Raw genomic sequence first — 57,671 nt, 5'->3', positions numbered from 1 at the left:
AATGATAGGACCCAACCTCGATCGGTTGAAATTGGAAGGAAAGGGAATGATAGGAACGGGAAACTTTTAAACCATTGGGCAAATCAAGTTGACCTGATGGATGGGGATGATTAATTATGAAAAATACTTGATCGATATGTACGGCAGATAATGAAGCTGGTATTTCTTTGTAAAGATAGTTTAATATTAGTTGAATCCCTCGCCTTTGTAAAGGTATAGGCACTTCAAGAAAGCGTTTAATGTCAATGCGGATTTCACTTTCTTCCTTTTTTGTCATAACTGTATTCATTCGTTGGACAGTTAACTCCAGAAGAAAGGTTTCATCACTTTTTAATTCTTCGCTAAACCGTTGAAAATGTTCATGCACATGTGGATTTTCCTTTTTTAAAAAAGGGACAACTTCTTTTCGAAAGCGATTTCTACTATAGATCCCTTTCTCGTTACTCGGATCTATTCGTGGGCTTAGGTTATGATTTAGGCAATATTCCTGAATATCAGCCCTTTCCAATCCTAAAAATGGACGAAAAATGATTCCCTGTTCAAATGGCCTCGAAAAAGGAATACCCGCTCGAGCCAGTCCCGCACTGCCTCTCGTAAATCTCATTAGCATGGTTTCGATTTGATCATCACCATGATGTGCAAGGGCTAAAAATCGATACTGATACTTTTCCATAATCTTAGAAAAAAACTCATACCTTACATCTCTTGCGGCGATTTGCGAACTTTTTCCTGTGCTTTCGATAATTTCTGGCACATTGACGCGAGTCATCTCAAACGGAAGATTATTCTGTTCACAAAATGCTTTGACGAACATCGCATCCTCATAGGACTCCTGACCACGAAACATATGGTCTACATGGGCTACAACAAGGGTCATATTTTGTTTCTCTTGTTCCGCAAGCAAAAAGTGAAGCAGTGCTAGCGAATCCGGGCCTCCCGAAACACCAATGACAATCTTTTTGGATTCTAATCTGAATCCCTGGTGATTAAGAAAGGCCTTGACCTTAGTTTCCAACATATGATTGCACTCTTTCTTAAAACAAAGTTTAAAGCATTAAAACGTTTAGAATAACATTAGTCTACCACTTTTACGAATAAACTATCAAAGCATTGGCATTACAAAATGCTTAGAAATTTTTCCTAGTTATCCGCTTACAGAACTACGTATTAAATAACCTTTCTTCTTATACGAATGACCTTGGGAATAGTTTCAACAATTACAGCAATTTATTAAATGTGTACCAGCCATATAAAAGACCTAACACGATCGCTATTAACCAAAATTCCATCCAGCCACTCTTTTTTTTCTTTTTCCGATAGTGCTGCCTTGTTACAGGCTGGTTCCCTTTTGAATCTGGCCGGGGCGGCTGTTTTTGGGAAGGTTTGGTCGGACCAATGGGCTTTAAGGGCGGATCGGGCATTTTTTTATCTACCATAAGATCTAATAAGTCTGCTCTCATTTGTTTAGCGCTGCTATAATGGCCTTGAAGTGCTTTTAGGATGACCTTTTCCCACGCTAGCAGTTCTGGCTTCTGTCGGATCGCATCTCTTAATTGCGATATTCCTCCACTGGTTTTCGTTAATCTTTTTGGATAGGCGGTATTAATCATAATCATTGCCACTGCAAACAGGTCATAGGAAGGCTCAGCTTTCCTAGACCCCAGTCCCCAATAACCACGGTCATAGAACTCCGTGAATTCCTTAATCGCTCTTCCTTGAATGGTCGTGCCACCAACATCAATGCATCTTATTTTTGGAGGAGGACCTGTGACGATTAAATTTTCTGGCTTTAGGTCACCGAATACCCAGCCATTTTCATGAAGCTTGTCTAAATCATTTAAAAGCTGCAAAAATAACACACTTGTCCAGGATTTCCCCTTTTGTTGTAAAAAAGATAAAAAGTCTGGTCCTTGGATATATTCCATCACGTAAAAGGAAATGCGTCCGTTATTACTCTGCCAATCATCGACATCAAGCAAAGAAGGTCCAAGGGTTGGGGGTCCCTGGACCTTTGCTAAGGATTTTAAAACATTTACCTCAGAAGTGATTGACATACCATTATCACTCATTTTTAAAGCGACTTGAGTGCTATTATGCTCAGCAAGGTAGACCACCCCGTTTGCTCCAAATCCAAGTTCCTTTATAATTTTATACTTTTTTAAATGCCATTTCCCTGAAATGATTGTCCCTTGGCTTACCTTACATTGACTCTTCAAAGTATGATTCATCATCACGTGAAAGCAGGCTCCTTAGGGATTGTTTTTCTTCGAAAGAGGATAACGCTGTCCGTAACGCGGGTCCTGTCGGTGTTATTCCTCCAGTGGACAACTGGGAGAATACACTTGTCAGAGTTTGCAGTTTAGGTGTCCAATCCAGCAATTTTTCGACATCTTTCTTTTTCCCGGGAAATACATAAACCGAAAATTGATTATCTCCAGTTCGAGCGTTCAAGCTTAGAGAGAGGTCAAGCAGGGCTTCTTTAACTGTCGGAAGTTTGTGTTTCATACTTGCGCTTGTATCGACAAGAATCAACACTTCTAATTCGACAGTTTCTCCTAATTCATCGACAACCTCCATCACTTCCCCGCGTTTTTCAGGCGGGAGGTCTTCCATTGTTTGCGAGCGTCCCAAAATTTGTTGCAATTCACGGTTAACCACACCTTGAATAGTTTGATTCATCGCCTTACGGGTTACCATTTGCACCGTTTGTGAGAGCTGCTGGGCATAGACAATCTGACTGACTCCCCCTCCTGACATCGCAATCCCATCAATTTCAGTCATTCCTTTTTCATCAATGGTATCCTGCTCCATCACACCGATGACATTGACGGTGATTCCTTGTTCTCTCGCTAGTGCAGCCATGGCAATTGGATCGTCCCCTTGATTGGAACATCCATCGGTAATAAGTAAAATTTGGCGAATTTTCCCTGTATACATAACCTTCTCCCTTCACAACATGTATTGGTACCATTTTCGACGGGATCTAAATGATTTATACATATTTTAATGAGAGACGGTGTAAAATACTCTATTAGGCCTGCCGTTTCAATTTGGGAACAGGAATGGATGCCCATTTTGGCGTATTATGTTTTATTTTCGCTACGGTCACGGTCATATCATCATGGATGATTTCAGATCTCGATCGAATGACTTCCTCGAGAATTAAATCAGCTACCTCCTGCGGATTATCTGTCTCTAATCCTTGTAATTTTCTTTTCATCCATAAATCATAATTTTCTACATGCAAGGGACCTTCAAACACCCCATCGCTCATCATAATTAGTAAATCTCCAGCTTTTAGTTGTTCACTGACCACATCCACTTCAAATTCTTGAATCATTCCTATTGGCAGATTGCTTGCCTGAATTTTAATAATCTTACTCCCTCTTTTAATAAAGCTTGGTGTGGATCCAATCTTAAGGAACTTGGCTGAAGCATTTTGCAGATCAATCATCGCTAAATCTAATGTAGAAAAAATTTCATCCTGCGTCCGGAGCGAGAGGATCGAGTTAACAGATTTAATCGCAACCTTCTCCTCGATTCCTGATTGGAGGATTTTTTGTAATAGGAGCAGTGTTTCTTTACTCTCGTAATGGGCTCTCTCTCCATTTCCCATTCCATCACTAATGGCGATCGCATATTTTCCTAATCCGAGTTCAATCGTCGAATAGCTGTCTCCCGATACAAGACCCCCATCCTTGGCAGCATGGGCGATTCCTGTTTCTACAGTAAACGCCTTTGATGATCTGAATGTCACGCGGCAAAAGTCATTCGGAATGGTTGCACATTCTTCCTTATTAACGACAATGGTTTCACCGAGAATATCTGATAACATCGGTGCTATTAACTTGTCACATTCACCATGGCCATCGCAAAATGGCAAAGACATCTCAATATCGACATTTCCTTGCTCGAGGCTATAGATTTCCACCTGTTCAATATGGATTCCGAACGATTGCATGGCCTCCATAATTTGTTCTTCCTGCTTGTGGTGGTTTTCTCTTTCCCGTTGGATCTCTTTCGCGAAATTATCCATCACTTCGGACACACCTAACAATTGATCCGCAACAAGTCTGCGGCTTTCCTGAACCTGCTTTTTCAACTTTTGATTGGCTTGAAAAAACGTTAATTCTTGCCCAATCGATTCGTACACTCTTTTTGATCGTGTACAAATCTTTTCCCATTCGCGCGAGAGTTTAGTAGAAACATTCCCGTCGTTTTGATCCATTTCATGAATAATTTCTTCCATATAGGCATAGGTTGTATTAAAATTGTTCGCCCAGCATTGATCCTTCTTAAAGCATGTTTGGCAGGTTTTTTCAGTTACGTTACTCATAAAGTAATCCATTTCACGTTCACTTTGCTCTTCTTTTGGCTGGATCTCCATTTGTGAAAAGCTTTTGGACAAGGCATGGAAGACATTAGAGAATTGTGAAACCCGCTGTGCCGTAACATCGCGCATCTTACGCATATATTTTTGCTGCTCTGCTGTGTACTCCGGTGTACCAGGGATATACTTGGCTAACCGAGAAGTTAATACCTGAGGTGTTAAGAGGAATAAGAAGATGGCCGCAGCTGACTCTAATACAGTAAGCAGAATGGACCCTCCGCCTTCCCCATACATGCCAATTAGGAGCGTAGCGATAAATAATCCAATTGAAACACCTATTTTTTTACCCTCCTTCATCAAGCCCCCCAAGACACCTGAAAAAGCAAGTAAACTCATATGGTAAAAACTAGACACGCTAGCAAGACTAAAAATTAACCCAGTGACGACTCCCACTGTCGAACCGACTGTTGCACCAGCAATAAAAGAAAACACTAATACTAGGTATCTCGACATAATATGCTCCACCGATAGGTCATAAACCTTCCAGCCAATTGTCCCCGTCATAATCGAAGCGAGCATAATGATTAGACAAACGATTTCTTCCGTTTTTAACAATTGTCTCCGTTTATTAAAGGTTAGCAATGGGATACTTTGTAAAAAAATTAACGTCAAAATAAAAGCAAGACTTGTTTGAACTCCGACCATCATTAAATCATATAGTGTCAATTGCTGTGAAAGTATAAACGCTTCAGCCAGTTTCCCCAGCCCAAGCACAATACCGACAATAAAAGGTGTCGATTTCATTTCATTCCTTAACCATTTCTTACATATTCGGAAAACTACCATGTAGCTGAGTGTAACTACGAAGGTAAATGCCGCATTTGTAAGCGAAATGGTCACTGCACCGATAATCAATCCAATCAAGGCAAGCGGTGCCCGATCTCGTTTAATTAAATAAACAGAGGCAAAAAAGGGAAGGCAAAATGGAGTCAACTTTGCCAAAATCAAGGCCCGTCCCAGCAAAAAACCCACCAATAATAACAGATACCCCTTTTTTATGAAAAAGGACTCTAGCATTAGTTGAATTTTTTTCAATCCACTCTGCATAGCCCATTTGGATGAATGAAGATTAACTTCTCTGACTGGTTCTATGAAACTAGCATTTGTCTTTTCCATAAATCACACTCCCTATTCTTTCATTGTTCAGATAATTATAAAATTAATAGTCAGAAAAGTTTGTCAAATTAGTGAACAAGCAAAAAGAATCGTTCGACGCTTTTCACTATTATCATTCAAATAATAGTAATTTGTGTCGTTGGGTGTCATCATTGGGTGTCAGGCACCATGTGAAGAATTCACATGGTGCCTGACACTTTTTTATTGAAAAACAAAAAAAGACAGGCCATTTAGACCTGTCTTAGATTTATAGATATTGAGTAAGGCCACTCTTATTCTGATAAAAGTTAACAGCAAGTTTACCCCCGCTTAGCTCCTCTTCCTCCACGCTTGGACTCCGTGTGCCGTTTTAAGGAAGATAAACGATCTTCACTATCTTTTAAAAATTTTGCCATTTTGGTTTCAAAATTTTCCGGCTTAGCATTATTGCGATCGTTGTTTCTACCCTGACGAGGACGTTGTGATTGTGAGTTTGAATGGGACCTTTGCTGCGTCTCTGGTCGATCCTTCGCTTTTTTAATCGACAGTCCAATTTTCCCATCCTTCTCAACATTGAGGACTTTTACCTCAACTTGGTCGCCAACCTTTAAATGATCATTAATATCTTTCACATAGTTGTCCGCAACCTCGCTGATGTGTACGAGTCCTGTTGAGCCACCCGGCAGCTCCACAAACGCTCCAAAATTAGTAATTCCTGTTACCTTCCCCTGTAACTTGCTGCCTACTTCAATTGACATAGAAAGAATGTTCCTCCTTAAAAGTATAAAAAATCAATCTACTCTATATTATACAAAAAGAAAAAAATCAGTGTCAATATGGCTACAAATTGGTTCATTTCCCCTTTTTTTCATCAGGGATCGTAAAAATAATTTCATTTTTCTCAGAGAAGAAATATTCTTTTCTAGCTAACTTTGCAATATAATCATCATCATTTAATTTAATAATATTTTCATTGAGAATATCCTGCTGATTCTTTAAGTCTGTTAATTGGTGATTAAGTTCCTTCTTTTGAGCAATCTTTGCCTTGAGTTTAGCAGTTTGGGAAATGGTGCTGGAAATCATTAAATAAGAGAGAATACTGGCCAAAACCAAAAACATCGACAGCCGCCTTGCTAATAATTTCTTTTTCCTAGCTGAGGCAATTTCTGCATACTCCTGCTGTTTAACATATGTTGTCTGGATCTTTGACACACTTTTCTTTTGTTCTGCTCCCATATCCCTCACCGCCTTACTCTTTTGGTTTTTTCCATCTATTAATCAGCTTACTTATATAATTCCTGATTTTGTGAAAATTTCCTGCCGTTTTATTATATAACTTCTCGACGGAATTTTTAAGACTTTTCGGCAAAAGTTTCCAAAAAATTAACATAATTTTTTGTAACGGCACAAAAATAATCTTTAGTATAAATAGTAAAACCTTACCCATAAATCTAACAAGGGTTAAAAGCCCCCTGCCAATTGAAATGATAATGATAATAATTAGCTGAATAAGACCCAAGATTGGTTTATAAATCAGGAGATGGAAAGCTTTTTTTATAAAGCGGCTGACAGCTATCGTTGTTTTAATCGATACCTCCAGCAAGTGAAGGTAAATCCCTTTAAATAAACTCTGGTAGGCGGCAAATCCACAAATAAGTGCGAGGAAGATATAAAATCTTAATTCCCCATTATTCACTAAAAATAACGTGTAAAATATGATCACAGCTTGGATCATCCAAAATAATAAATCATTAAAGAATACAATCCACTGCTTTCTTTTCGGCCGATTTAAAAACCGCTGATAGGTATCGAACATGGCGCCGAATAACGACCCCATTCCTATCATTGAAAGCAACGTAATAAATTGAGTCGAGAGGGTCATCGGAATAACTTACTAAAGAACCCTTTAGCTTTCTCCCCGTGCTGTTCGTCAAGGTAAACTAAATCAAAAATTTTCCCCTTAATCGAAACAATCCCCTTTTCTACATCGAGATTTTTCATTTGCAAATTCTGTCCTTTGATTGCTAAAAATCCCATCGATGTTTCTAATAAAAATTCTTCATTATCAAAACTCTCCACTTGTTTGACACCGGTAATCTCAAGAAGTTTTCTGCCTCTCATGATGACGTCATGGTCTGGAACACTGCTCTTTGTTGGATTAGTATCATAATACTGGCTCATTAACATCCCTCACAATCATTTGTACAACCTTTTTGATACAATTTATGTGAAGGATTTGAAAATTAGAACTCGGTTACTACATTGGGAATTCTGTGGAGCCAATTCTTTCTTCATTGATGATCGTATACATCTCTGCTGCTTCCTCTTTGCGGGTGGTATCCTGGATCCGGTCAATCCTTGCGGTAACTTTTCTTTGCCCCAGTCGGATTGTTAATTCATCCCCGACTTTAACCGTTGAAGAAGCCTTGGCCTCTTTCCCATTAATTTCGATTCTCCCTTGGTCAGACACCTCTTTTGCTAAGGTCCTTCTTTTGATTAATCGCGATACTTTTAAAAACTTATCTAGACGCATGGATGATCTCCCCTTCTTCTAAAGTCCTAATAACTTAGCTTCGTCCCAGTATTGGTCGAGTTGTTCCAGTGTATGTTCTTCAAATGTCCTGCCACTGTCCTTTACTTTTTCCTCGACAAATCGAAAACGGCGTGTAAACTTTTCATTCGTTTCAAACAATGCTTCTTCTGGATGAATCTTCAAGAATCTGGCAACATTGACAAACGCAAATAGTAAATCGCCAAATTCCCCTTTAGCCCGTGCCATGCCTTCGTCTGTTCCGTCTAATTCATTCACAAATTCTTCGAGTTCTTCTTTCACTTTCTCCAGCGCAGGTGTGATTTCCTGCCAATCAAAGCCAACCTTTGCCGCTTTCTTTTGCAATTCATACGCTCTTAACAAATTCGGCAGGGCCATTGACACTCCTTCAAGTAAAGAAGAAGGCACTTCACCTTTTTCCTGCTTCTTAATTTCCTGCCAGTTTCTTACCACCTCTTCGGCATTATCCGCCTGACCATTTCCAAACACATGGGGATGGCGGCGAATCATTTTCGCTGATAATCCTTCAATAATGTCATCAATCGAAAAATAACCATCATCTTCACCGATTTGGGCATGGAGCATGACCTGCAGCAGTACATCGCCCAGTTCTTCAATTAAATGGTCAATATCTTCATGGTTAATTGCGTCAATTACTTCGTAGGTTTCTTCTATTAAATATTTTTTTAAGGATTCATGGGTTTGCTCTCTATCCCACGGGCAGCCAGTTGGACTCCTAAGTTCAGCAATAATTTCCCTTAACTTTGAAAAATTCTTCAATAGGATTTGTTCCTCTTTGACTGGCGGAATATAAACGGACGTCAGATTGTTAATCGATACATTTCGGTCCAATTCAAACAATGGAACTTTTTCGATTATTTCTTGACTGCTCCCTGCCGCTGTAACGATATAAACCTGATAATCATCTGGTAATTTTTCCATTAAGGTTAATTTAACGTTAGAGGCAACAAATTGGTCATATACTTGGCTCACAATCATATGTTGGTCAATTTGCAGTTGTGCTGCGTTGAGTGATGTCCCATCAAGTAACTGAAACCCTTCAATCGGGTCAATCTTTAACGAGGTAAATAAGGCATCAATAAAACTTTGTCCTCCGCCAATGCTTATTTCAATATCCCTTGTTGGACCATACGCCAAAAGAAGCTGTACAGCCCGCTCTGCTACTAGTGGATGTCCTGGGACAGCATAAACAATCGTCTCGCTTTCTGCCTTTTGCAACAGCGTCTCGACAATTTCTTGATATACTTCCTCGAATTGATCGTGTTTTTCATAGATTGAATCAAATGAAGTATACCTTAATCCTTCTTTCTCCAACTCAGAGACCACCGGATGTTCCTTCGTCCGCAAAAATAACGAGTTTGCTTTAAGTAACTTCTTATATACACCAACAGGAAGTTGTTCCAAATCTCCTGCACCTAAACCTAGAATTTCAATCCTTCTTACCATTGTTAATTCCTATCCTTTCGGGCCAATAATTTTATTAATGTACTTCCAAATGGAAATAGCGCCAATTCTTCCTCACGAAAGATTTTGCCTCTAATAATAATCAATAAAAAGAGGAAACCACCAACGATTACCGCGCTTAACGATTGAAAGACAGCTTCGATTCGACCATAATTATCCGAGCCGAACATATATAAATAAACCTTTAAAAAGAGGACCATCGATGCGGTGGCCATTATGATCGTTCTCCAAAAGTGAAGGGAGAATAGTGAAATCCGAACGACCTTTTTAAATTGAATGAATAGCAGTGCTGTGACCATTCCCAGCGAAATAAGTGATGAAATGGCAGCACCCATTGTTCCATATAAGGGTACCAAATAAACATTTAGGATATATTTTAACGGAAATATACATGCAACTGCGATGGCTGGAAATAGCAGCACACCCATGCCCTGCATAATGGCGATTATCGTCGCGGTAAGCGACGTAAACAAGATCACAAAACTCAATACCCCTAACACCGCTGAACCAGCTTCATTTTCAAACAGCATCGTGTTAGTCGGTTTAATGATTGCCCATAGACCTGAAGAGGCACCCAAACCGAAAATGATACTCACTTTAAGAGCTACTTGAATTTTGTGTTGTAAAAATTCAGGTTTGGCAGCCAACCGCTCTCTTGTGATTAAGGGAACAAGGGTTAAAGACATGGAGGTGGCAGCAATGGTTCCTAACTGAATTAATGGCTGTCCACGGTCAAATATCCCCTTAAGGCTTTTAGCCACGTCTCTATCAATCCCGCTTCCGACAAGCAGGGAGTAGAGATTCAAAGCATCGGCTAATTGGATAAATATCATGAGCATCCCGCTAATACAAATCGTGAGACCCTGATAGACAAGGGCCTTAAAGATCTTTTTTGCATCGTTTGCATATCTTTGAAACATTCCTTGCCTTGGTGCTACTACCTTCCATTCTTTACGTATCCATAAAAACATAAACAAGATAATTCCTGAGATCATACTGCCGGTAATCGAACCAAACATGGCCCCACCGCCGACAAGATAGAGGGAATAACCCTTTTCTATAAAAAGAGAGGCCAAAAAGAGAATCGTCAATACTCGTGTGGTTTGTTCCCCCACCTGTGATAGTGCCGTGGGGACCATGTTCCCAATCCCTTGGTAATAGCCTCTCAGAGTCGACATCATTGGAAACATTAGAAACACAATCGAGACTACCCTTAATAGAATCGAGAGATGGGGGTCATTCATCCAAACAGCGATGCTGTCCGCACCAAAGTAAAGAATAAGGAAACAGATAAAACCAAATAATTGCAAATAAATAAATGATACAAAAAGAAGCAAGCGTGATTTTTCGTCATCACCTTTTTGTTTCTGCTCCGCATAGAGCTTTGAAATGACGACAGGAAAGCCAGTCGTCGAAAGGACGATGGCCATCCCATAAAACGGATATACTTGCTGATATATGTAAAAGCCAATATCTCCGACAATGTTTTGAAAAGGAATTCGATAAAAGGCACTTAAAATTTTTGTAATAAGGGCCGCAAGCATTAGGATAAAGGCTCCTCTAAACAGAGCCTTTGATTGATTCACAGACTTCATTTATTCACCTACTAAGAAAAGCGCAAGCGCCCGTTTAGCGCTGGAGCTAGACAAAATATACAAACTCGAAGGTTATTATATCATGGGAAGAGTCCTTTTAAACTAAATAAAAAAGACAGCAATAGCTGTCTTTTTAAAATTTGTTAAATAGGATTAGTTCTTTTATGACTCCATTTGTCGAGCTAAGAAACCAGCTGCTGTTTCAACAGCCTTCTGCTCCACTTCGCCAAGAGTTCCTTCTTTAGAAAAAATGATGACTGCCCCGATTGGATCACCATTTGCAATAATAGGGCCGATCGTATATGAAGTTATTGCTTCTTCATTTCCATCCACTAAGGCGATGTCACCCTTTTGAGTGAACAGCACTGAATTTCGTTCTTCCATTGTTTTTTCAACTACATCACTAATATTTTTATTTAAGTATTCTTTCTTAGAACCGCCTGCCATTGCAATAACGGTATCTCTATCACAAATTAATACAGGGTTTCCGAGGCTATCGAAAAGTGCTTCAGCATATTCTTTGGCAAAATCACCTAATTCACTTATAGGTGAATACTTTTTTAAGATGACTTCTCCGTCTCGATCAACGAAAATCTCTAACGGATCCCCTTCGCGGATACGCAAAGTTCTGCGTATTTCTTTAGGAATGACAACACGACCCAAATCATCGATTCGACGAACTATTCCAGTTGCTTTCATCCAATGTTGCCTCACTTTCATCTGATGATTATTCAACTTGGCGATGACGGTTTTTCCTTTTATTGTAATCATCACCAACTTTGAACTTAGTATCTTTCATCTGGAAAGTTCTATACATAAACGTTATAATTTTTCAAATATATAACAATTATCCCAAATTGGATAAAGCAGGATTCCAGTGAATTGCTTGGGCAAACCACAAGCGGGACACTTTCTACCAATGTTTAGAGGAATCCAGTTAATTTACTGGATTTTCATGACCCTTTTTTGCTTGGGACAGACCCTTAACCATTTCAAAGGCAATATTAAGCCATTGTGAGGCTTTATAATCCTTGACCTTGATCACAATTTTCAGCCTAGGACCTTCCATGCCAGGCGTAACATTTCGGCCAAATTGGCTTCCAATATGAAAAATCTTACTTCCATCAATCGTGTTGGTAACCTGTTCATTCACTAAAATGGTTATTTCCTGTTTTAGCTGCTTAATTTGTTCCACCCCATTTATAAGGGCATAAACCTTCATTTCAGCGATTTGGAATAGGCAGGAAACCTCATCCGGATATTCACCAAACCGGTCCAACATTTCCGCTTCAAGCTCTTCAATATCTGCAAGAGTCTCGGCCCCTCTAAAACGTTTGTACATTTCTATTTTTTGATGCCCATCCTTAATATATGTATCCGGAATGTAGGCATCAATTTCAAGGTCAATTTCTACCGATTTTTTTACAGCTGCTCCAGTCACGCCGATGTTAACCTTTCGCTCTTCAATGGCTTCTTTCAACATTTGCGAATAAAGATCAAAACCGACGGAGTCAATAAATCCATGCTGCTGGGCCCCTAGTAAATTTCCTGCCCCTCTTATCGATAAATCACGCATCGCAATTTTAAATCCTGAACCTAATTCAGTAAATTCCTTGATCGCTTGAAGGCGCTTTTCAGCGACTTCTGTTAATACTTTATCTTTTCGATAGGTGAAATAGGCGTAGGCAACACGATTGGACCTTCCCACACGACCACGGAGCTGATACAGCTGGGAAAGCCCCATGCGATCCGCATCAAAGACTATTAATGTATTAACATTCGGAATATCCACACCTGTTTCAATAATGGTCGTACTAACAAGAACATCAAAATCACCAGCTAAAAAGCCAATCATCACCGCTTCTAATTCATTTTCTGTCATCTGACCATGGGCAAAGGCCACACGCGCATCGGGGACAAGCACCGATATTTCCTCAGCTTTTCGTTCAATGTCTTCCACTCGGTTATATAAAAAGTAGACTTGTCCGTCGCGGGCTAGTTCCCTTTCAATCGCTTCCCGCACCAATGATCCATTATATTCCATCACATAGGTTTGGACAGGAAAACGATTTTCAGGCGGAGTTTCGATAACCGATAAATCTCGGACCCCGAGCATTGACATGTGAAGAGTTCTAGGGATCGGTGTTGCCGTCAATGTTAATACATCGACATTCGTTTTTAATTTCTTAATTTTTTCCTTATGGGTAACCCCAAACCGCTGCTCTTCATCAATGATCAGCAATCCTAAATCACGATAAACAATATCTTTTGAAAGCAGGCGGTGTGTTCCTACGACAATATCAATCGTACCCGCTTTTAAACCTTTAATTGTATCCGTTTGCTGTTTTTTCGAGCGGAAACGGCTTAATAGGCCAATATTAATCGGATAATCCTGAAATCTCTCCCTTAACGTTTCATGATGCTGCTGAGCTAAAATGGTTGTAGGCACAAGAAAAGCGACTTGCTTCCCATCTGCGATGGCCTTGAAGGCCGCGCGAATAGCCACTTCTGTTTTTCCATAACCTACATCGCCGCAAAGGAGGCGGTCCATCGGACGTGGTCTTTCCATGTCCTTCTTAATCTCATGAATCGAACGCAACTGATCGTCTGTTTCTTGGTAAGCAAACGATGTTTCAAAATCTCTTTGCATATCGCCATCTGGAGAATAGGCATAACCCACAGCAGCTTCCCGCTCCGCATATAATTTGATTAAATCGTCAGCAATATCTTGAACAGAGGATTGAACCTTCTTCTTAACCTTTTTCCAATCCGTTCCGCCCAGTTTATAAATTTTTGGCTCTTTTCCTTCTGAACCGACATACTTCATGACCAGGTCAATTTGTTCAACTGGAACATAAAGTTTATCTGTCCCTTGATAGCGGATATGGAGATAATCCTTATGAATTCCATTAATGACCAGCGTTTCAATTCCTAAATACTTACCGATTCCATGGTTCACGTGAACAACATAATCACCGATTTTAAGCTCTGAGTAACTCTTAATTCTTTCAGCATTTGATAGTTTTTGACGGTTAGTAGATTTTTTGACCCGTTTATTAAATAATTCTTCTTCGGTAATCACAGCTATTTTCTGGATCGACAGTTCAAAGCCCGTTTGCAGGTTTCCTTGCATAATCTGAACTCGGCCAGGTAACAGCTGCTGTTCACCCTTCGTCATACTTGCACTAATTTCATAGTCCTCTAGTACACGCTCTAATTTTTTTACCCGCTCTTCATCCGGTCCTAAAAATAAAATAGAATAATTGCTTTTCTTCCACCTGTCGATCTCTGCCTTTAATAAATGCATTTGCCCATGAAAGTTTTGCATTTGTTTGCAGGAGACATTAATGATATTTTGCGGACTTGTATTGGCGACATGACGTAAGAACAAGGACATATAAACAATCGGTAATTCTCTTTTTTGCAACAGAACTGAAAGGTCATGGGAAATATGTAAATCATGGATAATCTGTCCTGTGCCAAGTAAGCTTGTATACCATTCTGCCTCTTCTTTTACTAAGGAATCATTCATCTCTTGAACTCGGCTTATTTCGTCAATAAACACAAGGCCATTGCTTGGCAGATAGTCTAGTAAACTAGCAGCCCTATCGTAGGCTAGTGAAAGGTATTTAAAGACTTGGTCAGGCTTTTGACCGTTTTTTAACTGCTCCAATTCAAAACTGATATTTTGCGATAGCTGCATTTTTGCTTTATCATCTTTTAGTTTTCGAAGACTTTTACCTAATCCGGCTTCAAGATGATCAATAATGCGGCTATAATTGTCTGCCTCTAACACTACTTCTGTTGCTGGTCCAATATGAACCTCTGAAACCTTCTCTTTTGAACGTTGATCCTCAAGCGAGAAATAACGAATCGAGTCAATTTCAGTATCGAATAATTCAATTCGCAGCGGATTTGCTTCGGTAAGCGGATAAATATCGATGATCCCGCCTCTTACGCTAAATTCCCCTGGAGTTGTGACCATTTCCGCTCGGATATAACCCATTTTTACAAATGTATTTAAGGTTTTCTCGATCGTTATATCTTCCCCTAATTTTAATGAGAGCTGGTATTCTTTCCACACAGACTTAGGAGGTACGATCTTCTTTAACCCTGCAATTGGGACAATTAATATTCCTTTATTATGCTTGCTCCAGTAGTTTAAAGCTTCAATTCTTTGGGCTTTTAATTCCGGACTGGCAATGCTCATCTCAGCAGCAATTAACTCATTGGCTGGAAAAAGAAAAACATCTTTCTCACTTAATAGATTGACAATATCATCATAGAGTTTTTGTGCTTGTAATAGATTGTGGGTGACGAGCATGATCGGCCTTTGCGTTTGTTCGTAGATAGAAGCGGTTAAAACTGTTCTTGACGAACCCGATAACCCCGCAATCAACTGTTCCTTTAATCCCTCTTCCACTCCCGCGATAACGGAATGGACATCTTCCTGCTTTAGAAATAACGATTTTAAAGCTTTCAAGGTTTCTCCTCCCTCCTCAACAAAATTCATATGAATAACGTTCTTATGTTAGTAAATTATAAATAGAAAAACGCTTTGGACGGTACTCCAAAGCTGGGTTAATGAATAAGGAAATCGTATTGATGGTAATCTGGATTCCGATCTAAAGCTTCCTGACAGTCTTCACAAATGGCTGTGATGTGAATATCGCCGGACGAGTCATACGCAACCATTTCCAGTCTTTCTTGATCTGTTAATTTATGAAGACCGAGGCTTTCGCTGTGTATCGATGCTTTATCAATTGAACCAAGTTTCGTACCACAATGACGACAATGGTAATGAATAGCCACGCCTGTCCCTCCCTAATCTAGGATTCCTTATTAGTATTAACCTACTAGGAGGAACTTATTCATTATTAACCGCTCGTATGATGATCCTTCCATTTCGTTTTAATGCTTTATTGTATGAAACAATGGCTTGTGTCATGAACAATTTACTGATTATATTCATTCATGACCTGCAAGAAGGGCTTCTCGAGCCATGCAGAGCTGGCTTCAGCACTTTTTTTCACTGCATCCTCAGTTGGAGCCTTTTCGTCCGGATGAAAACGTCCTAGAACATAATCAGGCACACTCATTCCAGGCTGAGGGCGGTCAATTCCAATCCTTATTCTGTTGAACTGCTGTGTTCCAAGATGGGCTACTGTGGACTTAATCCCGTTATGTCCGCCTGGACTCCCTTTTTGCCGAAGTCTAATCTTCCCGACTGGCAAATCCAGATCATCATAAATCACGAGCAGATCTTCTATGTCAATATCATAATAATCCATGACAGCTCTGATTGACTCTCCAGATAAATTCATATAAGTAAGCGGTTTTAATAAAATTACTTTTTCACCACTATAAAAACCAATCCCATACAGTCCTTTAAATTTGGACTGGTTAAGTGGGATCGCAAATTTACTCGATAGAGCATCAATGACTTCAAAACCAATATTGTGCCTCGTCTGGTCATATTGTTTTCCTGGGTTACCTAAACCAACGATTAACTTCATCTGGGGTCCCACCTCTTCTGGCTTAGCCAACCTTTTAAATATTTTACGAAACATAGATTTTTCTCCCATGAATATTTAATGCGATAAAAGACGTAACCTGAAGTGGATTACGCCTTCCAACTCTTAATTTACATTGCGCATGGAACATTGTCTAGCCCAAGTGTTATTGCTTTTCTATTCCGGAGTGGTCTCTCTTCCTTCTTCATTATCAGGATGTCCCGGTGCTTGTTGTTCACCTGCATTAATTTCCTCTTCTGCCTTCGGTGGAAGAATCGAAGCGATTACCTCATCATTCTCATGGTTAATCGTAAAAGAAGAACCTTGATACAGAATGTCGGCAATGGTTAACGTTTCACCTACTTGTAGGTTTGATACATCCACTTCAATTTGCGGTGGAATATTATCCGGAGTGGAAGTAACTGCTAATTGATGAAGTGGTTGCTGCATCACGCCGCCATCTTTTACTCCTGCTGCATCCCCAACGAGAACAAGTCTTACATCCACATTAATTTTTGAGGATTTATCTACAGCTAAGAAATCAACGTGTATGATTTCCTTTTTAATAGAGTCCTCTTGGTATTCGGTTAAGACTACATCCTGTTTACTGCCATCTACATCAAGAGAAATAACACCATTCCTGCCCACTTGACGGATCGTCTTTGTTAAGTCTGCTGAACTAATCGACACGGGCTTACTATCGACCTTCGCACCATAAATAATCGCGGGGATGTCCCCGTTTTTTCTAATTGCCTTTAATGCGGAATGACGGAATTCCTTCCGTTCTTTTGCCTGTAGTACAGTACTCATGTTTAGTTACCCTCCTATTTTATCAAAAACTGTCTATATAAAAATGCCCCAAAAGAGGGAGGTCTAAACATTTTTTTGGACTGTTTATTCCAAAATAGGTAACTATACATAAGCAAAAGTAGGATCTGACCAAAGAGGCCAGACCCTTCATTCTTATCATCAATCAAACAAAGTACTTACTGATTGCTCCTCATGAACACGAATAATTGCTTCACCAAGCAGTGGCGCTACAGATAAGTTAATAATCTTATCAATTTTTTTCTCTTCTGGAAGTGCAATGGAATTAGTGATCACTAATTCTTTAATTTTTGAATTTTGAATCCTTTCGATTGCAGGACCCGATAAGACAGGATGGGTACAGCAAGCATAAACTTCTGATGCACCGTTTTCAATTAAAGCGTTCGCAGCGAGTGTGATGGTTCCGGCTGTATCGATAATATCATCAATTAAAATCGCCGTTTTCCCTTCAATGTTACCTACGATATTCATCACTTCAGCGACATTTGGTCTTGGGCGGCGTTTATCGATAATCGCAATTGGAGCTTTCATCCGTTCCGCTAATTTCCGAGCTCTAGTTACGCCGCCATGGTCTGGAGAAACGATGACAATTTCGCTATTGAAATCTCTAGTTTTAAAATAGTCAGCTAAAATAGGTACACCCATTAAATGATCCGTAGGAATATCAAAGAATCCTTGAATTTGTGGTGCGTGCAGATCAAGACAGATCACACGGGTTGCTCCTGCCGTTTCAAGCAGGGTTGCCACTAATTTAGCTGTAATCGGCTCACGAGCACGCGCCTTACGATCCTGACGTGCATAGCCATAATATGGCATCACAATATTAATCGTTTTAGCAGAAGCTCTTTTTAATGCATCAATCATGATTAATAATTCCATGATATTTTCATTTACCGGCTGGCTAGTCGATTGGATGACATACACATCACCACCACGAATACTTTCTTCAATATTGATTTGAATTTCTCCATCACTAAATCTTGTGACAGAACATTTACCTAATTCAACACCGATGAATTTAGCAATTTCTCTTGCAAGGGGAAGATTGGAATTTAAACTAAATACCTTAAGATTTGGGTCTAAATATTGATTCGACATAATAGCCTCCTAAATTTCTTAGCCTATTTCTTTAGATTAAGCTGTTGAACGTAATTTTCCTTATTCACTTGCTTTGCCCGGGCAATCGATAAGGCCTCACTTGGTACATCTTTTGTAATCGTTGAACCAGCGGCCACATATGCACCCTTCTTAATCGTAACAGGAGCAACTAGATTTGAATTGCAGCCAATAAAGACTCCATCTTCTATTTTTGTTAAGAATTTATTTTTACCGTCATAATTCACTGTAATCGAGCCACAGCCAATGTTTACATCGGAACCTACCTCAGCATCACCAATATAGCTGAGATGGGAGGCTTTGCTTCCTTTTCCAAAGACAGCCTTTTTAATTTCGACAAAATTGCCAATCTTCACTTCATCCTGAATCGCTGATTCTGGACGAATATGGGCAAATGGCCCAATGTTGACTTGAGCACCGATTGAGCTATTATGGGCAACTGATTGACGGATTACCGTTTCAGCGCCAATTTCACACGAAACGATTTCAGAGTTTGGTCCAATCTGACATTCTGCTCCAATCACTGTTTTGCCTTTGATCATCGTTCCTGGATAGATAACTGTATCCTGCCCTATTTCAACCTCTGTTTCTATATAGGTGTTCGCAGGATCAATAATCGTTACCCCATTCCGCATATGTGCTGCATTCGTACGGCCACGCATAATTCGTTCTGCTTCTGCTAAAGCCACGCGGTCATTCACACCTAATGTTTCTTCAAATTCATCTGTTTGGAAAGCTGTGACAACTTCCCCCTGTTTTTTTAGAATTTCTATCACATCTGGTAAATAATATTCCCCTTGAACATTTTCATTTGAAACATTCTTTAAGGCTTCAAATAATGCAAGATTATCGAAGCAATAAGTACCAGTATTGATTTCATTAATCTTTCTTTCCTCTTCAGAGGCGTCTTTATGCTCAACAATTTTTTCAACTAAGCCTTTTTTATTACGAATGATTCGGCCGTATCCTGTTGGGTCTTCAATTCTCGCTGTGAGGATGGTAGCTTTTGCAGCTAGCTCTTCATGATGTTTAAACAGAGACTCCATCGTTTCAGCTTTGATTAGAGGAGTATCCCCACAAACAACAATCGTCACTCCTGCTTTCCCTTCGAGCAGGCTCTGTGCCTGACTAACAGCATGGGCAGTACCTAACTGCTGATCTTGGAGAGCATACCGACTGCTATCGCCCAGCTGTGCTTGCACCATTTCTGCCCCATGACCAATAATTGTGACAACTTCTTGTATATTAAGCTTCATTACTTGGTCAACCACGTGTTGTACCATTGGTTTTCCGCATACCAGGTGTAATACTTTATATAGCTTTGACTTCATCCGCGTTCCTTGCCCTGCAGCCAAAATCACAGCATAACGATTATGCATGTTTAAGTCCTCCAATTAACCTTTTTATCCATTAAAAATATTAACGTAAATGGGCGCTCTTTTCAAGGTATGTGAGGGAAGAGTCTAATTTTGTAATAATGAATTAATTTATGAGGATATAAAAATAGAGGTAATAAAGGGGATGGGGTTAACTAAAAACAATAAAAAGAGCCTTCATAGAAGAAAGGCCCTAGTTGTAAAAATCCTTAGGAAGCTCCGGCTTCTTCAAATTCTACTTCTAATTCACCTAAACGGTGGTACTCAGCCAAAACAGCTTCTTGGATTTTACCGCGCGTTCCTGAATTAATTGGATGCGCAATGTCACGAAATTCTCCATCTGGAGTACGTTTGCTTGGCATAGCTACAAATAAACCGTTGTTCCCGTCAATAACACGAATGTCATGAACAACAAATTCATTGTCCAAAGTGATTGATGCAATCGCTCTCATGCGTCCATCCGTATTAACTCGGCGTAATCTTACGTCAGTTACTTCCATGTGCTCACACCCTTTTCTGATATAAAAAGCTAAATAATTAAATTCAACAAATTTTTCAGAAATCCTTCTTTATATTCAAAATATTTTAGAAAATTTAGGGCAAAATAGTGAACAATTGTAAACACGGGAGTAAATTAACAGAAATTAATTAAATTACTTGACGAGTGCGACAACTTCAATTTCAACTAAAACATCTTTTGGTAAGCGGGCAACCTCGACGCACGAACGAGCAGGTTTATGGATTGAGAAATATTCACCATATACCTCGTTTAATGAAGCGAAATCATCCATATTTTTAATAAATACAGTTGTCTTAACGACTGTTTCAAAAGACGCACCAGCAGCTGTTAAAACTGCCTGTAAATTTTGAAAAACTTGGTGAGCTTGTTCTTTAATATCGCCGGTTACCAAGGCTCCATCAGCTGTTAATGGAATTTGCCCTGAGCTATAGAACATATTATTTACGATAATTCCTTGCGAGTATGGGCCAATAGCCGCCGGTGCTTGATTTGTTTGAACTGTTTTCATCCAAATTCCCTCCAATTATTTAGTAAAATAATTTCCAACTTGAACATTAATCTTTTTTTCCTTCACATCCACATCAGATAACTGAACGAGGGAAATATATTCATCGACTAGACGCTCCTGAATTTTTTCTGCCTCTACTAAAACTGCAATCCCAGCCAGATGCCCATTAAATTCCTCAAGCATGCTGATCATTCCCATGACAGTTCCGCCAGCCTTCATAAAATCATCGACAATAAGGACGCGTGAATCCTGTTTCATGCTTCGTTTTGAAAGGACCATGGTTTGGATTCTTTTGGCTGAACCGGACACATAATTAATACTTACTGTCGGTCCCTCCGTTACTTTACTATCTCTTCGGACGATGACAACTGGAACATTTAACTGACTTGCCACAGCATAGGCAAGCGGAATTCCTTTTGTAGCAACGGTCATGACCACGTCAATTTTTGCATCTGTATAGGCAGAGGCAATAATGCGGCCCGCGTTTTGCACTACTTGAGGATCCCCTAATATATCAGTTAAATATAAATATCCACCAGGTAAAAGCCTGTCAGGTTTAGCAATTAATTCACACAATTCATTGATAAAAGGTTCTGCTGCTTCTTGACTTACTTTTACAAAGAACTTTACCCCGCCTGAAGCCCCTGGCACTGTTTGTATGGTCCCAATTCCTCTTTTTTCAAACGTCTCTTTGATGATACCCAAATCTTCACTAATCGATGATTTCGCAGATGAATAACGATCTGCAAAAAAAGTTAGCGGAACTAGTTGCCGAGGATGATCTAATAAATAATTTGTCATATCAATCAAACGTTCACTGCGGCGAAATTTCATAACATGCCCCCAAAAACACGAATATTCTAGTTATAGAATACCATTTTCGTACGTTTTTAATCAAGTGAGTGCCGTTCCCCTAACATGCGGACCGCAAATACTTGGTCACAGAATCCTCTTAATCCATTATAAATTCGATGCATTCTTGAATCATGCTGAACAATTCCGAAAACAGTTGGACCGCTGCCGCTCATTAATACGGCATCTGCACCAAAACGCTTCATTTGTTCTTTTATTAATGCAACTTCAGGGTGAAGGTTTAAGGTAACATCTTCTAAAACATTCCCCACGTTTGTACACACCTTTTGGTAATCATGTTCATTTATTGCTTCAATCATTCCCGGAATGTTTGGATGGGCCATTTTATTGGTATCTAGTCTTCGGTATACTTCTGCTGTTGAAACCCCAATAAAGGGCTTCGCAAGGATCACCCAACATGTCGGAGGGGCAGGTATTTCGGTAATCATTTCTCCTCTGCCCTTTGCCAAAGCAGTACCTCCATAGACACAAAATGAAACATCTGATCCAATTTCGCTTCCTAGTTCGGCCAATTCATCCATTGTTAAACCGAGATTCCAAAGTTTATTTAAACCTCTTAAAGTGGCAGCAGCATCACTGCTTCCCCCCGCAAGCCCAGCCGCAACGGGAATCGTCTTTTCAATCGAAATCAGCACACCTTTTTTCACATTAAATCGATCCTTCAAGAGCTGTGCAGCTTGAAAAGCTAAATTACGCTGGTCATCAGGGACATAGCGATTGTGGGAATGGATATGTATTTTATCATCGTTTAATAACGATAATTCAACCCGGTCAGCCAAATCAATAGTGGTCATAATCATCTCCACCTCATGAAAACCGTCTGATCGTTTGTGTAAAACATCTAATGCTAAATTTATTTTGGCCGGGGCTTTTACTAAAAGCTTCACTACGTCCACCTACTTCTTTATTGTCCGGAAATCCACATTTTGTCCTATTTTACCACAAAATGATAAAACTAAGACGTGAGATATGATAAATCCTATCAAATTTCATATTTTATTATTAGTTTTTTAAGAAAAGGGTCATAAATTGGAGAAAAAGAAAGCCAGAGGAGATTGTCCTCTGGTCTCGCTGAAGTATGTGATTGATTAATATCAAAAGCGGAAGTGACTTATTTAAAAGTTAAACTCTTGGACCCTGATTAGCCAAATGTTCTTGTGCAAGTTCAACGGCACGCTTGACCATATTCCCTGCATCCTTTGCCTTGATGCCGCCCCATCCTTCTTTTTGAACGACATCATAAAAGCCAAGCTCTTTCGCAAGCTCCTCTTTAAAGCGACTGGACATAATCCCTCTTCTTCTGCTCATCTAAACAACCCCCCTTCATACTACAGCATTGTTAGTATGGGATAGATATAGGGTTTTCATGAAACTGTTTTAAAATAGCAAAAAGCAGTAAACAAATGTTTACTGCTGTGTATTGCTTATATTCTAATTTAAGGCTAAATGTCCTGATGCATCTTCGTAGAAAGTAATTTGAACTGTTTCTGTTAACACATCTGCATAGCTGTAAGAAACACGTTCAAATGAGTTTTCATCCTGATCTAATTCAATAACAAAAACAGATGGATAAGTTTCAGCTAAAACACCGGAACGTTCAATCGTCTTCCTTCGTCCTCCGTTGGCTTTAAGCAGTAATCTTTTCCCTAAATTTGTGTCAAGAGCCTTTTTAATATCGGCTAAGGTTTTTGGCATTTCAGTCCACCTCACTGTGTAAAGTATAACACACTGACATAGTCATGTCAAACAAAAACATAAATTATATCAGTCAAACAAAAAGATTGTCAATATTTTTTATTCTACTTTTTCTTCTAAATTTCAACATTTTTATCGTTACCTTATTTGGATGGGAATATGTATCGGCTCAGAAATAAAAAAAATAAGCCTTATCGGACAGCAAAGGCTTATTCATCCTCTTCTTGGATTGGCCGATAAGGCATTCCCGTTCGTAACACTCCTCTTGTTTCAATTCCTCCAAGTCCCTTTTGACCTGTTAATGTGTTCCTTAACACGTCCCAGACATTAATTCTCTCCATAAAAGGTGTAAAGCTGATTTTGGCGACAATATAGACTGGGTCGAGGGCGTGGATGTTAATTCTTGAGGGCGAACTGGCATAATTTGCCCCAGCATGAATCAATGATTCAAAGTGCGATTGACATGCTCCTGCAAAAATAACCAACTGATCTAAGTGGGGAATCTTTTTTCGTGCTTCCTTGACCGTTTGGACGAAATGTTTGGAATGGCGATATGCATTAATATCCGTCATTTTTCCTTTTGCCTTTGAATACGCGTCATGTCCTGTAATAACAAGAATATCCGGGCGGTATAAATCAATCAATTCCCCTATTTTTTCTGGCATTTCTTTTTCATTACAGTGTATACCTAAAACAGGGATTCCCACTTTTTCATACAGTGTCATGCATTTCTTCAAATAGGATGAATCACCATCCAGATGGAGAACCTTCCCTGGCATTTGAAAATAATTACTTGGTTTTACATATCCTCCGGTCGCTTCATAATCCTGACGGTGCTTGAGTAATTCAACATCCTGTTTAAACAGCTTAAAAGACTGTTCCTCAAGTGTCCGGTATTCTTTCTTCAGCTTGACTCGTTGATTATCGTCGATGACGACCAAATCCTCGTATGGTGCGTCTGCCACAAGGCGAAAGTCTTCTCCGTATAGAACTGCAAATTTCTGGTCGTTTATTTTTCGAACATCAATCACTCGAAAGAGAATATCACAATTATACGAACGCCTGCCGACAATATCCATTAATTTTATATCCACTGTGGTCACTCCAATAAGACCAGCAAAAGGGCCTTTAAATAAAGTTTCTCTCATAGGCTATGCAAACCTTTGCTTTCTTGTGAAAAAAAATAGACCCTATAAAAAGAGTCTAGTGGAAAAACGGATATAATTCTTCGCTTAAGCGGCCAAATTCCTCTAAGGAAAGGGTCTCTCCTCTTCTAGCAGGATCGATTCCGCTTGCACTTAAGGCCTGGAGGATGTCTTCTTTCTTTTGCTTTCCCTCGGGTAGCTGGCTAGTTAAATTATTAAGCAGGGTTTTTCTTCGTTGCGCAAAGCTGGCCCTGGTCACTTGAAAAAAGAATGTTTCATCTGTGACCGTAACAGCGGGATGTTCCCTCCTGGTTAACCTGATGACGGCAGAATCCACATTCGGCTGCGGCACAAAGACCGTTTTTGGAACGATCATTACTGTTTCTGCCTCTGTGTAATACTGAACGGCGATGGAAAGTGAGCCATAGTCCTTCGTCCCTGGCCGTGCAGAAATCCGGTCTGCTACCTCTTTTTGGAGCATACAAACAATCCCGCGGATGGGTAAATGCTCTTCAAGAAGCTTCATGATGATCGGTGTTGTAACATAATATGGTAAATTAGCAACCACCATGATATCGTCCATATCATTAAATTCTTCGCTAATAACTTCTGCCACATCTGCCTCTAATACATCGTTATGTATGATTTTTACATTGGGATAGGGTGATAAGGTATCATTTAAGATTGGTAATAAACGTTGATCAATCTCGAAGGCGACGACCTTTTTGCTTGTGCGGGCCAATTGCTCAGTAAGCGCACCAATTCCTGGTCCGATTTCAATCGCACCAGAATCTTCTGTTAAATTCGCAAAGCTAACAATCTTTTTCAAGATATTTGTATCAATTAAAAAGTTTTGGCCAAGGCTCTTTTTAAATGAAAATCCGTATTTTTTAAGAATATCTTTTGTCCTTACCGGTGTAGCTATATCTTTATTCATGTAGTTCCTCCTGACTTACAACCCTTAGTGCTTCAGCGAATTCCTGCTTACTGATTTGGAATACATTTAAGCGCTTATGAAGCTGTTTTCCATTGGTATAACCAATTTTTAAAATTTTTCCCAACATGATTCTTCTTTCTTTAGCCCCTTCACCGCCGATAAGGCCAGCTGTAAGTAGGTCCTCTTGCGTTATTTCCTCTATAAACGTTTCACGCATGGTCTGGGCATCCTTTAGCGCCTCTTGGATGGCTTCAGGACTGGCATGTTCCACACCGAGGCTTTCCCCTGCTTTTCCCATAGCTGCTTCCTTCGTTAAAAATGCGTGTTTACAACCAGGAACAGCCTCAGCGATCGTCTTTCTAATTTTTTCACCAGGAAAATCAGGGTCCGTAAAAATAATTACGCCTCGGGACTGTTGAGCACGTCTTACCTTTTCAATGGTGGTTTCATTTACAGCTGAACCATTTGTTTCAATTGTATCTGCATTGATTGCCCGTTTAATCGCTGTAGTATCGTCTTTACCTTCCACAACTATAATTTCTTTAATCTTCATTTTAAAAGTGTGAGCCTCCGTAATAAAAAAAATAAATAATGAAAAAAACTTGAAACATTTTTGTAATGTACATCGTCTATATTATTGAATCCATTCATACAATAAAGTAAAATAAAGATGAAGCATTTTATCAATATGTATTCGATGTTAGTATAAAGAAATTTATGAAAAAAGCAAAATGCAGAGGATAGGACCCTCTGCAAATTGTAAACTAATTTAAAATTTTAATCTTTACTTTTTTGCGCCCCCAGCGGTAGCAATCCTGATTGGATGGCATGAATAAATCAATGATATATCCTTTAATTGCCCCTCCTGTGTCAGCTGCTACAGCATAGCCGTATCCTTCAACATACACCTTTGTTCCCAGCGGAATAACTCTTGGGTCAACAGCAATCACCTTCATGTTCGGGTTAGCTCGGAGATTAAGTCCCGTTGCTGTTCTACCTGAACAGCCATTACAATACGCTGTATAAGCAGTTGCAGTAACGTAAAACTCCTGTCCCGACTCATCTGCACCACGTGAAACTTGTAACGATAAATCCTTCGTTCCGACAGCCACAACTTTATCTTGCTTTTCTGCAATCTTCTGCTCACTAATTAATTTTCTAGTTACTTCTTTGCCATTTTCAATTAGGACTTCATATTGTTTAGAAACGCGACCGTGCTTGCCTTCGGTAATGATCTTTTCTTTGCCTTTTTCTAAACTTTCATCCTTTTTGGTTACTACAGCAAATTGAACAGGTTCTTCCACTACATCGGTGACTTTTTCTACTCGAATGACGTTAACAACACCATTTTCTGAGATGGTTTCTGTTAATGACGGTTCAACTCGGTCTAGTGTGTTTAACTGAATGCCCTGTTGTGATAAAAAGTCAGCGACCGTAGCCGAAGTGGCCCAAACTTGTTGCTTTTTACCGCCGTCAACATATGTAAGATGAAATGCTTCTTTTATTCCAACCTTCATCTTATCTTGTATTGCTGCTTGCGGTCTAGGTGAGATTTGGTCATGTTTGCTCAAAACAATTTTCTGCTCTTTTAGGAGTTCAGCTACTGTATCAGCTGTCGTCCAGATCGTTTTTTTCTCGTTGTCCTTGACAATGTGAACCTGGTTAGCTTGCTTCCATTCGACTTTCAGGTGGTCCTTCACCTTTGCATTCGCCTTAGGTTGCAAATAGTCTTGTGAGCGGGTGGATACATCCAATTCATCTAATAATTCTTTGATGGTATCTGCATGTGTTTTCACGACCTTTTGCTGATCGTTAAGAGTGATGGCAACAGTTTTCTTTGATCCTTCGTAAAAAAGAATACCAAGAGTTGTCAGCAAAACTACGAAACTAGCAAAAGCAATGGTCAATGTCTTCCGGCTCAAAGACTTGGAAAACAGGTTTTTCATGTTTTTGAATACGATGAAAAACGCCTCCTTTTCTTAGAGAGATTAATGAACCATGCTGTCGGCTGTTAATCTTTGCATACTGTGCGAAGGTATTTCTAATTATGCACAAAGTTGGGAAAATTGCAAAGATAAACTTATCGACACGGTTATCCTATGTAGAAAAGGAGACATGTAGAACTTTTTGTTATCGCTAAAATATAAGACAAGCTTCCACCAGCTTCGACAAATTCCCCTATCATTTTATGGCGAATAATTTTTTAGCATTTCGTGTCGTTGCTTCCGCCACTTCTTCGATTGTCAATCCTTTTATTTCGGCAATTTGTTCAGCTACTAATTTTACATAACTAGGCTCATTTCTTTTCCCGCGGTAGGGATGGGGAGCCAAATACGGGCAATCTGTTTCTATTAATAGTTTATCAAGTGGAATTTCTGCAGCTACTTCTTTCGGCTTTTTGGCATTTTTGAAGGTAACAGGGCCGCCAAGAGAAATATAAAAGTTCATTTTCACGCATTCCTTCGCCACTTCAGGGCTGCCGCTAAAGCAATGCATAATCCCGCCTACTTCTTCCGCATCTTCTTCCTTTAAAATTTCCACAATATCAGCTGTTGCTTCGCGATTATGAATCACGATTGGAAGATTAACCTTTTTAGCAAGTCTGATTTGTTTTCGAAAAACTTCCTTCTGAATATCCTTTGGAGATTTGTCCCAATGATAATCCAAGCCCATTTCACCGATGGCAACTACCTTTGGATGGGCAGTTAATTCCTCTATCCAACGTAAATCCTCCTCGGTCATGTCGATCGCATCAACGGGATGCCACCCAATGCAGGCAAAGATAAAATCATAGCTATCAGCTAATTCCATTGCCCTTTGAATGGTCTTGCGGTCAAACCCGACCACGACCATAGTAGTGACTCCCTCACTTTGAGCCCTGGTGATCACTTCTTCTAAATCCTCGTTATATTGGTCATCATTTAAATGTACATGGGTATCAAATAGCATAGTTTTGCTCCTTCACCATTTTTTTCAATAAGAACTTTATTTTTCGCTAACATTTTCTTATTCGCGTTTGAAATGCCAATATTCAACAATAACCAAGTAATAAATAGAAATATTACGAAAAATGTTCCACGTGTAACATTGAAAAGCGCCTTGTGCAGGCGCTTTTCTTGTAAAGTTATTAACCTTTATTTCACCTTGGAACCATTCGGTAATGTTTGATCGACGGTTGCCAGCGAAAGTTGACCATCTTTTGAACCAGCTAGGATCATTCCTTGTGATAGTTCACCACGAAGTTTAACTGGTTTTAGATTGGTTATACAAATGACCTTTCGACCAACTAATTCTTCCGGCTTATAATATTGGGCAATTCCAGAAACGACCTGGCGCTTTTCATAGCCTAAATCGAGCTGAAGCTTAAGCAATTTATCCGCCTTTTTTATAGGCTCTGCTTGGACAACTTCGGCTACCCTTAAATCAATTTTCATAAAATCGTCAATGGCAATTTCATCGATTTCTTCAGGTTTCTCTTCCGGCTTTTCTTCTTTCTTTTCTTCAACTACGGGAGCAGAACCTTGCATTTTCGTCTTAATAAATTCTACTTCCTCAGCAATTTCAAGTCTTGGGAATATCGGTGCATCCTTTTCGACTTTTGTTCCGCTTGGAATGGCACCAAAATCAGAGAGGCTTTCCCATGTTTTAAGGCTCTCATCCTGAATACCCAGCTGCGTAAAGATGGAATTCGGTGTACGTGTTAGGAATGGCTGCAGTAAAATCGCAATTCTTCGTAAGGATTCGGCCAGATGAGCCATTACACTTGAGAGCTCACCTTTATTCTCCTCATTCTTTGCCAATGTCCAAGGTTTTGTTTCATCGATATACTTATTCGTCCGGCTGACTAATTGCCAAATCGAAGTTAACGCAACAGAAAACTCCATTTTCTCCATTGCTTCCTCATATTTATTAACGGTATCAAGATTGACCTGCAGCAGCGATGCATCAAATTCCCCAATAGAGCCGGAATAATCAGGTATAACTCCGTTGAAGTATTTTTCAATCATTGCGACCGTACGATTTAAAAGATTTCCTAAATCATTGGCTAAGTCAAAGTTGATTCTTTCAACAAATCCTTCAGGTGTAAATACACCATCCGCCCCAAACGGCACTTCCCTTAATAAATAATAACGAAGTGCATCCAGACCATAACGATCAATTAAGGTGACAGGGTCAACCACATTCCCTTTCGATTTGGACATTTTTCCATCCTTCATTAACAGCCAGCCATGGGCAAATACCTTTTTGGGCAGTGGAATATCTAATGCCATTAACATAATTGGCCAATAGATGGTGTGGAAACGTACAATTTCCTTACTCATTAAGTGAACATCGGCTGGCCAGTAATTTAAATATTTTGCATCATTTTCTGTTCCATAACCAAGTGCCGTAATATAGTTGGAAAGGGCATCAATCCAAACATAAATAACATGCCTTGGATTCCCCGGCACCTTGATCCCCCAATCAAACGTTGTCCTTGAAACAGCAAGATCCTCCAGGCCAGGTTTGATAAAGTTATTAATCATTTCATTTTTTCGAGATTCAGGTTGGATGAAATCGGGATTTTCCTCGTAGTACTGCAAAAGACGATCTACATATTTACTCATTCTAAAAAAGTATGATTCTTCTTTAACCTTTTCCACCGGACGGCCACAATCCGGACAATTTCCATCCGTTAACTGACGGTCTGTATAAAAGGATTCACATGGTGTACAGTACCAGCCTTCATACTGATCGAGATAAATATCTCCTTGTTCAAGCAGTCTCGCAAACATCTTTTCAACGACTTGTTTATGTCTTTCATCCGTTGTTCGGATAAAATCATCATAAGAAATATCGAGTCTTTTCCATAATTCTTTAATTCCATCGACAATTTCATCGACATACTGCTGCGGAGTAATCCCTGCTTCTTCAGCTTTCCTTTGAATTTTCTGCCCATGCTCATCCGTTCCAGTTAAGTACATAACATCATAGCCGCGCATCCGCTTATAACGGGCCATTGCATCACCTGCAACAGTTGTATAAGCATGCCCAATATGTAAATTACCGCTTGGATAGTAAATCGGTGTCGTTAGGTAAAAAGTCTTTAATTTATTCTCCATCTTAATCCCTCCGCTAGTTTGCGAGTCCAAAGCTCTATTTAACCATTATTGCCTCTTTTTTCCCGCTTCTATCCTCAAAATATACCGAAAAACCAACTTTTGTGCAAGGAGGCGCTCTTTTACCTGATTCCTTTATTTTTTCATATTTTCCTATTACACCCATAAAGGTTTCTATTCCTTCGAAGGATATATAGTTCAATTGCATCAATTTATGTTGAAGTTTGTCGAAAAAGTAAAGAATTGAACAGTTATTTTACCAACAATCCAATAGTATTATTTACTGCTAAATATAGGTAATTTTTAGAAAAAACGTTGTTAAATCAACGATCATCTTAATTGAATAAATTTACTATTAATTTTCCAAATAAAATAATTGACGGATATGGGAATTTCTTGTATTATTAGGTTATGAAAATTTTGTCGAATAATGACGAATAAATAGATAGAGAAAAAATAAGTGCAAATGTGAGAGGAGATCATAAAAATGAAATCTACTGGTATTGTTCGTAAAGTTGATGAGTTAGGCCGTGTGGTTATTCCAATCGAATTAAGACGTACTCTTGGTATCGCTGAAAAAGATGCTCTTGAAATTTACGTTGATGATGAGCGTATTATCTTAAAGAAATACAAGCCAAATATGACTTGCCAAGTTACAGGAGAAGTATCTGATGATAATTTAACTCTTGCTGGCGGTAAATTAATTCTTAGCCGTGAAGGTGCAGAACAGTTATTACAAGAAATCCAAAACAACTTTGAATTAGTAAAATAATAGAAAGCTCCGGCACTTCAATTAGTGCTGGAGCTTTTTTCTGTGAAAAGGGGAAACAAACGTTCAGCGGTGTATCCCGCTTAAGCTCTATCTATTCGACATGATAGGCCTGATACACTTCTCTTTTATTTATGTCACGATCTTTCGCTGTTAGTTTGATCGCTTCCTTCGAAGGGATATTTTTTTCAGAAATATAGTGATTTACATGTTCTTCAAGCGTTAAATCGTGCCACCAGCTTGGTTCTTCCTCTTGTTGCTGATCCGTCCCCTCAACAATCAAGCAAAACTCTCCGCGGATTTCATCCTGCGTGGTCCAAGCGATTACTTCTTCGATCGTTCCTCGAATAAATTCCTCATACTTTTTCGTTAACTCCCTGCAAATTGCGATTTTCCGGTTACCGAGGACATCTGACATAATCGAAAGCGTTTCTTTTAGGCGATGTGGTGATTCATAAAAGATCAACGTAGCTGACTGCCATTTTAAGTGTTCTAACTCCGCCCGCTTTTCTTTCTTGTTTCGATTCAAAAAACCAAAAAAGTAAAAGGGCTGGCACACTAAACCGGAGGCAATTAATGATGTTAGAGCAGCATTTGCACCTGGTAACGGAACGACTGTTACCTTTTCTTCAATGGCCGCTGCAACCAGCTCATAACCTGGATCTGAAATGGCAGGCATACCCGCATCACTTACGAGCGCAATCTTTAACCCTTCCTTTACTTTTTGAATCAATTTATCGCCGCTCGTTTCTTTATTGTGTTCATGATAACTTACAACAGGTGTTCCAATTTCAAAGTAATTGCAAAGCTTCTTTGTATTCCTTGTATCCTCTGCAGCAATTAAGTCTGCTTCTTTTAATAATCGAATCGCACGGAAGCTCATATCTTCTAAATTACCAATTGGTGTGGGAATAAGATATAAGATCCCTTTCGTAGCCTCATTCTCAAAGCTTTTTTGCTGCCACATACACATCACCTGTTTCTTTTATTAAAAATTCATCTTTTTTCTTCCTGCTTAATTGCTTAAAGGAATATTCTGCCCTTAGCGCTTCCCCTTTATTTTCATAGCTTCTATAGTATGTAAGTTCGACCGGACCTCTGCCCCGCGTATATTTTGCCCCTTTTCCTTCATTATGAAGCCTAATCCGGCGTTCAAGATTATTCGTATATCCACCATATAAACTACCGTCCTTACAGGTAAGTACATAAAAATAGTGATCGTCATTCTCCATATAAAATCTCTCTAATTTCTGGTGTATATTCATTGTTATCATTATAAACAAATAACGGTGGAGAAATTTTTAGATCCGGACTGCCATCCTTAATTGCCTCAATTAAAAGCGTATTAGCCTCTTTCCCCCTCTTCGGATAGACAAATTGAATTCGTTTGGGTTCAAGCCGGTATTGTCTCATCAATGTAATGATATCCAGCAGTCGCCCCGGTCGGTGAACAAAAGCCACCTTGCCACCTTGTTTAGCCAATTGACTTGAAGCCTTGACCGCATCCTCTAGTGTACAAAGAATTTCATGACGGGCAATCGCTAGATGTTCATTGGGATTCATCTCTTCCTTTGACGCCGTTGTAAAATACGGAGGATTACAAGTGACGACATCAAATTGCCCATGGCCCAGCTGTTTTGGCATATCCTTGATATCACCATGAATCATTTGCAGTCGGGGTTCTAGTCCATTATATTCAATGCTTCTTACCGCCATATCGTAAAGCCGTTCCTGTATTTCAACACCAGTAATCTGGCCCTTTGTTCGTGCACTTAGAAATAAAGGGATGACACCATTCCCGCTGCAGAGGTCAATTAGGTTCCCTTTTTGAATCGGAACATATACAAATCTTGCTAGTAAAACGGCATCAAGGGAAAAGGCAAAAACAGACGGACTTTGGATAATCCTTAAGTTTTCCGCTAATAAATAATCTAACCGTTCATCTTCCTTCAAGTTGACCAAATTATCCATCCCCTAAATGTATGAAAATAGAGGCTGATTTTTGTCAGCCTCTTAAGGTTATTTCTTATTAAGAAAGGAAAGACAGAATAAACAATCGCCTTCCTTGCGTAAACTTCCAAAATGAAGGTTACAGATATGAAACCCTTCTTGATAGAGTCGGGCGAGGTTATCATATCCTTCCCCAACATCAAATGGCTTTACCCCCGGAGACTCGGGCAGGACTGCCCCTTTTTTATTCCCTGTTACCTTTTTTTCCGCTTCAGTCGTTACATCTAAACGACGTCTCAAATGTTCATTTTCAAGCTTTAAATAATGATTCTCTTCTAGTATTTCGGCTAAATGCTGCTTTAATTCCCCCAGCTGCTGGTAAAGATGTCCAATTTGTGTTTCCATATTACTTACTGATTCAAATATTTCTTTTTTATCCACGTCTTCCACCTCGTTAATCTGTGGATTGTATAGAAAAGGCACCTTCTTTATTGATTTCCTCCAAGGTATACTCCAGAACTCGATCCTGTTCCTTTAGTTCAACCTGCAGTACCCGCTCTAATATATTTAATCCTACTACTTTTCCTCTACCCTGTGGTGTTTCAATGAATTCCCCTAAATCCGGCAGCAATGCTTTAGCAGATTCATATTCATCATTTTCATATTTTAAACAACACATCAGCCTGCCGCATAATCCAGATATTTTTGTAGGATTCAATGAAAGGTTCTGATCCTTCGCCATTTTTATCGAAACTGGATCGAAATCCCCTAAAAAGGTCGAACAGCATAACATTCTCCCACAGGGACCGATACCACCAAGCATCTTCGCTTCATCGCGGACACCAATCTGGCGTAATTCAATTCTCGTCCTAAAAATAGCTGCTAAATCCTTCACAAGCTCACGGAAATCAACTCTTCCATCAGCTGTAAAGTAGAAGATGACTTTATTTCGATCAAATGTATATTCTACATCGACTAGTTTCATATCCAGTTGATGCTCATTCACTTTTTCATTACAAACTTCATAAGCTTCCTTTGCGGCTTGCTTATTCTCTTCAACAATCATTCGATCCTTCGGGTCGGCAATTCTCACCACTTTTTTTAGTGGAAGGACAACATCATGCTCCTCCACCTGTTTGCGAGCGATGACGGCTTTACCATACTCAACTCCACGAACTGTTTCGACAATCACAAAGTCATCTTTTTCTATAGAGAGGTCCCCTGGATCAAAATAATAGATTTTCCCCGCCTTTTTAAAGCGTACTCCTACAACATCATACAAATGAAGATCCCTCCTGCAATTTTAACACAAGCTGTTCCATCATCAGCTGAGGATTCATATTCCTCTCAAGCTTTCTTTTTGCATCAAGAATAGCTGACATTTGATCCGATATGCGCCGTCCAGATGTTTGCAATGCAAATTGTTGCAGCCGTTCATTTTCCTCTCGAAAAACAATTTGCTCCTGCCTATCTAATTGTATATATAGTAAATCCTTAAAAATAAGAAGTATAAGGTCTAAACCACGGTGAATTTGTTCTTTATCTTTAAAGTGTGGAAACCACTCAGTCTGAAGCGTTACCATAGCCTCCAACGGATTTTTTTTCAACACCTCATATAATTTTACCACTATTTTTTGAGCTTGTGCAAACCATTCATCGACATTTAATTTATGTGCTTCATCCAAGCTATTGGTCAATTGAGCAAGTAGCGGAGCCTTTAGCGGTTCTACGCCGTTTTCCACCAATTGTTTAATCATAACTTGAGGTGATAATGGATGAAATGTTAGTATTTGGCACCTCGAAAGGATCGTTGGTAGAATTTTCTGCGGCTGTTCTGTTAATAGAAAGGCAACTGTCCCGGGATTGGGTTCCTCTAAAAATTTCAGTAAACTATTGGACGCACTGACACTCATTTTATCTGCATGGATAAGCAAATAAACCTTTTTCAAAGATTCTAATCCCTTTTTGGAAAACTCAACCTGCAGGCTTCTGATTTGGTCAACCTTAATGGATAATCCATCCGGCTCAACAATATGAACATCAGGGTGGTTGCCATGATTGATTCGACGACAATTATTGCATTCTTCACACGGTTTATAACAATCAATGATGGACTCGCAAAATAGGGACTTTGTCAGTAACAACGCAATTTCCCGTTTACCTGTCCCTCTAATGCCCTCAAGAAGGTACGCATGGGCCACTCGATTTTTCACTAAACTGTTTTTTAACATGTTTAACACAGTTGGCTGAAGCTCTTCTAGCTGTTCCCATGATTTTACCAAGCTCATCACTCTCTTACTTTATAAAATTAACCGACATTCACTAGGCTTAAAAATGCATGTATTGCTCAATTGGAAGGACAAATACGGTTGCCCCGCCAACCTCAACTTCAACGGGATATGGGACATAAGAGTCTGCATTTCCACCCATTGGTGAAACAGGGGCAACTAACTGTTCTCTGGATCTGCAGTTGTCCTTAATAATTTGGAGGGCCCTGTCCACGCGAATATCCTCAGTACCAATCATAAAGGTCGTGTTACCTGACTTCAGAAATCCACCTGTACTCGCTAGTTTTGTTGCCCTAAAATTGTTATCTACTAGTGCCTTTGATAACCGATTGCTATCCTGGTCCTGTACAACAGCTATGATAAGTTTCATAAGAACCACCCTCTCTTTTATATCCCAATCTAGTTTTGTTGTTTCCTATATTATAACAGGTAACAGAGTTCCTTACATTCATAATGGCAGGGACGCCTACATATTTCTTTTAGGATAAAAAAAAGCCTTATAGGGAAGGCTTCCTTTTTGCTAATTTTTCTACTATTATTTTTAGGGTTTCTTGAAAAACCTCTTCCACTGTGCCAGAAGCATCAATAGACTTAATTCTATCTGGAAAGCGTTCGATTAATAGATGATAACCTGTGCTAACCTTTTGGTGGAATTCCAGGTTTTCTAAATCCAATCGATTAATCTCTCTGCCTTTATTTTTGTTGATCCGCTTTAAGCCTAACTCTGGTTCGATATCAAAGTAGATCGTTAACTCAGGCATCAAATTTTCAATCGCAAATTGGTTGATTACAAAAACTTCATCAATTCCTAACCCGCGTGCATAGCCTTGGTAAGCCAAGGAACTATCAACAAACCGGTCACACAACACGATTTTCCCCTCTGCTAAGGCTGGTTTCACCTTTTCTATCAAATGCTGCCTTCTTGCAGCAGCATAGAGTAAGGCTTCTGTCCGAGGGTCCATCGCGGTATTTTCTTTATCTAAAATGACGGATCTAATTTGCTCCGCGATATCAATCCCGCCTGGTTCACGCGTTAGCAGTACGTTTCCAAACTCCTGGGCAACCATGTTAATAATGGTTGACTTTCCCGCACCATCTGGGCCCTCAAACGTTATAAATATTCCTTTATCCATTTAAATAAAACCTCCAAAACTGTATCTATCTCTTAAGATGTGTAAAAGGTCTTTATAAGACCATCTTTTAATCGGGCGCCGCCTTGAAATCTAGCTCCTGATTTTAACAGGCTGGCGAGTTGACTGAGTTTATCTTTTGTTATCCTTTCACCCTTTATCAGCAAGGGAATACCCGGGGGGTAGGGAATAATCGTTTCAGCGCATACCTCACCTATCGCTGCAGCTATATCTACTTCTTTTACCATTAAATTACCCATTTCTTTAAAAGGGATCGCTAACGTTGAGATTTTTTGACTAGCCACCTCAAACACCTCTTGGGCACCATTTAAAGGTAAACCAGCTAGTGCCTTCTTAATTTTCAGGACCGCTTCTTCCAAAGGAAAGCTTTGACCTTCTTTTAATAAAGGAAGAATAAAGAGCACATTATGTGGATCGGCTAATTCTGTATAAATGGATACCTCTTCTAATCTTCTTTGGAGATCAAAGCCATTTAACCCTGAGCGGGACTGGATGGTTAATTTTAAAGGATCTCCGTTATCATTTGGGTATTCTAACACCCGGATTGCTGGAATTTCCGCCAACATTTCTTTAAAGCGTTGGATTTCATTCAAAAGAAAGGTTAAATCGTTTGGTTTATATGTAGCTAAATAATTTCTGGCCAGGTCCAAGGATGCCATAATCGGATAGGACGGGCTGCTTGATTGGAACATGGCTAAGTATTCCCTTACCTTATTGCCATTAATCAACTGGCTATTCACATGCAAAAAGGATCCCATTGTCATGGCCGGGAGTATCTTGTGTGCCGATTGAACCACAACATCTGCACCCAATTGAAGGGCTGACGATGGGAAAGGTCCGCCAAGAATAAAATGTGGTCCATGTGCCTCATCCACTAATACAGGGATATCATGCAGATGTGCTTCTTTGATTATTTCTTGTAAATCATATGCCATTCCATAGTAGCTCGGATAAGTCAAAATGAGTGCTTTTGCATCCGGATATAAGTTAATAGCTTCTTTAACCGTTTCTATACGTATACCAGAAGGGACTTTCCACTCCTGGTCAAATTCAGGCTCGAGAAACACGGGGTCAGCTTTTGCCAAGCTTAGTCCATTTAAAACGGATTTATGGCAATTTCTTTGAACAAGAACCTTTGTTCCATCTGAGCAAGCTGCCATAATCATTGCTAGATTGCCTACGGTGGAACCATTCACAAGGAAATAACTCTTTTGGGTTTGAAATAGGCTAGCTAGTAGTGACTCAGCCTCAAGTATCGCCCCTTCTGGCGAATGTAGATCATCTAACCCCGATAACTCCGTCGCATCTATTTGTAAAATCTGCTTAAAATAACGATTTGCTTCTCGTTGATTTATAGTACCATATTTATGTCCAGGGACATGAAAGGAAATAGGGTTCTTTTTGACATGGTCGATTAACACATCATACAAAGGTGTTTTTAATTGATTATTCATTTGTTTACTTCCTTCTAAGAGCTTCGTTTATTCAGCCTTATTAGCAGGCAAGACCCCCCCACTGCTGGAGTTTCACTTCATTCTAACAAAAAATCAGTGTTCAATCTCATTTGAATGCAAAAAAATAAGCCCATAATGGACTTTTATGAAAAAATTTCTGGTGTGGTTATTTTTTTCAGTTGTTTGAGAAAGTATTTATATTTTGGATCCTTTGTATCTGTTTGTATTAAATCATTTTCGCATTCTGTACAAATAAATGAAGTGTATAGATGTATGCCCTTTGGTTTTTGATTTTCACAAATAACGCACGTTTCCTCATGATACTTCTGTGCTAATAATGAACTCAATCCCTCCACCTCCATACATCCATTCTGCCCTTATGTGCCTATTTGTATACAATTTTTCGAATAATCTTTTCGCCGTCATCTTAATTAATATATTATGTAACAATTAGCAATTGGGTGTATGTCTATTCGTAATTTCTTTGAAAACACTTCGTACTTTTTTACTATTGTCATTGTCCTTACAGATGACAAACAAAAAGACAATCTTTTAGTATCCTCTTTAGTTACGATCCATGGCTTTTTTTCTGTTGTATGGGCACAATTATCATTTTCTGTTCACCCATACATAAATCTTCGAAAACACAAAAAACAACCATTTCTGGTTGTTTTAGATTTGCCTGGCAACGTCCTACTCTCACAGGGACGCGTGTCCCAACTACCATCGGCGCTGAGAAGCTTAACTTCCGTGTTCGGTATGGGAACGGGTGTGACCTTCTCGCCATTGCTGCCAGACTATTTTTTTAGAGGAATCATTCCCTCAAAACTAGATAATACAGAAGAAGTTGTAAAAACAAGTATGCCTTAAAAATTGGTTAAGTCCTCGAACGATTAGTATCAGTCAGCTCCACATGTTACCACGCTTCCACCTCTGACCTATCAACCTGATCATCTTTCAGGGTTCTTACTAGCTTGCGCTATGGGAAATCTCATCTTGAGGGGGGCTTCATGCTTAGATGCTTTCAGCACTTATCCCGTCCGCACATAGCTACCCAGCGATGCCCTTGGCAGAACAACTGGTACACCAGCGGTGCGTCCATCCCGGTCCTCTCGTACTAAGGACAGCTCCTCTCAAATTTCCTGCGCCCACGACGGATAGGGACCGAACTGTCTCACGACGTTCTGAACCCAGCTCGCGTACCGCTTTAATGGGCGAACAGCCCAACCCTTGGGACCGACTACAGCCCCAGGATGCGATGAGCCGACATCGAGGTGCCAAACCTCCCCGTCGATGTGGACTCTTGGGGGAGATAAGCCTGTTATCCCCGGGGTAGCTTTTATCCGTTGAGCGATGGCCCTTCCATGCGGAACCACCGGATCACTAAGCCCGACTTTCGTCCCTGCTCGACTTGTAGGTCTCGCAGTCAAGCTCCCTTGTGCCTTTACACTCTGCGAATGATTTCCAACCATTCTGAGGGAACCTTTGGGCGCCTCCGTTACTCTTTAGGAGGCGACCGCCCCAGTCAAACTGCCCACCTGACACTGTCTCCCACCCCGATCAGGGGTGCGGGTTAGAATTTCAATACAGCCAGGGTAGTATCCCACCGACGCCTCCACCGAAGCTAGCGCTCCGGCTTCTCAGGCTCCTACCTATCCTGTACAAGCTGTACCAAAATTCAATATCAGGCTACAGTAAAGCTCCACGGGGTCTTTCCGTCCTGTCGCGGGTAACCTGCATCTTCACAGGTACTATAATTTCACCGAGTCTCTCGTTGAGACAGTGCCCAGATCGTTACGCCTTTCGTGCGGGTCGGAACTTACCCGACAAGGAATTTCGCTACCTTAGGACCGTTATAGTTACGGCCGCCGTTTACTGGGGCTTCGATTCAGAGCTTCGCTTGCGCTAACCCCTCCTCTTAACCTTCCAGCACCGGGCAGGCGTCAGCCCCTATACTTCGCCTTGCGGCTTCGCAGAGACCTGTGTTTTTGCTAAACAGTCGCCTGGGCCTATTCACTGCGGCTCTTCGAGGCTATTCACCTCAAAAAGCACCCCTTCTCCCGAAGTTACGGGGTCATTTTGCCGAGTTCCTTAACGAGAGTTCTCTCGCTCACCTTAGGATTCTCTCCTCGCCTACCTGTGTCGGTTTGCGGTACGGGCACCTTTTATCTCGCTAGAGGCTTTTCTTGGCAGTGTGGAATCAGGAACTTCGGTACTAAATTTCCCTCGCTATCACAGCTCAGCCTTCGCGAGAAGCGGATTTGCCTACTTCTCAGCCTAACTGCTTAGACGCGCATATCCAACAGCGCGCTTACCCTATCCTCCTGCGTCCCCCCATTGCTCAAACGATAAAGAGGTGGTACAGGAATATCAACCTGTTGTCCATCGCCTACGCCTTTCGGCCTCGGCTTAGGTCCCGACTAACCCTGAGCGGACGAGCCTTCCTCAGGAAACCTTAGGCATTCGGTGGATGAGATTCTCACTCATCTTTCGCTACTCATACCGGCATTCTCACTTCTAAGCGCTCCACCAGTCCTTACGGTCTAGCTTCAACGCCCTTAGAACGCTCTCCTACCACTGACATCTAAGATGTCAATCCACAGCTTCGGTGATACGTTTAGCCCCGGTACATTTTCGGCGCAGAGTCATTCGACCAGTGAGCTATTACGCACTCTTTAAATGGTGGCTGCTTCTAAGCCAACATCCTGGTTGTCTAAACAACTCCACATCCTTTTCCACTTAACGTATACTTTGGGACCTTAGCTGGTGGTCTGGGCTGTTTCCCTTTTGACTACGGATCTTATCACTCGCAGTCTGACTCCCACGGATAAGTCTTTGGCATTCGGAGTTTGTCTGAATTCGGTAACCCGATGAGGGCCCCTAGTCCAAACAGTGCTCTACCTCCAAGACTCTTACTACGTGAGGCTAGCCCTAAAGCTATTTCGGAGAGAACCAGCTATCTCCAAGTTCGATTGGAATTTCTCCGCTACCCACACCTCATCCCCGCACTTTTCAACGTGCGTGGGTTCGGGCCTCCATCCAGTGTTACCTGGACTTCACCCTGGACATGGGTAGATCACCTGGTTTCGGGTCTACGACCACATACTCATACGCCCTATTCAGACTCGCTTTCGCTGCGGCTCCGTCTCTTCAACTTAACCTTGCATGGGATCGTAACTCGCCGGTTCATTCTACAAAAGGCACGCTATCACCCATTAACGGGCTCTAACTACTTGTAGGCACACGGTTTCAGGAACTATTTCACTCCCCTTCCGGGGTGCTTTTCACCTTTCCCTCACGGTACTGGTTCACTATCGGTCACTAGGGAGTATTTAGCCTTGGGAGATGGTCCTCCCTGCTTCCGACCGGATTTCTCGTGTCCGGCCGTACTCAGGATCCACTCAGGAGGGAACGAAGTTTCGACTACAGGGTTTTTACCTTCTATGACGGACCTTTCCAGATCGCTTCATCTACCCCGTTCCTTTGTAACTCCATGTTGAGTGTCCTACAACCCCAAGAGGCAAGCCTCTTGGTTTGGGCTATGTCCCGTTTCGCTCGCCGCTACTCAGGGAATCGCGTTTGCTTTCTCTTCCTCCGGGTACTTAGATGTTTCAGTTCCCCGGGTATGCCTTCCATACCCTATGTATTCAGGTAAAGATACTGTTCCATTACGAACAGTGGGTTCCCCCATTCGGAAATCTCCGGATCAAAGCTTACTTACAGCTCCCCGAAGCATATCGGTGTTAGTCCCGTCCTTCATCGGCTCCTAGTGCCAAGGCATTCACCGTGCGCCCTTTCTAACTTAACCTAAAAGGTTATTCTCTTACTTACATAAGAGAGAAAACTAAAATGGCATTGACTCGGTTCTTACATTGACTTCTTCATTACGATTATCTAGTTTTCAAAGAACGATTTTGGTGGAGCCTAGCGGGATCGAACCGCTGACCTCCTGCGTGCAAAGCAGGCGCTCTCCCAGCTGAGCTAAGGCCCCGTTATGAAGATGGTGGGCCTAAATGGACTCGAACCATCGACCTCACGCTTATCAGGCGTGCGCTCTAACCAGCTGAGCTATAGGCCCCCACAACGGAAATATAAAGAGAGATTATACTCTCAAAACTAAACAAACAAAGATCGTGTTACAAACTGTTTTGTCTGGCTCACAGGTCCAGCTTTATCCTTAGAAAGGAGGTGATCCAGCCGCACCTTCCGATACGGCTACCTTGTTACGACTTCACCCCAATCATCTGTCCCACCTTAGGCGGCTGGCTCCTTGCGGTTACCCCACCGACTTCGGGTGTTACAAACTCTCGTGGTGTGACGGGCGGTGTGTACAAGGCCCGGGAACGTATTCACCGCGGCATGCTGATCCGCGATTACTAGCGATTCCGGCTTCATGCAGGCGAGTTGCAGCCTGCAATCCGAACTGAGAATGGTTTTATGGGATTGGCTAAACCTCGCGGTCTTGCAGCCCTTTGTACCATCCATTGTAGCACGTGTGTAGCCCAGGTCATAAGGGGCATGATGATTTGACGTCATCCCCACCTTCCTCCGGTTTGTCACCGGCAGTCACCTTAGAGTGCCCAACTAAATGCTGGCAACTAAGATCAAGGGTTGCGCTCGTTGCGGGACTTAACCCAACATCTCACGACACGAGCTGACGACAACCATGCACCACCTGTCACTCTGTCCCCCGAAGGGGAACGTCCTATCTCTAGGAGTGTCAGAGGATGTCAAGACCTGGTAAGGTTCTTCGCGTTGCTTCGAATTAAACCACATGCTCCACCGCTTGTGCGGGCCCCCGTCAATTCCTTTGAGTTTCAGCCTTGCGGCCGTACTCCCCAGGCGGAGTGCTTAATGCGTTAGCTGCAGCACTAAGGGGCGGAAACCCCCTAACACTTAGCACTCATCGTTTACGGCGTGGACTACCAGGGTATCTAATCCTGTTTGCTCCCCACGCTTTCGCGCCTCAGCGTCAGTTACAGACCAGAAAGCCGCCTTCGCCACTGGTGTTCCTCCACATCTCTACGCATTTCACCGCTACACGTGGAATTCCGCTTTCCTCTTCTGCACTCAAGTCCCCCAGTTTCCAATGACCCTCCACGGTTGAGCCGTGGGCTTTCACATCAGACTTAAAGGACCGCCTGCGCGCGCTTTACGCCCAATAATTCCGGACAACGCTTGCCACCTACGTATTACCGCGGCTGCTGGCACGTAGTTAGCCGTGGCTTTCTGGTTAGGTACCGTCAAGGTACCGGCAGTTACTCCGGTACTTGTTCTTCCCTAACAACAGAGCTTTACGACCCGAAGGCCTTCATCGCTCACGCGGCGTTGCTCCATCAGACTTTCGTCCATTGTGGAAGATTCCCTACTGCTGCCTCCCGTAGGAGTCTGGGCCGTGTCTCAGTCCCAGTGTGGCCGATCACCCTCTCAGGTCGGCTACGCATCGTCGCCTTGGTGAGCCGTTACCTCACCAACTAGCTAATGCGCCGCGGGCCCATCTGTAAGTGTCAGCCGAAACCGACTTTCAGCTTTTCCTCATGAGAGAAAAAGGATTATCCGGTATTAGCACCGGTTTCCCGGTGTTATCCCAGTCTTACAGGCAGGTTGCCCACGTGTTACTCACCCGTCCGCCGCTAATCAACAGGAGCAAGCTCCTATTGATTCGCTCGACTTGCATGTATTAGGCACGCCGCCAGCGTTCGTCCTGAGCCAGGATCAAACTCTCCAAGAAAGTTGATTAGCTCATTTGTTACGTTGGCTTAGTTTCTTAATTGAAACTAAAAATTTTTGTTTGTTTGCACGATTTTGTTTGTTTAGTTTTCAAAGAACAATTTCTCTATCGCCTAAAAGCGACTTTATTATCATATCAAGTTATCAACCAGAAGTCAACAACTTTTTTCGTTTGCATTTCATCGTCTCTGTGACGACTTTTCATATATTACAGCATATAAAAGGATTGGTCAATACTTTTTTTAAAATTTGTTTTTCAAAAAGAAAAACCGCTTTTTTTCAGCGGTTTTAGGTTTAGAGTACCCAATGTTGAATAGCAGCTAAAGCAATTAGACCCGGGATTCCTAAAAATCCTGAAATAGCCGATGTAGCAAAATTAATCGGCACATGAATGCCATAGCGATTACCCGCTGCATTTAAGAAGAATAAAAATAGCGCTCCAATAACTAATTTAATAGCAGCCTGTCCAACCAATCGAGCGGGCTTAAAAGGTGCACCCGTAAATAAAAGGATAAGAATGAGCCCTCCGAGGATGGATATTACGATAATTGGTTCCAAAAAAGCTATCCCCCTTCTTAAGTCACTTTGTTTCAACTTATGTACAAGTTGATAAAAATAGACCTAAAAAAAGAAATAGCTTGTTTATGATCTCATTAAGGTAACATTCCGCTGCTTTGCTTCTCTTAATAGAAAGATATATTTTGCCTCGGCAATTTTTGTTTGGCAAATCACTTCTTCTGAAGGATCAAAACTTTTTTCCAACAGCAGCTTTTCTTGCTGCCAATGTTCTTTATATCGATTCAACTGCATTAAGAGCTTTTCATTATACTCCTTACGCAGCCGACCTTTACGCTGAAAAAACATGACTGATTCCTCCGCGTCTTTTTAAAATTCTCTCCGGCCTTCAATCGCTTTCGATAAGGTTACCTCATCCGCATATTCAAGGTCCCCGCCAACAGGAAGCCCATGCGCAATTCTTGTCGTTTTAATCCCTGATGGCCTTAACAAACGTGAAATGTACATTGCGGTTGCTTCCCCTTCAATATTAGGGTTAGTCGCTAGAATCACTTCAGTAACTGTTTCATCCTGAAGACGTTTTAAGAGGTCAGGAATATTGATATCCTCAGGACCTATCCCATCCATCGGGGAAATCGCCCCATGCAGAACATGGTACAAACCGTTGAATTCCTTCATTTTTTCCATCGCTATGACATCTTTAGGATCTTGGACGACACAAATGATACTTCTATCCCGTCGTTGGTCCTCACAAATATAACATGGATCCTGATCCGTGATATGACCACAGACAGAACAATAGGTTAGATTTCGTTTGGCATTCACTAGTGCTTTGGCAAAATCAAGCACCGTATCCTCTTTCATACTTAGGACAAAAAAAGCCAGACGACCGGCCGTTTTTGGGCCGATACCTGGCAGCTTCATAAAGCTGTCAATCAGCTTAGATATTGGTTCAGGATAATGCATCTTTTGCTATTCCACTCCTAAAAAGGAAGGTTCATTCCTTTTGTAAATTGCCCCATCGTACTGTTTGTTAACTCTTCTACCTTTTTAAGAGCATCATTTGTTGCAGCTAAAACAAGGTCTTGAAGCATTTCGATATCATCCGGATCGACTGCCTCTGGTTTGATAATTACATCGACAACTTCCTTATGACCGGTTACCACTACTGTGACCATTCCGCCGCCAGCAGATCCTTCAATCTTCTTTTCACCTAACTCTTCTTGTGCTTCCGCCATTTTCTTTTGCATCTTTTGCATTTGTTTCATCATATTTTGCATATTTCCCATTCCGCCACCACGCATCATTACCATCTACCTCCATTTAATTAGTTATTAATCAATAATTTCCACAAATTCTTCGCCAAATATTTTTTTCGCCTCGGCAATATGTGGTTCTTCTTCCTTAGGTGCTTCGCTGGTTTCTCCTTCAGCACCATCATGACTATTCAAAAAGTTTTCGCGAATTGGCAGCCATTGGTCTTCAGGAACACCTAAAAGGATGAATCTTTTGCCGGTTAATTTATTTAATGCGGCGATCACAGCATCAAGAAAATCAGCACGATTCATTGCCATTTGACAAATCATCTCATGCTTGAATTTTATAATAAAAGCAGTTGAGGACGCTGCAATCGGCTCTGCATCGTTTAACAGGGCGGCTTGTGATTTTAAAAGACTAGCCCGCAATTCGCCCCAATTGGCTTTGATGACATTTAGATCGCTTTTCGTTGCCTGCTTTAATACTTCATTGATTTTTCCAACTGCAGGCTGAAATGTTTTTTTAGAAGACCTTGGCGCAGACTTCTGCGCTTGTGTTGCGGTTTCTTGTGGGACTGCCGCCACACCAGTTTCCTTTAAATGCTGCAGTTCGGTCTCAAGCTGGCCGATTCTTGTTATTAATTGTTCAATTTGTGCTGGATTTGCTTGCTCTGTGTGTTTTACTTCCATTTGACATAACTTAACGATCGCTACTTCAAGGAAAATTCTTGGATGGTTGGTCCAGCGCATTTCTTGTTGAGTTTTATTCAAGAGATCGATAAGCTGATAAATCTGCTCCATTGAGATAGTTTCAGCCATGATTCGAAAATCATCATCAAGCATCACTCTTTCAAGGGATTCTTCAAGGTTTGGTGCTGTTTTATAAAGCAGCATATCACGATAAAATAAAATTAAATCCTCAATAAAGCGCATCGGGTCTTTTCCATGGAATAAAAGTTCATCCAGTGCTTCTAACCCGCTCGCAACATCCTTTTCCCGGAAGGCTAAGGCCAGCTTATTCAAAAATCCCTGCGATACTGATCCGGTTACAGTTAAGGCATCCTCAATGGACACCTGGTCCTGGCTATACGATATGGCCTGATCTAATAAACTGAGCGCATCACGCATCCCGCCATCTGCTGCCCGGGCAATCAATTGCAGGGCTCGCTCATCACAATTAACTCCAGTTTCCTCAACGATTAATTTCATCCGTTTGACGATTGCTCCAGCTGTAATCCTTCTAAAGTCAAAACGCTGACATCTTGAAATAATGGTTAAGGGGATCTTATGAGGTTCTGTCGTCGCTAAAATAAAGATCACATGCTTTGGCGGTTCCTCTAATGTTTTTAACAATGCATTGAATGCGCTAATGGATAGCATATGTACTTCATCAATAATATAGACCTTATAATTAACCGAAGTAGGTGCAAATTTGACCTTATCAAGCACATCACGCATTTCCTCCACACGTGAGTTCGAGGCAGCATCAAATTCCAGCACATCCGAGATCGTCCCATTGGTGATGCCAAGACAGGATGCACACTCATTACACGGCTCTGAAACCGGCGAACGTTCACAATTAATCGCCTTTGCTAATATTTTAGCCGCACTTGTTTTCCCTGTTCCTCTCGGTCCTGAAAAAAGATATGCATGAGAGATCTTTTGTTGAAGCAGGGCGTTTTGCAATGTCTTGGTTACATGTTCTTGTCCTACTACATCAATAAATGTTTGAGGCCGCCAAACACGGTATAAAGCCTGATAACTCAATTGACATCGCCCCCTTCAAATTTTTCATCTTTCCACTTTTCTTATTATACCTTAACCATTTTGGTTTTTACAAAATGAATCTAGTTGAATGAACAAAAAAACTCATCCCTATTCTGAGATGAGTTAATTTATGTAATATAACTGCCGTGCACCTTCCGTCGACTAACGCCCATAAGCGTTACTTAAGCAGTTAGCTCGGCCCAGGCAACCCTGCGGCACATGGGAGCGTCCACTTAATGCTGCTTCCTTCCGGACCTGACATGGTTCATGGATTCCCATTGCGCAGGACCCGGGCGTCAACACCACTTACTTAAGGCAGACCCTACAGGTCGTTAGCCTCGGGAAGGGATTCAGTCCCGCTAGAGCGGATTGCGGGTACAGGGCACCGCTACCTCCCCACCTAGCACGGCAAAGTTGATACCAAAGTTTAGTGCGTCTCTATGACGCTTTCTTAGTATACAAATATTCTCGTAAAAAAGCAATCACTATTCACTGTCAGTTTTTGTAAGTTCATCCTTTTGCACTTTTTTCTCGAGCTTTTTCCGCTCTCTTATTTTTCGAAAAAAGTCGGAGAGTATTTGCCCGCACTCTTTTTCTAATACACCGCTGATAACCTCACTCTGATGGTTGAAGCGCTCATCCCCCAAGAGGTTCATGAGTGTACCCGCACAGCCGCCCTTAGGGTCAACTGCACCATAAACGACTCGTTTGACCCTTGATAACATGATTGCCCCTGCACACATTGGGCAAGGCTCTAACGTTACATATAAGGTGGCATCTTCAAGGCGCCACGAGCGCAGTTCCTTGCAGGCCTGATCAATCGCTAATAGTTCAGCATGGGCGATGGCATTTTGCTCGCTCTCGCGTAAATTGTGGGCCCGAGCAACAACCTTTCCTTCTATTACAATAACGGCTCCAATCGGCACCTCTTTCAGCTCTTCTGCTTTTTCAGCTTCCTTTATTGCTTCTCTCATAAAATCTTCATCTTGCATACGCTCAATTGTCATCATATTTCCCCTTTAAAAACTCAATTTAACGGAAAAAAATTGCCGGTCATCTTTATTAATGACCATTATAATTTATAGCAGGCTGATTTACATAAAATTATTGATGTTTGCCATTAAGAATGTCTTAAAGGCAAACATACATCCTAGTACAGATGAAATTTAACAGCATTATATCATTTATCCGCTCCCTCTTTCATAAAATAGTTGCAACGCATATTTGCCAAGGAGGGATTAGGATGCAAATCCATGTGATAAAAAGTAATGAATCCTTAACTACAATCGCTAGGACTTATCATACAACCGTTCAAGATATCGTTGAGGCCAATGATTTACCCAATCCAAACAATCTAGTTATCGGACAGTCGCTTGTCATTCCAATCATCGGTCACTTTTACTTCGTGCAGCCAGGTGATTCCTTATTCTCTATATCAAGAAAGGTTGGCGTCCCTTATCAGCAGCTTGCCACCATCAATCGGATTAATGTAAATCAACCACTTAATGTAGGCTTTCGTCTCTATATACCTCAAGGTAAAAAAAGAAACGCCGAGTTTAACGCGTACGTTGAACCGCGCGGCACCACTGTAGCCCCTATCCTAGAAACCAGTGCCCGTGAGGCCGCACCCTATCTCACGTATTTAGCCCCCTTTAGCTTTCAAGCGCGACGCGATGGTACCTTGAAAGAACCATTACTTAATAACTTTCCTGCCATTGCTAAAGCCAATCGAAATGTCTTAATGATGGTTATTAACAATCAAGAAAATGACCAGTTTAACGATGAACTCGGTCGAATTCTTTTGAATGATACCGCTATACAAGATAAATTTCTTAACAATATTGTCACCACTGCCAATAAGTATGGTTTCCGTGATATTCACTTTGACTTTGAGTTTTTACGCCCTGCGGACCGCGAGGCCTATAATCGCTTTTTACGAAAAGCAAAACAAAGATTCTCACGTCAAGGCTGGCTCATGTCAACCGCCCTTGCCCCAAAGACTAGCGCAACCCAAAAAGGAAAATGGTATGAGGGGCATGATTATAAGGCTCACGGCGAAATCGCTGACTTTGTCGTCATTATGACTTATGAATGGGGTTATAGTGGAGGCCCAGCGATGGCGGTATCGCCCATTGATCAAGTAAGAAGAGTATTGGAGTATGCAATAACTGATATTCCAGCAAATAAAATTATGATGGGACAAAACCTGTATGGCTATAATTGGACATTGCCATTCGTGCCGGGGTCAGTGGCAAAGGCAGTGAGCCCACAGCAGGCGATACAGCTGGCTGCAAGCCACAATGTCCCGATACAATATGACACCAAAGCCCAGGCCCCATTTTTTAGATATACCGATGCTGGGAAGCAGCATGAGGTTTGGTTTGAGGATGCCCGCTCGATCCAGGCAAAGTTTGACTTAATTAAAGAGTTAAATATTAGGGGCATGAGCTATTGGAAGCTTGGGCTGGCCTTCCCGCAAAACTGGCTGTTGATCGTAGACAATTTCAATGTCACAAAACATGCGACTTAAATATTTTTATTCTACAAAAACTGCCCCTATTCGGCAGTTTTTTCATATATTTGACATAAAACTAATTTCTTCTAAATATTCCTTGTCCCTTCCTTGGTGAGATTATGATAAAATAGTCTTTGCATGTTTTACGTGACTAAATAACCAGTTTAACTGGTGAAACATAGAGTGAAGGCAGTTGGAGAAGGAGGACTTGCAATGGGGGATACACCCTTTATTACCGTTGAAGGGCCGATAGGTGTAGGTAAAACATCTCTCGCTAAAGCCATTTCAGCGCAATTCGAATTTGCATTACTAAAAGAGATTGTTGATGAAAATCCATTTCTAGGGAAATTCTATGAAAATATTGAGGAGTGGAGTTTTCAAACGGAAATGTTTTTCCTCTGCAATCGCTTTAAGCAATTAGGGGATATCAATACCCATTTTTTAAGCCAAAATCAATCCGTCGTAGCGGATTATCATATCTTCAAAAATTTAATTTTTGCTAAGCGTTCATTAAGTATGGACGAGTATCAAAAATACTATAAAATTTATCAAATTCTTACCGAGGATATGCCGAAGCCTAACGTGATTATTTATCTGAATGCAAGCCTAGACACGCTGTTAAAACGCATCAAAGTAAGAGGGCGTGAAGTCGAAAAAAATATCAGCCCCTTATATTTAGAACAGCTATCGCTTGACTATGAAGAAACAATGATGATCTTTGAAAAAGAACATCCGGAAATACCAGTTCTTCGTTTCAGTGGGGATGAATTGGATTTTGTTAAAAATGAACATGACTTAAACCATATTATTAGTCAGTTAACATTAGCATTAAAAAAAAGCAGCTGGACTAAAACACTATAGAACAGGGGAATGTTAGTGAGTATCGTAATTGGTGGTATGATAGGTCTTGGAAAAACAAGTGTAGCAGACACATTGAATGCACACTTTCAAAATAGAGGAATAGAGAGTAAGGTGTTTTATGAATCGGTGGATGACAATCCGATTCTTCCTCTCTATTATGAACTAACACCTGAAGAATTAGATGCAAAAAGAATTCCCTTCCTTCTTCAATTATTCTTCTTAAATAAACGCTTTAAAACCGTTAAGGAATGCGTCGGTTGGAGAGAGCCTGTTTACACCATTCAGGACCGTTCCATTTATGAAGATTGGTATTTTGCTTATGTAAATAAATCATTAGGCAGAATATCTGATTTGGAATTTAAAATTTACGAAGACCTAGTTGAAAATATGCTAGAAGAACTAAATGAACTTCCAAGGAAAGCGCCAGATTTAATGGTTTATCTTAAAGGTTCGTTCGATACGGTAATTGATCGGATTATGGCGCGCGGTCGAAGCTTTGAAATAAACCCTGAGCTGAAGGAATACTACTTCGAAGTTTGGAAGGGTTATGATGAGTGGGTCATGAATCAGTATGCAGCAAGTGAAGTATTAGTGATTGATATGGATACGACAGACGTTGTAAAAAGTGAAGAAGATGCCACTAAGGTCTGCCGTGCGGTTGAAGATAAACTACAAGAAATATTAAATATGAGAACAGCACATATTGGATAATCCAATATGTGTTTTTTTATATAAAGCGGGAGCACCCGTTCAGCGGCGTATGGCCTGGAGCGCTCCAACTGAGATAAAGGAAACACGGAGAGCGTTAGCGCATTCGTGCTTGACTTATCGTAGGGCGGAGAGCGAAGGACACTAGCCGTTTGGATCTGGAGCTGGATTCAAAGACATAAAAAAAAGCCGTTACATATAATGTAACGAACCTTTATCTCCAGTTTTTATGCGCGATTTAAAATTTTAATGGAGGAGGAAGAGGGATTCGAACCCCCGCGCGGTATGACCCGCCTGTCGGTTTTCAAGACCGATCCCTTCAGCCAAACTTGGGTATTCCTCCGTATCAACAAAAACTAATTTACCATATTGTTTTTCCTATGTCAACATACTAAATAAAAAAACTGGACAAATTTTTGGTCTGTCCAGTTTTTTGTAATTTTACATAGGAGCAATGACTTCGCGGTTGCCCATATATGGACGTAAAACCGTAGGAATCACGACACTGCCATCGGCTTGCTGGTAATTTTCTAAAATTGCAGCCACCGTACGACCAATCGCGAGGCCAGAACCATTTAAGGTGTGTACATGCTCTGGTTTAGCCTTTGGTTCGCGACGGAAGCGAATATTTGCCCGCCTTGCCTGGAAGGCCTCAAAATTACTGCAAGAAGAAATTTCTCGATAAGTCCCATAGCTTGGAATCCAAACTTCAATGTCATATTTTTTTGCTGCGGTAAAGCCAAGGTCAGCTGTACACATGCTTAACACACGGTATGGCAGTTCAAGTAATTGTAATACCCGTTCAGCGTCATTTGTCAGCTTTTCCAGTTCCTGATAAGAATCCTCAGGCTTAACAAACTTAACAAGTTCAACTTTATTAAATTGATGCTGACGAATCAAACCTCGTGTATCACGGCCCGCGGAGCCAGCCTCAGAGCGGAAACACGCACTGTATGCGGCGAAGCGGATCGGCAATTGTTCGCCGCTTAAAATCTCATCTCGATGAAGATTGGTAACAGGTACCTCAGCTGTTGGAATCAAGAAGTAATCTTCATTTTCAATCAAAAAGGCATCTTCTTCAAACTTAGGAAGTTGGCCAGTTCCAGTCATGCTAGCTCTGTTGACTAAATAAGGCGGCAATATTTCTGTATAGCCATGCTCATCAACATGGAGGTCTAACATGAAACTCATTAATGCACGTTCTAAACGAGCTCCTAACCCTTTATAAAAGACAAAGCGGCTTCCAGTTACTTTACCAGCCCGTTCAAAATCCAGAATACCTAGTTGATCAGCAACATCCCAGTGAGGCTTGGCTTCAAACTCAAACTCACGCACCTTGCCCCACTGTCTAATTTCAATATTATCATCCTCGGTTTCACCAACTGGAACACTTTCATGCGGGATATTTGGAATGCTCAACATCAAAAGTTCTAATGACTCTTCAACCACTCGTAATTCATCATCAAACGTTTTGATCTGGTCACCAACCTCACGCATTTCTTTAATTAAGTGATCGGCATCCTGCTTTTCACGCTTTAAAGAAGCAACCTGCTGGGAAACCTCATTTCGGCGGCTTTTTAACTTTTCTGTTTCCACAATCAATTCGCGTCTTCTTTGGTCGAGTTCTTCAAACTGATCGAGAGCAGATAAATCTTCTCCACGCTTTTGAAGTTTTGCTTTTACATCTTCAAAATCAGCTCTCAACACTTTAATATCTAGCATAATAACAGCGCTCCTTTTTTATAAAAGTATTTTAGATTAGACTTGCTTCACGGGCGCATCCGCTTAAAAATAAAAAAACTCCCGCCCCTAATACAGGGACGAGAGTTACTCGCGATACCACCCTGGTTGACAGAAAAAACTGTCCACCTCGAAAAAACGTTAACGGTTTCTACCGAAAGTACTTACTGACCTCATGAGGAGGTGTTCCGCACCTTGCTCGAGGAGGGATTCACAAGCTTCATCCACCGGTTCACACCAACCACCGGCTCTCTAAAGAATGAATCTCCTGTTACTAGTTCCTCTCATTGCTTTAATCTTTATTTAGATTTTGTAATTTTAAATTACTATAATTATAAACCAAATGCAACCCTGTTATACAAACTGTTTAGCCTTAGCTTCCTTCACCATCTCGACGAAGTACGCGGTAAGGCCATGATTATCCGTCAACTCAGGATGGAAGGAACAGCCTAGAAATTGTCCTTCCCGTGCGGCCACGATGCGGTCATTATGCTTGGACAGAATTTCAACATTCTCTCCCGCCTCAACGATGTGCGGTGCACGAATAAATACTGCTGGGAAGCTTTCAGCAACGTCTTTAATCGCAAGGTCCGCCTCAAAGCTGTCAACCTGGCGTCCAAACGAGTTACGTTCCACCTTAATGTCCATTACACCGATGTGTGACTCATTATAGCCAACAAGATCTTTTGCTAATAAAATGAGCCCCGCACAGGTACCGAACATAGGTTTTCCTTCTTGAGCAAATTCTTTTAGGGCATCCATAAAATCATATTTGTCAATTAAACGTCGCATTGCTGTACTTTCTCCGCCAGGAAGAATGAGGCCATCCACTTCTTGTAGTTCTTCTTTTCTTTTGATTGCGACGGCCTCTACACCACATGCTTCTATAGAGTTCATATGTTCACGGACTGCCCCTTGTAGAGCAAGAACGCCGATTCTAATCATAAAAATACCCCTTTATGCGTTTTGAACTTCGATAACTGTCTAGCTCCAGGCGCCATCGGCTCGAGGTCATAAGCCAATCCGTCAAGAAGGTTAAAAAGCAACCTTCATGACGGCTCGTCTTTTGCTTGTCGCCGATAAACAGGCGCCTTCCGCTTTTCTAATTACCATCCACGCTCCTGCATGCGTGCTTCAGGTGCTAGTGATGAAATTTCGATCCCTTTCATTGGTGTTCCAAGATCCTTTGAAAGTTCAGCAATTAATTTATAGTCTTGATAATGTGTAGTTGCTTCAACAATCGCTCTAGCAAATTTCGCTGGGTTTTCTGATTTAAAGATACCAGAACCAACAAATACACCGTCCGCTCCTAATTGCATCATTAACGCTGCATCAGCAGGTGTTGCCACACCGCCAGCAGCAAAGTTAACAACTGGCAGCTTGCCAAGGCGTTTAATTTCTAAGAGGATTTCATATGGTGCACCTAATAGCTTTGCTTCTGTCATAAGCTCGTCCTCATTCATTGCAACAACTTTACGGACTTGAGCATTTACCTTACGGATATGGCGGACTGCTTCAACAATATTACCTGTTCCTGGTTCGCCTTTTGTACGAAGCATAGATGCTCCTTCACCAATCCTGCGGGCAGCCTCACCAAGGTCACGACAGCCACATACAAACGGTACAGTATAATCTCTTTTATTTAAATGGTATTCTTCATCAGCAGGTGTTAAAACTTCACTCTCATCGATATAGTCAACACCCATTGCTTCAAGAATGCGCGCTTCTACAATATGTCCAATTCTTCCTTTAGCCATTACAGGGATCGTCACAGCACCCATAACTGCTTCAATGATTCTAGGGTCTGCCATTCTTGCCACACCGCCAGCCGCGCGGATATCTGAAGGAACACGCTCTAAAGCCATTACTGCTACTGCTCCTGCTTCTTCAGCAATTTTCGCCTGCTCTGCATTAACAACATCCATGATGACGCCGCCCTTTTGCATTTCAGCCATACCACGTTTTACGAGATCAGTACCTGTTATCATTTCTAAATCCCCCTAATTATTTCTTTTAATATTAAGAAAAATTTTCTCATAGTTTCAGAAATCTTCATTAATTTAGTCGGAATTATTTTAACCCCATAAAAACATTAAAGCAACAAAAAAGGATTCCTGTCAAGACAAGAATCCATTTTGCGTCCATCCTATTATTCCCACTTAGAGCTTCATACTGTTTGAATTTAATTAAAACCATCCTTTAACAGCAGTAGAAATTCCATGCCAGACATCACCAAAAAAACTACCGATGCCTTTCATCATTAACACAAACCAGTTTGACTTTTCTACATCATTTGCAGCAATCACATCAACCTTGACCTTTTGTTGACCTGCTGCTGTTAAGAACTTAACTTTTTCACCATTTTTTGGTGCAACTGTTAAGTAACCCACCGTTTCACCTTTTTTAATAGGTGCGGTTAACTCACCGTTTTTATTCAGTTTCTTTTTATCAAGTACAAGAACTGGTTTATAATTTTCTTTTCCGCCATTCTGAATCATCATATTTATGGCTGATTTCGAATAGATTTTTACTTGATCCTCTTTTCCTTTAACAACAGGAACGGTTTTCTGACCTTTTACTTGATAATGTTTAGGAACAAGTTTTTCCTTTGTATAATTGCTAAAAGCATAATCCAGCATTTTTTTCGTTTCACCAAAGCGTGCCTTATACCCATCGTTTTTGCCGCTAATATCCTTAGCATTTTGAACAACAGTTATAAATCGTTTACCATCACGGCTTGCTGTCCCTGTAAAACAGTAACCTGCAAAATCAGTGGTACCTGTTTTTAGCCCGTCCATGCCTTGATAACCATAAACCAATGATGGCAGCATCCAGTTCCAGTTTTGCATTTCTATTCTATCTTCTGTTCCTTCTCGGAATACCTTTTTAGGCGTACTAGCCGTTTTTAGCACATCTGGATAATCATTAATGAGATGAAAAGCTAATGTCGCCACGTCATGAGGGGACATAACGTTTTCTTCATCTGCTCCTGTTCCTTCTGGTTGGTCACCGTTATAATCTTTATTATTCAAACCGGTGGAGTTTACAAATTTACTATTTTTCAATCCTAATTTTTTTGCCTTGTCGTTCATCATTTTCACAAAATTCGTTTCCGTACCGCCAATGACTTCAGCTAGAGCAATGGTTGTCCCATTTGCAGAATAAATAGCCATTGCTTCATATAATTCTCGAACATTATATTTTTCACCAAGGCGTAATGGGACATTAGATAATCCAGTCGGCTGTGAGATTTTATAAACAAGATCACTTACTGTATATTCCTGATCCCATTTCACCTTTCCATGTTTTACAGCATCGAGTAAAAGATACTCAGTCATCATTTTCGTCATACTGGCAATTCCTAATGGACTGTCAGCATTCTTTTCATATAAAATCCTGCCCGTTTCTCCATCAACCAAAATAGCTCCGTCTGCATTCACATTTAATGCTGCGTCTGCCTTCGCTATATCAACACCAGCAAATAGTCCAAAAAACATAATTATTGCCATTGCACTGGCAATACATTTCCGATAAAAATGTTTGTTCACTTTAACGCCCTCCAAGAATTTATACACTTTGGTTATTTTAACATATCTCTATGGCAAATCATAGACGGAGCTATGAACCATCTTATGGCTATTTTTGAAAGTTTCTCAAACATTCCTAGGCCTTTTTTCATAAAAAAACAGAGAAGCCGTGCTTCTCTGTTTTAAATATTATAACGAGTAATTTGGAGCCTCTTTTGTGATTTGGACATCATGTGGATGACTCTCTCTAAGACCCGCACCGGTCATTTTAATAAATTGTGCCTTCATCCTTAATTCCTCAAGGTCTTTAGTTCCACAATAGCCCATTCCTGACCTGAGGCCGCCGATCAGCTGATAAATGGTTTCTGCTAACGGCCCTTTATACGGGATCCGTCCTTCAATTCCTTCTGGAACAAACTTTTTATTATCTTCTTGGAAATAGCGGTCTTTAGAACCTTTTTCCATTGCTGCAACGGAACCCATGCCACGATATACTTTAAAACGTCGTCCTTGGAAAATCTCTGTCTCACCTGGACTCTCTGTTACCCCAGCCAATAGACTGCCAAGCATAACAGCATGTCCACCAGCTGCCAGTGCTTTCACGATGTCACCAGAGTATTTGATGCCGCCATCAGCAATAATCGTTTTACCATGCTTGAGCGCTTCTGATGCACAATCATAAACAGCGGTAATTTGCGGAACACCAACACCTG

At 40.9% G+C, this 57,671-nt stretch carries 56 protein-coding genes, 3 tRNA genes, 3 rRNA genes, 1 other RNA gene and 1 other annotated feature (2 of these 64 running past the window's edge); of the genes, 4 read left to right on the top strand and 59 right to left on the bottom strand.

Annotated features, from left to right (window positions below):
- The 31 genes from tilS to CCK98_RS36000 form a co-directional block, all read right to left on the bottom strand.
- Positions 1-1,018, bottom strand: the 5' portion of a protein-coding gene (gene tilS, locus CCK98_RS01110) for a tRNA lysidine(34) synthetase TilS (protein ID WP_088084941.1). Its footprint begins 368 nt before the window's first position; only the first 1,018 of its 1,386 coding nucleotides appear in the window; its start codon is at positions 1,016-1,018; its stop codon lies beyond the left edge, outside the window.
- A 199-nt stretch (positions 1,019-1,217) separates the two neighbouring features.
- Positions 1,218-2,231, bottom strand: coding sequence for a serine/threonine-protein kinase (locus CCK98_RS01105; RefSeq protein WP_088084940.1), 1,014 nt, complete (start codon positions 2,229-2,231; stop codon positions 1,218-1,220).
- Positions 2,200-2,937, bottom strand: a complete 738-nt coding sequence (locus tag CCK98_RS01100) for a VWA domain-containing protein (RefSeq protein WP_088084939.1) — start codon at positions 2,935-2,937, stop codon at positions 2,200-2,202. The genes CCK98_RS01105 and CCK98_RS01100 overlap by 32 nt, the downstream gene beginning before the upstream one ends.
- A gap of 94 nt (positions 2,938-3,031) precedes the next feature.
- Positions 3,032-5,506, bottom strand: coding sequence for a stage II sporulation protein E (gene spoIIE / locus CCK98_RS01095; protein ID WP_088084938.1), 2,475 nt, complete (start codon positions 5,504-5,506; stop codon positions 3,032-3,034).
- Between the two features lie 299 nt (positions 5,507-5,805).
- Entirely contained in the window at positions 5,806-6,243 is a 438-nt protein-coding gene (locus tag CCK98_RS01090) for a S1 domain-containing RNA-binding protein (protein ID WP_088084937.1), read from the bottom strand.
- 94 nt (positions 6,244-6,337) lie between these two features.
- Complete coding sequence (locus CCK98_RS01085; protein ID WP_088084936.1) at positions 6,338-6,721, bottom strand: septum formation initiator family protein; 384 nt, start codon at positions 6,719-6,721, stop codon at positions 6,338-6,340.
- A gap of 13 nt (positions 6,722-6,734) precedes the next feature.
- Positions 6,735-7,367, bottom strand: a complete 633-nt coding sequence (yabQ, locus tag CCK98_RS01080) for a spore cortex biosynthesis protein YabQ (RefSeq protein WP_088084935.1) — start codon at positions 7,365-7,367, stop codon at positions 6,735-6,737.
- Positions 7,364-7,666: a sporulation protein YabP gene (gene yabP / locus CCK98_RS01075; protein ID WP_088084934.1), complete on the bottom strand. Its 303-nt coding sequence runs from the start codon at positions 7,664-7,666 to the stop codon at positions 7,364-7,366. The genes yabQ and yabP overlap by 4 nt, the downstream gene beginning before the upstream one ends.
- 76 nt (positions 7,667-7,742) lie before the next feature.
- Positions 7,743-8,018, bottom strand: coding sequence for an RNA-binding S4 domain-containing protein (locus CCK98_RS01070; protein WP_088084933.1), 276 nt, complete (start codon positions 8,016-8,018; stop codon positions 7,743-7,745).
- Between the two features lie 18 nt (positions 8,019-8,036).
- Positions 8,037-9,503, bottom strand: coding sequence for a nucleoside triphosphate pyrophosphohydrolase (gene mazG / locus CCK98_RS01065; RefSeq protein WP_088084932.1), 1,467 nt, complete (start codon positions 9,501-9,503; stop codon positions 8,037-8,039).
- 2 nt (positions 9,504-9,505) lie between these two features.
- Positions 9,506-11,116, bottom strand: a complete 1,611-nt coding sequence (locus CCK98_RS01060) for a polysaccharide biosynthesis protein (RefSeq protein ID WP_088084931.1) — start codon at positions 11,114-11,116, stop codon at positions 9,506-9,508.
- 162 nt (positions 11,117-11,278) lie between these two features.
- Positions 11,279-11,815, bottom strand: coding sequence for a stage V sporulation protein T (spoVT, locus tag CCK98_RS01055; protein WP_088084930.1), 537 nt, complete (start codon positions 11,813-11,815; stop codon positions 11,279-11,281).
- Positions 11,816-12,053: 238 nt separating this feature from the next.
- A complete protein-coding gene (gene mfd / locus CCK98_RS01050; RefSeq protein WP_088084929.1) occupies positions 12,054-15,599 on the bottom strand; it encodes a transcription-repair coupling factor in 3,546 nt (1,181 codons plus the stop codon).
- Between the two features lie 98 nt (positions 15,600-15,697).
- A complete protein-coding gene (locus CCK98_RS01045) occupies positions 15,698-15,928 on the bottom strand; it encodes an anti-sigma-F factor Fin family protein (protein WP_088084928.1) in 231 nt (76 codons plus the stop codon).
- 143 nt (positions 15,929-16,071) lie between these two features.
- Positions 16,072-16,632 (bottom strand): aminoacyl-tRNA hydrolase, encoded by a 561-nt coding sequence (gene pth, locus CCK98_RS01040; RefSeq protein ID WP_088090244.1) that lies wholly within the window; start codon positions 16,630-16,632, stop codon positions 16,072-16,074.
- Positions 16,633-16,806: 174 nt separating this feature from the next.
- On the bottom strand, positions 16,807-17,439 hold the full coding sequence (locus CCK98_RS01035; protein WP_088084927.1) for a 50S ribosomal protein L25/general stress protein Ctc: 633 nt from the start codon (positions 17,437-17,439) through the stop codon (positions 16,807-16,809).
- Between the two features lie 159 nt (positions 17,440-17,598).
- The gene (locus CCK98_RS01030; protein WP_088084926.1) at positions 17,599-18,555 is read right to left on the bottom strand and encodes a ribose-phosphate diphosphokinase; all 957 of its coding nucleotides are present in this window, start codon (positions 18,553-18,555) and stop codon (positions 17,599-17,601) included.
- Between the two features lie 23 nt (positions 18,556-18,578).
- The gene (glmU, locus tag CCK98_RS01025) at positions 18,579-19,952 is read right to left on the bottom strand and encodes a bifunctional UDP-N-acetylglucosamine diphosphorylase/glucosamine-1-phosphate N-acetyltransferase GlmU (protein WP_088084925.1); all 1,374 of its coding nucleotides are present in this window, start codon (positions 19,950-19,952) and stop codon (positions 18,579-18,581) included.
- A gap of 206 nt (positions 19,953-20,158) precedes the next feature.
- Positions 20,159-20,449 carry a septation regulator SpoVG gene (gene spoVG, locus CCK98_RS01020; RefSeq protein ID WP_003347151.1) on the bottom strand — a complete coding sequence of 97 codons (291 nt, stop codon included), beginning with the start codon at positions 20,447-20,449 and terminating at the stop codon, positions 20,159-20,161.
- 153 nt (positions 20,450-20,602) lie between these two features.
- On the bottom strand, positions 20,603-20,977 hold the full coding sequence (locus tag CCK98_RS01015) for a RidA family protein (RefSeq protein WP_088084924.1): 375 nt from the start codon (positions 20,975-20,977) through the stop codon (positions 20,603-20,605).
- Between the two features lie 15 nt (positions 20,978-20,992).
- Positions 20,993-21,811, bottom strand: a complete 819-nt coding sequence (purR, locus tag CCK98_RS01010; RefSeq protein ID WP_088084923.1) for a pur operon repressor — start codon at positions 21,809-21,811, stop codon at positions 20,993-20,995.
- A 56-nt stretch (positions 21,812-21,867) separates the two neighbouring features.
- Positions 21,868-22,737 (bottom strand): 4-(cytidine 5'-diphospho)-2-C-methyl-D-erythritol kinase, encoded by an 870-nt coding sequence (gene ispE, locus CCK98_RS01005; protein WP_088084922.1) that lies wholly within the window; start codon positions 22,735-22,737, stop codon positions 21,868-21,870.
- A 235-nt stretch (positions 22,738-22,972) separates the two neighbouring features.
- A complete protein-coding gene (locus CCK98_RS01000; RefSeq protein ID WP_088084921.1) occupies positions 22,973-23,158 on the bottom strand; it encodes a small, acid-soluble spore protein, alpha/beta type in 186 nt (61 codons plus the stop codon).
- Between the two features lie 123 nt (positions 23,159-23,281).
- Positions 23,282-23,545, bottom strand: coding sequence for a biofilm formation stimulator Veg (gene veg / locus CCK98_RS00995; protein WP_066249244.1), 264 nt, complete (start codon positions 23,543-23,545; stop codon positions 23,282-23,284).
- A gap of 209 nt (positions 23,546-23,754) precedes the next feature.
- Entirely contained in the window at positions 23,755-24,639 is an 885-nt protein-coding gene (gene yabG / locus CCK98_RS00990; protein WP_088090243.1) for a sporulation peptidase YabG, read from the bottom strand.
- A gap of 109 nt (positions 24,640-24,748) precedes the next feature.
- The gene (gene rsmA, locus CCK98_RS00985; protein ID WP_088084920.1) at positions 24,749-25,627 is read right to left on the bottom strand and encodes a 16S rRNA (adenine(1518)-N(6)/adenine(1519)-N(6))-dimethyltransferase RsmA; all 879 of its coding nucleotides are present in this window, start codon (positions 25,625-25,627) and stop codon (positions 24,749-24,751) included.
- Positions 25,620-26,180 carry a ribonuclease M5 gene (rnmV, locus tag CCK98_RS00980; RefSeq protein WP_088084919.1) on the bottom strand — a complete coding sequence of 187 codons (561 nt, stop codon included), beginning with the start codon at positions 26,178-26,180 and terminating at the stop codon, positions 25,620-25,622. Before rnmV ends, rsmA begins: the two co-directional genes overlap by 8 nt.
- 211 nt (positions 26,181-26,391) lie before the next feature.
- Positions 26,392-27,573: a G5 and 3D domain-containing protein gene (locus tag CCK98_RS00975; protein WP_088084918.1), complete on the bottom strand. Its 1,182-nt coding sequence runs from the start codon at positions 27,571-27,573 to the stop codon at positions 26,392-26,394.
- 235 nt (positions 27,574-27,808) lie between these two features.
- The gene (locus CCK98_RS00970) at positions 27,809-28,576 is read right to left on the bottom strand and encodes a TatD family hydrolase (RefSeq protein WP_088084917.1); all 768 of its coding nucleotides are present in this window, start codon (positions 28,574-28,576) and stop codon (positions 27,809-27,811) included.
- Between the two features lie 185 nt (positions 28,577-28,761).
- The gene (metG, locus tag CCK98_RS00965) at positions 28,762-30,729 is read right to left on the bottom strand and encodes a methionine--tRNA ligase (protein ID WP_088084916.1); all 1,968 of its coding nucleotides are present in this window, start codon (positions 30,727-30,729) and stop codon (positions 28,762-28,764) included.
- Positions 30,730-30,763: 34 nt separating this feature from the next.
- Positions 30,764-30,892: a hypothetical protein gene (locus CCK98_RS36000; RefSeq protein WP_256942221.1), complete on the bottom strand. Its 129-nt coding sequence runs from the start codon at positions 30,890-30,892 to the stop codon at positions 30,764-30,766.
- Positions 30,893-31,207: 315 nt separating this feature from the next.
- On the opposite strand from CCK98_RS36000, the gene CCK98_RS00960 reads away from it, so the two are divergent.
- Positions 31,208-31,498, top strand: a complete 291-nt coding sequence (locus CCK98_RS00960) for an AbrB/MazE/SpoVT family DNA-binding domain-containing protein (protein ID WP_176525588.1) — start codon at positions 31,208-31,210, stop codon at positions 31,496-31,498.
- A gap of 91 nt (positions 31,499-31,589) precedes the next feature.
- On the opposite strand, the gene rsmI is transcribed toward CCK98_RS00960, so the two are convergent.
- The 22 genes from rsmI to tadA form a co-directional block, all read right to left on the bottom strand.
- On the bottom strand, positions 31,590-32,462 hold the full coding sequence (gene rsmI / locus CCK98_RS00955) for a 16S rRNA (cytidine(1402)-2'-O)-methyltransferase (RefSeq protein ID WP_088084914.1): 873 nt from the start codon (positions 32,460-32,462) through the stop codon (positions 31,590-31,592).
- The gene (locus CCK98_RS00950; RefSeq protein WP_088084913.1) at positions 32,440-32,727 is read right to left on the bottom strand and encodes a GIY-YIG nuclease family protein; all 288 of its coding nucleotides are present in this window, start codon (positions 32,725-32,727) and stop codon (positions 32,440-32,442) included. Before CCK98_RS00950 ends, rsmI begins: the two co-directional genes overlap by 23 nt.
- Complete coding sequence (locus tag CCK98_RS00945; RefSeq protein ID WP_088084912.1) at positions 32,717-33,457, bottom strand: tRNA1(Val) (adenine(37)-N6)-methyltransferase; 741 nt, start codon at positions 33,455-33,457, stop codon at positions 32,717-32,719. The genes CCK98_RS00950 and CCK98_RS00945 overlap by 11 nt, the downstream gene beginning before the upstream one ends.
- A gap of 57 nt (positions 33,458-33,514) precedes the next feature.
- Positions 33,515-33,886 (bottom strand): DNA replication initiation control protein YabA, encoded by a 372-nt coding sequence (gene yabA, locus CCK98_RS00940; protein ID WP_088084911.1) that lies wholly within the window; start codon positions 33,884-33,886, stop codon positions 33,515-33,517.
- Positions 33,887-33,899: 13 nt separating this feature from the next.
- Positions 33,900-34,727, bottom strand: coding sequence for a stage 0 sporulation family protein (locus tag CCK98_RS00935; RefSeq protein ID WP_088084910.1), 828 nt, complete (start codon positions 34,725-34,727; stop codon positions 33,900-33,902).
- The gene (gene holB, locus CCK98_RS00930) at positions 34,720-35,727 is read right to left on the bottom strand and encodes a DNA polymerase III subunit delta' (protein ID WP_088084909.1); all 1,008 of its coding nucleotides are present in this window, start codon (positions 35,725-35,727) and stop codon (positions 34,720-34,722) included. Before holB ends, CCK98_RS00935 begins: the two co-directional genes overlap by 8 nt.
- 46 nt (positions 35,728-35,773) lie before the next feature.
- A complete protein-coding gene (locus tag CCK98_RS00925) occupies positions 35,774-36,103 on the bottom strand; it encodes a cyclic-di-AMP receptor (protein ID WP_088084908.1) in 330 nt (109 codons plus the stop codon).
- 127 nt (positions 36,104-36,230) lie between these two features.
- Complete coding sequence (gene tmk / locus CCK98_RS00920; RefSeq protein WP_088084907.1) at positions 36,231-36,866, bottom strand: dTMP kinase; 636 nt, start codon at positions 36,864-36,866, stop codon at positions 36,231-36,233.
- A 32-nt stretch (positions 36,867-36,898) separates the two neighbouring features.
- Positions 36,899-38,338, bottom strand: coding sequence for an aminotransferase class I/II-fold pyridoxal phosphate-dependent enzyme (locus CCK98_RS00915; protein ID WP_088084906.1), 1,440 nt, complete (start codon positions 38,336-38,338; stop codon positions 36,899-36,901).
- A 143-nt stretch (positions 38,339-38,481) separates the two neighbouring features.
- Positions 38,482-38,685, bottom strand: a complete 204-nt coding sequence (locus CCK98_RS00910) for a sigma factor G inhibitor Gin (protein ID WP_088084905.1) — start codon at positions 38,683-38,685, stop codon at positions 38,482-38,484.
- A 333-nt stretch (positions 38,686-39,018) separates the two neighbouring features.
- Positions 39,019-39,135: ribosomal RNA gene (rrf, locus tag CCK98_RS00905) — 5S ribosomal RNA — on the bottom strand.
- A 76-nt stretch (positions 39,136-39,211) separates the two neighbouring features.
- Positions 39,212-42,146, bottom strand: a 23S ribosomal RNA gene (locus CCK98_RS00900).
- A 107-nt stretch (positions 42,147-42,253) separates the two neighbouring features.
- A tRNA-Ala gene (locus CCK98_RS00895) sits at positions 42,254-42,329 on the bottom strand.
- 10 nt (positions 42,330-42,339) lie between these two features.
- A tRNA-Ile gene (locus CCK98_RS00890) sits at positions 42,340-42,416 on the bottom strand.
- A gap of 103 nt (positions 42,417-42,519) precedes the next feature.
- Positions 42,520-44,069: ribosomal RNA gene (locus CCK98_RS00885) — 16S ribosomal RNA — on the bottom strand.
- Together the 16S, 23S and 5S rRNA genes with 2 tRNA genes alongside form the textbook arrangement of a ribosomal RNA operon.
- A 293-nt stretch (positions 44,070-44,362) precedes the next feature.
- Positions 44,363-44,626, bottom strand: coding sequence for a pro-sigmaK processing inhibitor BofA family protein (locus CCK98_RS00880; RefSeq protein ID WP_088084904.1), 264 nt, complete (start codon positions 44,624-44,626; stop codon positions 44,363-44,365).
- Positions 44,627-44,710: 84 nt separating this feature from the next.
- The gene (locus CCK98_RS00875) at positions 44,711-44,932 is read right to left on the bottom strand and encodes a YaaL family protein (protein WP_088084903.1); all 222 of its coding nucleotides are present in this window, start codon (positions 44,930-44,932) and stop codon (positions 44,711-44,713) included.
- Between the two features lie 21 nt (positions 44,933-44,953).
- Positions 44,954-45,550 carry a recombination mediator RecR gene (gene recR, locus CCK98_RS00870; protein WP_088084902.1) on the bottom strand — a complete coding sequence of 199 codons (597 nt, stop codon included), beginning with the start codon at positions 45,548-45,550 and terminating at the stop codon, positions 44,954-44,956.
- A gap of 17 nt (positions 45,551-45,567) precedes the next feature.
- On the bottom strand, positions 45,568-45,888 hold the full coding sequence (locus tag CCK98_RS00865; protein WP_066259542.1) for a YbaB/EbfC family nucleoid-associated protein: 321 nt from the start codon (positions 45,886-45,888) through the stop codon (positions 45,568-45,570).
- Positions 45,889-45,918: 30 nt separating this feature from the next.
- A complete protein-coding gene (gene dnaX, locus CCK98_RS00860) occupies positions 45,919-47,607 on the bottom strand; it encodes a DNA polymerase III subunit gamma/tau (protein ID WP_088084901.1) in 1,689 nt (562 codons plus the stop codon).
- A 144-nt stretch (positions 47,608-47,751) separates the two neighbouring features.
- Positions 47,752-48,016: signal recognition particle sRNA large type (ffs, locus tag CCK98_RS00855), an RNA gene on the bottom strand.
- A gap of 76 nt (positions 48,017-48,092) precedes the next feature.
- On the bottom strand, positions 48,093-48,608 hold the full coding sequence (tadA, locus tag CCK98_RS00850) for a tRNA adenosine(34) deaminase TadA (RefSeq protein WP_088090242.1): 516 nt from the start codon (positions 48,606-48,608) through the stop codon (positions 48,093-48,095).
- Positions 48,609-48,850: 242 nt separating this feature from the next.
- Between tadA and CCK98_RS00845 the strand changes: the two genes are divergently transcribed.
- The 3 genes from CCK98_RS00845 to CCK98_RS00835 all read left to right on the top strand — a co-directional run bounded on the left by CCK98_RS00845 (position 48,851) and on the right by CCK98_RS00835 (position 51,694).
- On the top strand, positions 48,851-50,137 hold the full coding sequence (locus tag CCK98_RS00845; RefSeq protein ID WP_088084900.1) for a glycoside hydrolase family 18 protein: 1,287 nt from the start codon (positions 48,851-48,853) through the stop codon (positions 50,135-50,137).
- Positions 50,138-50,335: 198 nt separating this feature from the next.
- Entirely contained in the window at positions 50,336-50,983 is a 648-nt protein-coding gene (locus tag CCK98_RS00840; RefSeq protein ID WP_088084899.1) for a deoxynucleoside kinase, read from the top strand.
- A gap of 15 nt (positions 50,984-50,998) precedes the next feature.
- Complete coding sequence (locus tag CCK98_RS00835; protein WP_088084898.1) at positions 50,999-51,694, top strand: deoxynucleoside kinase; 696 nt, start codon at positions 50,999-51,001, stop codon at positions 51,692-51,694.
- 247 nt (positions 51,695-51,941) lie between these two features.
- Here CCK98_RS00835 and CCK98_RS00830 read toward each other — a convergent pair.
- The 6 genes from CCK98_RS00830 to guaB all read right to left on the bottom strand — a co-directional run.
- A tRNA-Ser gene (locus CCK98_RS00830) sits at positions 51,942-52,034 on the bottom strand.
- A gap of 98 nt (positions 52,035-52,132) precedes the next feature.
- Positions 52,133-53,413, bottom strand: a complete 1,281-nt coding sequence (gene serS, locus CCK98_RS00825; protein WP_088084897.1) for a serine--tRNA ligase — start codon at positions 53,411-53,413, stop codon at positions 52,133-52,135.
- A 91-nt stretch (positions 53,414-53,504) separates the two neighbouring features.
- Positions 53,505-53,728 (bottom strand) — a binding site (T-box leader).
- Positions 53,729-53,785: 57 nt separating this feature from the next.
- Positions 53,786-54,376: a pyridoxal 5'-phosphate synthase glutaminase subunit PdxT gene (pdxT, locus tag CCK98_RS00820; protein WP_088084896.1), complete on the bottom strand. Its 591-nt coding sequence runs from the start codon at positions 54,374-54,376 to the stop codon at positions 53,786-53,788.
- A gap of 161 nt (positions 54,377-54,537) precedes the next feature.
- Positions 54,538-55,419, bottom strand: coding sequence for a pyridoxal 5'-phosphate synthase lyase subunit PdxS (gene pdxS / locus CCK98_RS00815; RefSeq protein WP_088084895.1), 882 nt, complete (start codon positions 55,417-55,419; stop codon positions 54,538-54,540).
- A 198-nt stretch (positions 55,420-55,617) separates the two neighbouring features.
- A complete protein-coding gene (locus CCK98_RS00810; RefSeq protein ID WP_256942514.1) occupies positions 55,618-56,928 on the bottom strand; it encodes a D-alanyl-D-alanine carboxypeptidase family protein in 1,311 nt (436 codons plus the stop codon).
- 219 nt (positions 56,929-57,147) lie between these two features.
- Positions 57,148-57,671, bottom strand: partial view of an IMP dehydrogenase gene (gene guaB / locus CCK98_RS00805; RefSeq protein WP_088084893.1) — the final stretch only. It continues 946 nt past the right edge of the window; the window shows 524 of its 1,470 coding nt (coding positions 947-1,470); its start codon lies off the right edge, out of view — the gene reads right to left on this strand; the stop codon is at positions 57,148-57,150.

Source organism: Bacillus sp. OV166 (assembly GCF_900177675.1).
Taxonomy (GTDB): Bacteria; Bacillota; Bacilli; order Bacillales; family Cytobacillaceae; genus Neobacillus.
Note: the sequence above shows the minus strand (reverse complement) of the source record. Positions and strands in the feature narration are given on the sequence as shown.

Excerpts from the sequence above, each read along its gene's own strand:
- CCK98_RS01105 (WP_088084940.1), bottom strand. The coding sequence starts at position 2,231 with ATGATGAATCATACTTTGAAGAGTCAATGTAAGGTAAGCCAAGGGACA.
- CCK98_RS01100 (WP_088084939.1), bottom strand. The coding sequence starts at position 2,937 with ATGTATACAGGGAAAATTCGCCAAATTTTACTTATTACCGATGGATGT.
- spoIIE (WP_088084938.1), bottom strand. The coding sequence starts at position 5,506 with ATGGAAAAGACAAATGCTAGTTTCATAGAACCAGTCAGAGAAGTTAAT.
- CCK98_RS01090 (WP_088084937.1), bottom strand. The coding sequence starts at position 6,243 with ATGTCAATTGAAGTAGGCAGCAAGTTACAGGGGAAGGTAACAGGAATT.
- CCK98_RS01085 (WP_088084936.1), bottom strand. The coding sequence starts at position 6,721 with ATGGGAGCAGAACAAAAGAAAAGTGTGTCAAAGATCCAGACAACATAT.
- yabQ (WP_088084935.1), bottom strand. The coding sequence starts at position 7,367 with ATGACCCTCTCGACTCAATTTATTACGTTGCTTTCAATGATAGGAATG.
- yabP (WP_088084934.1), bottom strand. The coding sequence starts at position 7,666 with ATGAGCCAGTATTATGATACTAATCCAACAAAGAGCAGTGTTCCAGAC.
- CCK98_RS01070 (WP_088084933.1), bottom strand. The coding sequence starts at position 8,018 with ATGCGTCTAGATAAGTTTTTAAAAGTATCGCGATTAATCAAAAGAAGG.
- mazG (WP_088084932.1), bottom strand. The coding sequence starts at position 9,503 with ATGGTAAGAAGGATTGAAATTCTAGGTTTAGGTGCAGGAGATTTGGAA.
- CCK98_RS01060 (WP_088084931.1), bottom strand. The coding sequence starts at position 11,116 with ATGAAGTCTGTGAATCAATCAAAGGCTCTGTTTAGAGGAGCCTTTATC.
- spoVT (WP_088084930.1), bottom strand. The coding sequence starts at position 11,815 with ATGAAAGCAACTGGAATAGTTCGTCGAATCGATGATTTGGGTCGTGTT.
- pth (WP_088090244.1), bottom strand. The coding sequence starts at position 16,632 with ATGAAGTTAATCGTTGGTTTAGGTAACCCAGGAAAACAATATGACCAG.
- CCK98_RS01035 (WP_088084927.1), bottom strand. The coding sequence starts at position 17,439 with ATGAGTACTGTACTACAGGCAAAAGAACGGAAGGAATTCCGTCATTCC.
- CCK98_RS01030 (WP_088084926.1), bottom strand. The coding sequence starts at position 18,555 with ATGTCGAATCAATATTTAGACCCAAATCTTAAGGTATTTAGTTTAAAT.
- glmU (WP_088084925.1), bottom strand. The coding sequence starts at position 19,952 with ATGCATAATCGTTATGCTGTGATTTTGGCTGCAGGGCAAGGAACGCGG.
- spoVG (WP_003347151.1), bottom strand. The coding sequence starts at position 20,449 with ATGGAAGTAACTGACGTAAGATTACGCCGAGTTAATACGGATGGACGC.
- CCK98_RS01015 (WP_088084924.1), bottom strand. The coding sequence starts at position 20,977 with ATGAAAACAGTTCAAACAAATCAAGCACCGGCGGCTATTGGCCCATAC.
- purR (WP_088084923.1), bottom strand. The coding sequence starts at position 21,811 with ATGAAATTTCGCCGCAGTGAACGTTTGATTGATATGACAAATTATTTA.
- CCK98_RS01000 (WP_088084921.1), bottom strand. The coding sequence starts at position 23,158 with ATGAGCAGAAGAAGAGGGATTATGTCCAGTCGCTTTAAAGAGGAGCTT.
- veg (WP_066249244.1), bottom strand. The coding sequence starts at position 23,545 with ATGCCAAAAACCTTAGCCGATATTAAAAAGGCTCTTGACACAAATTTA.
- rsmA (WP_088084920.1), bottom strand. The coding sequence starts at position 25,627 with ATGAATAAAGATATAGCTACACCGGTAAGGACAAAAGATATTCTTAAA.
- rnmV (WP_088084919.1), bottom strand. The coding sequence starts at position 26,180 with ATGAAGATTAAAGAAATTATAGTTGTGGAAGGTAAAGACGATACTACA.
- CCK98_RS00975 (WP_088084918.1), bottom strand. The coding sequence starts at position 27,573 with ATGAAAAACCTGTTTTCCAAGTCTTTGAGCCGGAAGACATTGACCATT.
- CCK98_RS00970 (WP_088084917.1), bottom strand. The coding sequence starts at position 28,576 with ATGCTATTTGATACCCATGTACATTTAAATGATGACCAATATAACGAG.
- metG (WP_088084916.1), bottom strand. The coding sequence starts at position 30,729 with ATGGAGAATAAATTAAAGACTTTTTACCTAACGACACCGATTTACTAT.
- CCK98_RS36000 (WP_256942221.1), bottom strand. The coding sequence starts at position 30,892 with ATGGGTGTAATAGGAAAATATGAAAAAATAAAGGAATCAGGTAAAAGA.
- rsmI (WP_088084914.1), bottom strand. The coding sequence starts at position 32,462 with ATGTGGCAGCAAAAAAGCTTTGAGAATGAGGCTACGAAAGGGATCTTA.
- CCK98_RS00950 (WP_088084913.1), bottom strand. The coding sequence starts at position 32,727 with ATGGAGAATGACGATCACTATTTTTATGTACTTACCTGTAAGGACGGT.
- CCK98_RS00925 (WP_088084908.1), bottom strand. The coding sequence starts at position 36,103 with ATGAAACTTATCATAGCTGTTGTACAGGACCAGGATAGCAATCGGTTA.
- tmk (WP_088084907.1), bottom strand. The coding sequence starts at position 36,866 with ATGGATAAAGGAATATTTATAACGTTTGAGGGCCCAGATGGTGCGGGA.
- CCK98_RS00915 (WP_088084906.1), bottom strand. The coding sequence starts at position 38,338 with ATGAATAATCAATTAAAAACACCTTTGTATGATGTGTTAATCGACCAT.
- CCK98_RS00875 (WP_088084903.1), bottom strand. The coding sequence starts at position 44,932 with ATGTTTTTTCAGCGTAAAGGTCGGCTGCGTAAGGAGTATAATGAAAAG.
- recR (WP_088084902.1), bottom strand. The coding sequence starts at position 45,550 with ATGCATTATCCTGAACCAATATCTAAGCTGATTGACAGCTTTATGAAG.
- CCK98_RS00865 (WP_066259542.1), bottom strand. The coding sequence starts at position 45,888 with ATGCGTGGTGGCGGAATGGGAAATATGCAAAATATGATGAAACAAATG.
- CCK98_RS00845 (WP_088084900.1), top strand. The coding sequence starts at position 48,851 with ATGCAAATCCATGTGATAAAAAGTAATGAATCCTTAACTACAATCGCT.
- CCK98_RS00840 (WP_088084899.1), top strand. The coding sequence starts at position 50,336 with ATGGGGGATACACCCTTTATTACCGTTGAAGGGCCGATAGGTGTAGGT.
- serS (WP_088084897.1), bottom strand. The coding sequence starts at position 53,413 with ATGCTAGATATTAAAGTGTTGAGAGCTGATTTTGAAGATGTAAAAGCA.
- pdxT (WP_088084896.1), bottom strand. The coding sequence starts at position 54,376 with ATGATTAGAATCGGCGTTCTTGCTCTACAAGGGGCAGTCCGTGAACAT.
- pdxS (WP_088084895.1), bottom strand. The coding sequence starts at position 55,419 with ATGATAACAGGTACTGATCTCGTAAAACGTGGTATGGCTGAAATGCAA.
- CCK98_RS00810 (WP_256942514.1), bottom strand. The coding sequence starts at position 56,928 with ATGTTTTTTGGACTATTTGCTGGTGTTGATATAGCGAAGGCAGACGCA.